Genomic DNA, 57,139 nt, shown 5'->3' with positions numbered 1-57,139 from the left:
TCTTTAGCAATATCAAGTGTGGAGGATATGATGAGTGCGTAATGTTTGCTTTGGCAAAGCAGTAGCCATAAAGTAAGCAATCTGCTTAAAAGCGTCGTCTTTGCTGCCCCACGATAGGCTTTGAATAAAAGCATTTTATGAGGGATTAACAATTCTTTTATATTGTCATATACGAAGTTTCTAAATATCGAAGTATCATTAGGGGTGAGGTAGTGGCTAAAGTAGGTTTGAGTAAAAAATCTAAAATCTTCTTTGGCTTGCCTAATACGCACTTCCCTATCCTTATCTCCCAATAATGGAAGGGATTTTAGGAAAGCTCGGAGTTCTTTGTTATCTCTCATTTTATCTGTCCTTTAATGACTCTTGAATCCAAAAATAGCTTTTAAAAGGGTTTTAAATGGCTTTAAAAGCTTATAAAATTCAAAGGGTGCTATCTGTATATTGGTCTTGAGATTTAAGAAGATTTTAGGGGTATTTGTGAATTTTTTTATTTTTGGGCAAAAATGATTGCAACAACATAAATAGAACTTCATAAACCCTCGCTCTTCTTTTTAAAGACAAGTTCAATGATTTGGTCAGCTTTTTGTGATAAAAAATTAGCGACGGCTTGATTGTTTTCTTTTAATGCTAGCTTAGCAATTGCTTCAATAGTATCTTGGGCACTTTTTTGGGTTAGGGTTTTTGCATCAAAGCTTTTGGGTGAGAGGATTTTATAATAAGCTTCTGCGAAGCTTTGGAGTGTTTTTGGCTCTAAGGAATCATCATTGGAGTCTTTTAATACCTTTTCAAAAGCCCCGATAAGCTTCTTTAAAAATAAGTCTTTCTTTTTTCCTAAATCTGATAAATCCCTTTGATTTTCAACCTTAAGGCTGTGCCAATCAATGCCATTTTCTAAATCCTTCTTCCTGTGATAATGGATATTTGATGGACTCATATCAAAAGCTAAGCAAATATCTCCAATAGTGTTTCCTTGTATATAAGCTGCCCTAATCTCTTCTCTGATATTTGAAGACTTTGGTTTTTTTTCTTTATTTATCACTGCTTCCCTTGATTGAATATTTTTTGCCATTGTGGCAAGTTTTGGGTGGATTTTTTGACAAAAGTTTTGACAAAAATACCATTTTAGTGGGATTAGAATGTGATTTTTAAAATTGAGAAAGGAATTGAATGGATAATCTGTTTTTAGAGCTGAATTTTAAAGAAGACTTTAAAGAACCTATTTTTCAAAAAGAAGTAAAAATCTTGCCTGTGGGAGAAGAGGTTGTAGGGGCTGATGGGCGATGTTTTGAAATCAAGGGGGAAGAGGTCTATGGAGGGCTCAAAACATCTCCAGCTGATTTGATGTTGGATCTAAACCATCAATATGAGGGTGAGGCAATGGGATGGTTTAAAAATCCAATCTTAAAAGAAGATGGTATTTATGCAGACTTAGAGCTTACGCCTAAGGGGAGTGAACTTGTTAAAAATAAAGCTTATCGTTATCTATCCCCTGCTTTTAGGGCTATCAAAGATGAGGGTAAGCTAGTGGTCAAAAGCCTGCATTCAATCGGGCTAGTCAATCTCCCTAATCTTAGCGGCTTGGCATTGAACAATCAATTTGAAACTCTTCAATCAAATAATGAAAGGATACAAATGGAAAATGAACTTAAAGGTGCACTTGAAAAACTAGAAGCTTTGAGCAAAGATATAAGTGAGCTTAAAACTCAAAATCAAACCCTTAGAAATGAAAATGAAAAACTACTTCAAGAGAGGGCAATGCTAGAGAAAAATCATCAAATCCAAAGGATAGAACAAGCGATTGCTAATAAAGAATTATTGCCATCAAGAAAAGAAGAGCTTTTAGAGCTAAATGCTGAAACGTTAGATAAGTTTTTAGAGATATATAAGATCGAAGCTAAAAATGCTATTTCTGATTCTAGTCTTCAAACTAGCAATATGGAAGAAAATAAAAATTTCCAATCAGAGTTAAGCTTAGAAATCAAGCGACAGCTTGGAATCAATCAATAAGAATTAAGGAAGGTAAAAATGAAATTAGACGCACAAACGATTGCAGAAGTAAGCATACAGCTTTCAGCACTTTTTAATAACGCATTGGAAGCTAAAACTGGGGATTATCAAAAAATCGCTATGGAGGTAAAAGCTAATACTATTAGCGTGGATTATCGCTGGCTTGCAGCACTTCCATCAATGAGAGAATGGGTAGGTGATAGGGTTCTTAAACAGATTGAGGGGTATAAATATCTGATCTCTAAGAAGAATTTCGAAAGCACTATTACTGTAGATAGGGATGTCATCGCTTATGATTCGCTTGGCATCGTAGCTGTTCAGATTAAAAATATGGCTGAGCTTGCACTTGGGCATTATGATGATTTGGTGTTCTCACTGCTTGAGGCTAATGGGGTTTGCTATGATGGGCAAAACTTCTTTTCGGATAGCCATATGATAGGAACAAAAAAATTTACCAATATTTCAAATAAGGCTTTAAGTCAAGCTTCTTTTATGCAAGCACGTTCTGAAATGAGAGGAGTTGTCAATGAAGAGGGCAAACCTTTAAGGATTACGCCATCTTTATTGGTCGTGCCACCTGAGCTTGAATATGTAGGGATTGAGATACTTAATAAGCAAACGCTTAAAAATGGCGAAACTAATATGACTTATGGAATGGGAGAGCTTTATGTCTGTCCTTTCCTTAATGATCCTAAAGCTTGGTATCTCTTTGATACGACTAAAACTATCAAGCCTTTTGTCTTGCAAAAAAATAAAGAAGTAGAATTTAGTGCGTTGGATAAACCAGATTCTGAAGCAAACTTTATGAGGAGAGAGCTGCGTTATGGTATCGATACTGAAGATAATGCAGGCTATGGATTGTGGCAGCAAGCTTTTAAATCAGATGGCAGTAGTATCTAAGGAGGAGAAATATGAATAATAGAGAACAAGCTAGAAGCTTAAGACAAGATTTGAATAAAGATAAAGAAGCTTTAGAGTTGCAAAAGGTTAAAAACACTTCTAAAATCTTAGAAACATTACAAAACCTTACAATCAATATTGATGAGATAAAGGCTAGATTAGGCAAGATAGAAGAAAAACAAGCATTCAATGAGGAAGCTAAAGAGATTAAAAAGTCTCCTCAAGGCAGATAATGCAAGAGGAGTCTATTAAAGAACCAAACTTTACTCATCCATTATTAAATGAATTATTAGAGCGGGCTAAGGGGGCTTTGGATAATGAGGGAGAGGTCAATGAAGCTTTAGCTTTCAAAGCACTTAAAGATATGGATGAAGCAGTAGGGGATAAAAAGGTAGCAGATTATATCAAGCTAGATTTTGCTTATGCAAGGCTTAAGCTTTATCTAAAGATTGGGTTGAATGGGGAAGATGAAATGCTTTTAAACAAAGCTTTAAAAGTGATTGAAAAAGCTCCTTATATAGATGATGAAGGATTGAAAAGCTCTAAAAAACTTTTGGTTTTACAAAGGAAGGATTTTTTATGAAGATAGCTTATTTAATCCATTGCCTTAGAGAACTCTTTTTTGATTTTATCCCTTTGAGTTCAGAAACTATCAAAGGGAGGGGTAAGTACTTTGTATTTGAAGGATTGTCTAAAGGAGAAAATAGAAGCTTAGAGGGGAGCTTTAAGCTATTGATTGCTTTTAATACATTGGATAAGGATATGAATGCAGGATTAGAAGCTAGTGATGAGTGTGTATTGAAAATATTTGAAAACCAAGCACTCAATAAGCAAACACGGATGATTTTTGAGGGGTTGAGACTAAATGCTATTAATGAGGGCTTATTTGTTTATGAAATATCTATCAAACTTAAGGTGGCTTTATGAAGAGTGAGGCTATCTCTAAGGCTATGAGTTTGATTAAGATTCATGAGGGCTTTAAGCCTAAACCTTACTTGGATACAAAAGGTATTTTAACGATTGGTTATGGGAGGAATTTGAAAGTATTTCCATTATCAGATGAAGAGAAAAGAAGTTTGGATTTAAATCATCAAGAATATAGTGAAGATTTGGCTAGTGATTGGCTAGCTAGTAGAGTAGAAGAGCTTTATGGCAATCTATCTAAATTTGGCTGGTTTAATCATCTTGATTCTCAAAGACAGGCTGTGCTTTTAGATATGGCTTACAATTTAGGTATCAAGAAACTTATAGGGTTTAAAAAAATGATCCAAGCCCTTAAAGTTCATGACTATAAATTAGCAGCCAAAGAGATGAGGGATTCTGATTGGTTTATTCAAGTTAAACACAGAGCCTTAAGGCTTAGTGGGCTTATGGAAAAAGAAGATAGAGATGCTTGATTTATTGAGATTTAAAACCTTATTGATAAGTGTATTAGCCCTTATAGGACTCATTGGCGGGATAAGATTTTATATCCATCATAAAATAGATGATGGGATTAAGCAGGGATTAGAAATAGCTAAGCTTGAAGAAAAATTAGAGTATCAAAATCAATTTATTGCTTCAAAAGCTCTAAATATAGAAGCTTATAAAAAAGCTTTGCCTGAGATTGAAAAATCAATCATTAAGAAATACAAAAAGATTGAGATTGAAGATAAGGATTGCCAATCTCAACTAAAAGGGATAAAGGATGCATTGGATTTATTCTATAACCCTCCTGATTCTACTTGAGGGCTGTAGCTACCCTATATATCAGAAGGTATTAGTCCCTACTAAGTGTGGGATTGAGCTTAGAGAAAAACCAGCTAGGAGCGGGGATGTGACTAAAGATATACAAAGGTTGTTGGGCTATATGGAGCTATTAGAGGAGGACTTAAGGTTTTGTATCAAAGGTAGGGATAAGGATTAGGGCGTGGAAAAGGATTTGGTGATTTTGGGGATATCTATAAGGGAGTATCTTCCTTATTTTTTCATCTTGATTTTAGGGATATTTGTAGGCATTCTTTTTGTCTTAAGGACGATTAAAGAAGTTAGCATTGATACTAAGGCTAAGATGATTCAATATGTGATTTATGGAGTGGGGAGCTCTATGCTTACTACTTGGATTGCTTATGAAGTGCTTAATTATTATACAAATTTTCCATTATCCCTCTCTTCAGCTCTAGCAGGTGGCGTTGGCTTTATAGGGGCAGAAACTGCCTCAAGGCTTGTGATTTCATTTTTTGAAAAAAAATTTGGGACAAAAAAGGATTGATATGGACAAGCAAAAAGAAAACTTATTTTTTAGTGGTGGTAGAGTAGATATTGAAATCTATAAAGAAGATGGGAGTTTGCAAAAACCTTTTAATTTAGGGTGTATTGAGCTTACTTTGAGTAGAGAAATCACAAAAGCTCAAGCTTTTAGCAGGGAAAATGGAGCCAAACAAAAAATAGCTGAAATCATCACTGATGAATCAATGACGCTTAAAATGAAGTGCAATGATTTTTCTGCACAAAATCTAGCTTTAGCCTTTGGAGCGAAGGTAGAAAGCTTAGTGATTAAAACAGGCGAGGACTTTCCATTTGGAGGGAAAGCTTTAAAAGATACGGCTTTATCTGTGCTTAAGGCAGGTAGTGTGGGGATCATCAAAGCTAAGATTACATTTTTGGGCAAACCTATTGCTGGCAAAAAAGTCGCAGCAGTGGTGTATGAGGCTAATATTTCTATGAGTGGAGATTTGAGCTTAATCAATGATGGGGATTTTGGAGTACTTGAGCTTGAGGGGAGTGCGAATGCTACGAGTGAGGGGTATTATACCCATTATATCGTAGAAGATGAATCGATAACTTTGGAAGCTATAGATAGAGCAAGTAAAGAAGCTAAAACTCCATCCGTTGCTAAAGATAGTGTAGGAGGTAAATGATGAGTAGCTTTGTTTATAAAATAAAAAGAAATTATGTAGAGTTTAGCTCTGAAGACAACCATACTTTTAGATACTACCAACCCAATCAAAAGCAAGTCTTAGAAATCTCTAGGGCATCTGGGCTAGAAGAAATACTTCAAGCTAATGAAAAACTCCTTAGAGAAAATCTAGAAATTTTAAAACTCGATAGCTTAGATTCTAATAAATTGCTTTCTGAAGAAGAAGCTAGAGTGATTAAAAATACCTTTATCAATGAGCTTTTAGAAAACTCTACTTTGGAAGATTTTTTTAATGCTATGAATGAAGAGTTTATCAAACAAAAAGAGATAAAAAGAAAAAACTAATCATCTGGGCAAAGCAACAAGGGTATTTATCTAAAGATAAAAACTCTGTTGTTTTAGCTCAGGAATTACAAGATATAGAAGAACTCATTATTGCGGGCTGTCTTTGCCTTTCTCAAAGGCTGCAAGGTGGAGGTATGGGGGTATGGAATGAGATAGATTATATAGTAGTGAAGGATTATTGTAAAAAATATGATTTGGATTGCATAGAGGTTTATGGGATATTAAAAGAGATGAATAGTGAAATAGAAAGGATTAGGAGTGAATAAGACTCTTAGATTTAGTCAGATTCAAAATATCAAGCTTTTAAATCAAAGCTTTAAAACTATTTTAAAGGGTTATAAAAGATTGTTTTTGAATGCTTTAAATGCTTTTTTTGATCTCTTGGTGTATTTTTTTATTTTTAGGATTGCTTGGGTCTTTGTCTGGATTCAAAGTAAGGTTAAATTCATATTCATCATTCCCCAAATCAGTTATCTTAGAGATTTCATAGCCTTTTTTAAGGTAAAGCTTAGTTTGTGGGAGGTTAAGGAATTGGGCTTTGGCAATTTTAAAGCCCAATTTTTCTTGTTTTTTTGTATATCTCCAATAAAAAATACTAAACAAAACTATCAAAAAGCCACTAATGGCATCGACTGGATAAAACATACTCATATCCTCCATCTCTTAGAGATATATAATTTAGGTAGATTATAATGGAAAAAAATGTCGCAGTCAAGATAAAAATCAATACAGAAACTAAAAATCTTGCTTCGCTCAATCAAACCTTAGTGCAAACACAAGAACATACAGAGATTGCGAATAAAGGGTTTCAAAAAATAAAACAACAATTAGATAGTTATGCCCATCCATTACAATCTATCAGTTTATGGTGGAAGGGTATTGATAAAACAATAGGTTTCCTTACAGAACCTATCAAAGAATCTATCCGTCTTAACTCTGTATTAGAACAACAAAAGCTTTCTTTGGCTTCTCTTGTAACGCTTAATCATCAAAATGTCGATTCATTAGGGCATTCTATAGATGCTACTACTAAATGGTCTCTTTCAATGCAAGAGGCAAATGAAGTCATCAAAGATATGACTAGAATCCATCAAAGTTCTATTTATGCAGTAGCAGATTTAACTGAAATGTTTAAATCATTTTATTCTACTGCGTCTGCTTCTATGGGCTTAAATGAAGCTAAGAAGGTTTTTGAGGGGATTGTGTATGCTGCTCAAGTTAGTGGGGCTAGTGTGGATTCTTTGAAAACCACACTAGATTCTTTGGGTAGTGGGGTAGCACAGACAGTGACTACATTTGGAAGATTTGTAGCTGCACAGGGATTGAGTACTGAGGCGATGAGTAAGGCTAAAAAAGAAGGTAATCTTTATAACCTAATGTTAGAAAAACTTGGAGTTTTTTCTTCTTTGGCTTCTAAATCTGCACTTACTTATGAGGCAGCACTTTCTTCTTTGCACACAGGTGTGGATGCACTCAAACAAGCTGCTCTTGCACCATATTTTCAATCCATTACTGAGGGTATTAAAAAAATTGGTGATTACTTAAATCATCATACTCAAGAGTTAGCAACTTATATTCAAGCTACCATAGAAGTAAGTAAACATATTGCTTTGTTTGCTTCAACATTTTTATTGGCTAAGCCTGCTATTGCTAGTGTGAATGCAATGCTTGCTTTAAGCAAGGCCTCGATTGCTTTGTTTAGCAATGGAATAGATGTGGCTAATATAAGCATAAAAGCCTTTACTCTTTCTTTAAGAGGGCTTAAAATAATGCTTTCTAGCTTTGGTGTGCCTGCTGTTTTATTTGCTATCTCTGAAGTCTTTTTAAACTGGAAAAATTCAACACAAGATACCCTCAATAATATTCAAAAAATTGATGATAAAACACTAGATTCTAAAATCCAAGTTGCTAAAAAGAATTATTTAGAACAAAAAAGGAAATATGAACAAAGGGATTATAGCTTTTCTGAGCGATTTTTTACTGCAGGGGAATCTCCGTTTGTAAGTGCCCAAAAAGAATACCAAAGGCTTTTGAATGAAAAAAGAAGGCGAGAAAATGAACTTAAAGTGCCAACTCTAAATAAGCTTATAAGCAATCCTAAAGCTATTGCCCAAGATATCAATGCCCTCAATAGCCTTAAGAGTGCTTATCTTGAACTTTCACAAATAGGCTTAAATGAATACCAAAAAGAAAGCTTAGCAATCGCACTTAAAACACAAGGCTGGATTGATAGTGGTATGAAACTAAATGATGCCCTCAAAGCCCAAAGTATCTTGGTAGATGAACTCGATTCAAAATATCAATCTTTAAGCCTTAAGAATTATTTTGAAAATAAATATGCTATTGAAAGTAAAAATATCGAAGCAATGGATGAGGGATTGAATAAAAATATTGCTTTAGAGAACTTGAGGTTTGAACAAACTATCAATAATCTTAATCTTGAAATAAACAAAAAGCTTAAAAATCAAGAGATTAGTATAGCTGGGGCAAAAGAACTCTATAGCGTAGAAACCAAATTGCATGATAAAAAAATCAAAGACCTCAAAGAAGTAGCCATTAAGACAAATGCTTTTTATAGTGATTGGACATCAAATTTGAATTCTGCTTTAAATGAGCAGTTTTTCAATGCCCTTAGTGGTAGATTTAGAGATATGAGTTCTTGGATAAATGATTTGGGTACTTCATTATCTACTGCCCTCACTCAAGCTTTTAGTAGAAGCTTGGTTGGGGCAATGATTGATTCGAGTATAGGTGAGGCATTTTCTAAGATGATTGCAGGGAGCTTTGATAAGGTATTTGGGGATGGAGAGCTTTTTGAAAAATATGGGCAGGATTTTGGAAAAAGTGCAGGCGATAAATTGGGTATGGCTCTAGCAGGTGCGATTATAGGCATTGCTGCTAGTGGGATATTTAGCAGCTTATTTGCTGATAAATCCAACCCTCAAGCTAAAAAGGATATGCAAATAGGCGGAATAATAGGGGCTGGTCTTGGAGCTGGGATTGGGACTTTTGTCCCTGTTTTGGGTCCTGTGCTTGGGGGTATTATTGGTGGGATTGGGGGGAGTTTATTATCAGGATTTAAGACATATACAGAAAAAACATCTAAGCAAAGTATAGAGTTATTTGGCACTGCTACTAAGGATGTTATCAAAGCTAGCGAACGCACTGATTGGCATGAGGTCAAAAAAAATGGCTTTGGGATGGAGTTAGGCACAAAAGATTGGGTGGAATACCAGCAGGCTAATACTCAAGCATTGAGGGCTGTGAGGGATAATCTAAGGACTTTTGGATATTTACTCCAAGATATCACTGGTAGTACAAAAGAGCTTAGTATCCAAGCAGGTATTTATGCTGATTATGCGAGCTTGAATAATGAAGGTATCAAAGAATTTATCTCTACTTTTGTTGATGATAAGAGCAAACGACATTATACAGGAGAGTGGGGACTTTATATTTTTGATGGCTATTCTCATAGTTTAGATGATTTTTTAAAAGACCTTGCAAACCAATACAAGTTAGATGAAGATGCCCTACAAAAAGTAAAAACATCTGCCAAAGTCACTTATAGTGCTAAAACAGAAGGGTTTTATAAAATCTGGTCTGATTATGCGGCTTCTAACTCTAAGGATACTGCCTTAGCTATCAAAGAAACTTTAGGCAAATATATTAGCTCTGGGGAGAAATTTCAAAGTTGGTTGTTTGGCTTTAAGGGTGATGATATTGCTACGCTTGCTTATCAAAAACAATTATCTGATAAGAACATCCAAAGGATTGAAGAAAGCTTAGGAATAGGGGGCATTAACATTGATAATTACTTGCAGTATAGAGAAAAAGCTATTAAGAAAAGTTTTGATCCTAACACTATCAATACAATCAATGACTTAGGGGAGGCTTTAAAAAACGGTGCAGAAGCTTCTAAAAAATATGAAGAAGCCCTAAAAAATGAGAGTAAAACCAAACTCAAAATGATTGATCCGTATTTAAAGAAAACTAGAATGCTAAATGAGCTTAGTGAAGAAAATACCAATACTTCTGAAAAATTGGGATTAGAGACTTTAAAGACGCTTAAAAACTTATTATCTTCTTTTCAAGAAATGGCAAATACTTTGAGTTTACAGCAACCTGTTTTCAAGACCCAAGGGGTGGTGTGATGAAGATTTTAAGACGTTCAGATATTATCATCATCTCAAGTAACCTTAGTGATGATACTCCATTGTATGAACAAGGAAAAACCTATGTTAAAGGAGAAATCATCCAAAATAATCATACTCGCTATAAAAGTATGCTAGATAATAACACTGAGCCATTAGATAAAGAGGCTTACTGGCAAAATTTGGGGGCTAGTAATGACTATGCTGCGTTTGATTTTTTTGTCAATACGCAGGCTAGAAGAGAGCAAAATATTGAACTTGTCATCACTGCAGAGGAAACTAAGGCTTTATATCTGGCTAATTTGTGGGGGGAGAGGCTAAAGATAGAGGTTATCAATACTAAGAACACTAAAGAAATAGAAATCTTAGAGAGTGTGGAATATCAACTTTATGGAGGAGATATTTTTGATTGGAGGGAATATTTTTTTGGTAATTGGAGTAATCGAAGGCAAAAAGATATTTATTTTGAACGCAGTACTGCTCATAGGGCAGTTAGTTTTAAAATCACATTAAATGCTGCTAATGATATTGCCAAAATTGGGCATATTGTTTGTGGGAATGTTGAAGAATTGGGTATTAGTCTTTATAAAAATACAATTTCTGCGATTGATTTTTCAAAAATACAAACAGATGAAGAGGGCAATACAAGCCTTATGAAGGGTAATTATAAAAAGACTAATTCTTTTGATGTGGCTATCCCTATATCATCAATGGATTTGTGTATCAATGCTTTTATTGAGCTTAGAGGTGAGCCTTGTGTCTTTGTGATCACACAAAATTACAAAAGCCTCATTAACTTTGGCATTTTGAAAAAATGGGAGGTATTGTTGGAAAAAAGGAATATGGCGATTGCTAGCTTAGAGCTAGAGGGGTTAGTGTGATTGGTGATAAAAATTTTTTAAGGAGTCATTATGGTTGAGATAAAAATAACGCCACTGCCTATACCACCTACGACAAAAGATGTGGCAAGTTTTGCTAGGAGGGCTGATGAATTTGTAGAAAGCTTGCCTAAGTTTCAAAAAGAACTTAATGCTTTGGGTGAGAGTTTAGAGCAAAAGACTTTAAAATTTAAAAGTGAACTATATGTAAAGAATGAAGAGTTAAAAGAAGAGCTTAAAGCTTCTACTTTAGAGGCTATAGATAGTGTTGAGCAAAAAATAAAAGAAGTTCGTATTGATGAGCTAATAAAAGCATATGATGAAGCTAAAAATGGAGGGATAGAAGCGATTGTTTTTGAAACTAAAACTTCAAAAGAAGAGCTTTTAGAATCTAAAAAAGAAATCATTGAAGAAATACAAGCACAACAAGAAAATCCCAAAGATAAGGAATGGAAGATATTAAGTGAGCTAAATGATTATGTAATGGAAGAAATCACTTTTTATCAAAACACCCAAACCCAAAAACAACAAATTGGGAGGAAAGATTATTTTTATCGTAATTGCTTGCCTAAAACACACGTTAGTTTAGGAAAAATGCTTGATATTTCTGATTATTTATTGCTTTGGTTTTATGCAGAAGGAATTAGAGTAGATTTGCTAAATAATAAGTTTGTCTTGCCCTCAAGTGGGTTTTATTCTAAAGGGACTTCAAATATGGAGGAAGTAGGTAAATTTACAGAAAGTGGTTTGCCTGATATTGAAGGGAGGGAATTTAATGATAGCAATGCTTTAGGTAGTCTTAGTGGTGCATTTTATAATATGGGTGCTGTAGGTAGAGGCTATGCTAATAGTTCTTCAGCACCAGGATATAACATAGGCTTTAAGGCATCAGTGAGTAATCCTATCTATGGAAGGGCTAATGATGTAGAAGTCAATCATATTAGCTATCTTGAGGGGATTTATGCTGGGCAACCATTAGAGGAAAATAAAATCAATCAAATCAAAGATGAGGTAAGGAGGTTGAGAGAAGAAAACTTAGTGGAGTTGGGTTTGTGATTTTAAAAGCTATTAAGGTTTTTCTTTCAAAGGGGATAAGGGGGCTTGAATTGTAAAGTGCACCCTTATCCCCTTAAACCCCCAAACCCCCTAAAATGCTTGAAGAGGAAGAGAATATCTTAAACTCGGGTTGATGATAAAGCGAAGCTTTAGAATAACCCTGACTTTAGGAATGTAGCAAGATTTTATATCTTGCGTAATGGTCTTAGATTTAGGCTTTGTCTAAATCCAGATAAATCAATATATAAAGGAGAAAAGATGAATGAATCTGAAATATTAAATAAACTCGAAGAACTCAAAGCAATCAAACAAAGAGAAATCAAAGAAGATGCTAAAGTTTTAGAGGTTTATGCAAATACCTTAAAAGGGGATTTGAATGCTTTGGCACAATCTTTGAAATTAGGCATAGCAAAGAAACAAATCCGATTGCTAAAAAATGTCAATGCTTATAGGGGCATTATGTATCAAGAAGTCTATATAGGCATAAATGATGAAATTATCTTGTATGGAGATGTGTATATTTCAGGTGGGGTTGACATCAATACCACAGGCTCAGGTCGCACACCTATAGCTTGGGGTTTTAGCCGTTTGGCTATCCCAAAGGGTATAGAAATCAAAGATGTAGTAGGAGGGCATGCTAATTTCTATGCTATAGAAAAAGACTCTAATGCTATGTGGGTGTGGGGGAATAATTCTCAAGGATGTTTAGGACTAGGTCATAACTCTGTAGTACCCATACCTCAGAAGGTAAGCTTTAGGGCTAAAATCAAACAAGTTTGTTCAAAAAGCTATACCTCTAGCTTGCAGTTTTGCACTATTTTATTAGAAGATGGAACGGTATGGAGCTGTGGGAGGAATACAGAAGGGGAGCTTGGCATTGGCAATACAATAGATTCTAATCGTTTTGTACGGATAAATTCTTTGGCAAATATCACAGAGATATTTGGTGGAAATAATGTAGTGAGTGGTATTTTTGCACTTGATGATAAAGGTAATCTTTGGGCTTGGGGGTGGAATGGGAATGGATGTTTGGGAATGGGTAAAACTACAAATGTTTTGAGTCCTGAACTCCACCCACTCAAAAATGTCTCTAAAGTCTATCATTATACAAGGGATACAAGTGGCTGGAAAGGTTCGAGCTTTTTTGTTTCAAATAATAAATTTTATGGCTGTGGGTATAACGCACAATCTCAACTATCGCAAAATGATTTGTTGGATAAAACTTCTTGTGTAGAGATATTTAATGGATTGAATGAAAAAGATATGTTTATAGGTGGGGCTGGTTTGTCAACTTGTCTTTACTTAAACAAAGAAGGTAATGTATGGTCTTGGGGATATGGGGATTATGGCTTTGGTGATAGACGCATTGGCAATAACTTAAAAAAGAATCTCAATTTAAGTGTGAAGTTTAAATCCATAGCCTCACAAGCTTATGGTTACCCTGCTTTTTATGCTCAAGATTTTAATGATGGGCTTTGGAGTTTTGGTTATAACAATAATGCTTTAGGATTAGGGCATAACAATAATGTGAGGGATTGGAGTAAGCTTATCACACCTAATAATATCATTGATTATTTCCCTGTTTCTTGGTATGAGGCTGAGAGGGTATTGATAGCTACAGATGGAGAGCGGTTGTATGCGTGTGGGACTAGCTACAATGGTAACCTCAATTATTCAACCAATATCTTACAACCTCAAATATTGCCATTAGGAGAAAATTGAGCAAAACATCTGAAATTGGCTTGATATGTGCGTAGCACGGAATAACCCTAAACTTTAGGAATGAATACGGATTTATTCCGTTCCATATAAATCAAATAATAAAGGAAACAACAATGAAAACTTACAAATTAAGTATAGATAAGATTGATGAGGTCAAAGGGGAATTCAAAACTCTTTATAACAATGGAATTTTTATCTATGTACAACCCTTAGAAGATATAGAACTAAATGAGCCTTTTATCCAAGAAGACTTACCAAAAGAATATGAAGAAAAAAGACAAGAATTGCTTGGTTATGAAAGGATTAGAAAGACTACACAATTCAATAGTATTTGTGATAAATATTTAGAAAACTTTCAATCCTCTGCCTTAGGGAGTGCTTATATCTATGATATGGCACAAGAAGACCAAATCAATTTGATGGGATTAGTGATAGCTGGGATTGATAGCTTTTTTAGGTGTGAATCTAAAGACAATCCAAAAGGCAAACAAAACATCCCTCATACCAAAGAACAATTAAAACAAGTCTATTTTGATGGACTCAAAGCTAAGAGTGAAATCATCTATATTTGTGGTGTACTCAAAGAATATCTTAAGACGCTTGATGATGTAGATTCTATCAGGAGGCTTAAATGGGAGGATTATGAGTGGATAAAAGAGAAGGTGGGATGATGGCAGATATAAAATCTTTAAACTCATCACTAAAAGCTGAAATATTTTGGGAGCATAAAGATGGTATGCGAGTAAGACTTTTAGAATCTATTGTTTATCAAAGCAAATCAGGAAGTCTTATTATCGTGCCAAAAGATTATGTTAGTGATGGAGGTAGTATTCCTAAGATATTTTGGTTTGTTTTATCACCCTTTGAGAATTATGCTAAGTCTTGCATATTACATGATTATCTTTGTGATGCATTTCATAAGGGGTCTATAAAGAGAAAAACTTGTGATGAGATTTTTTTAGAATCAATGGAATTTTTAAATATTAAAAAAAGCACACGTTTGACATTGTATTACGCTGTGAGGCTTTATGCGTTTATAAAAAAGTTTAAATAAAAAGGAGTAAAAATGCCTTATGAACAAAAACCTTTATTTTTACCAACAACTCTTAAAGCACCTTTTTGTTGGGTAGGTGGTAAGAGTAAATTAGCTAAAACTATTGTAGAGATGATACCAGAGCATGCTTGTTATGTAGAAGTCTTTGGCGGGAGCTTGAGTGTTCTTTATGCTAAGCCAAAAAATCAAGGGTCATTATAAAAAATATGTGGAAGTGGTTAATGATATTAATGGGGATTTGATAAATCTACATAGAATCATACAAACACGCCCTGAGAGCTTTAGGAATGTATTGAATCATATGTTGTGTTCTAGAGAACTTTTTGAAGGGGTAAAAAATGGGATTTTAAAACCTAGAAATGATATTGAAAGGGCAGCATATTATTATTTCACTATTGCGATGAGTTTTGGTGGCAAAGGAGATCACTTTGCAATGTGCAAGAAAAGAAAACCTAAAAATATTTTTAGGAGCTATGATATTTATAGCCAACGTCTTAGGGGTGTATGTATTGAAAATATGGATTTTAGAAGACTCATTAAAGAATATGATAACAAAGATACATTTTTTTATGCTGACCATCCTTATGTAGGGACAGAATCATATTATAAAAACACAGAGGGCTTTGGGGTTAAAGAACATCAAGAATTATATACATTACTTTCTAACATTAAGGGAAAATTTATATTGAGTTATAATGATTGTGAATTTATCAGAGGACTTTATAAGGATTTTAAAATAGAAAGTGTTGAAGTTAGGTATACGCTAAATCAAATGCACTCAAGAAAAAATAATGAGCTATTGATTTTTAATTTTTAAAAGCTATTGAATTTGCCAGATAAAATCTAAGTAGATATATTCACTTTGATTTTAAGCTGCAAATCACTTAGATTTTATCTGGCGTTTTACAGGAGTGTTAACAAAACCTTATCTTATATCCCAATCAAAGCAGGTTTGGATGTCAAATACCTTTGGGATTTTTTAGAAAAAGGCAGGCATACACTTGGACTCAATGTAGGAGTTGGTTATCAGGCAGATTGGTATTTAAATGGAAAATTAGGTTCTTCAAATCTTGAGACTATTTTTGCCGATGGAATTTATCCTGTCATAGGACTGCATTATTATTATAAACATCATCAGTTTGAATTGATGTATCGATTTGGGGGAATATTTGCTAATTCTGGGTACAAAAGGACAAACTCTTTTCAATATGTAGATATAGATAATAGTTCGCGCACTATTGATCAAAATACTCTTTATCATCAATCTTATCTAACTTTCAACTATGCTTATCGATTTTGATCTTTGAATCATGCTTCAATTCATACCTTTTTGATTTCTGGTTTTCCGGAAACTTTGCTTATCTTACCCTAAAAATTAAAATGCCAAATTTATGGATTTATTTTTTTAAAAATATGCTAGCATTTTTTAGGATTAAGACAAAGTAATAAAAACGAAAATATTTGTTTAAGAAGCAAAAGACATAAATATGAAATATTTATCCTATTTTTAAGTCAAAATCAATACAGAAAAATTTATTTGATATTTTAAAGGAATCTCTATGATAAAATCATTTATAAAACCTTTTTTTATTGTAAGTTGCTTGCTCCTTTTTTCGCCTTACAGTAATGCAATTACACCTGTTCAGGAAGTTCATGACAGCAGTGCAAATGCCACTGCCGCCCTCACTGCTTCAAGAATGGCTGACAGTATTAACAAAGCTACAACTATGATAAAGCAATACACACAAATGATAGAAAAAGCCAAAGAGCAATTAAACGAACTTAATAAAATCAATGACATGATGAACAGTGTGAATACCTTTTTAAATACTTCCACGCTTAATATTGCCGATCCAAGAGATCTTATCAAACAGGCAAAGGCAATCCAACAAAGAATGGAAAACAATTCTAAAAGACTCTTAAATACTATTAATAATTATAAAATCAGAGATCATCTTGCTAAAAGAAAACTCAATAAAGCTTGTCCTTGGCTTAGTTACAGTGCTATAGCACCTAAACAAAAAGAAATTCCATATTCAAAAACTGGTAAAGAATCCGAAGAAATCAAAGCTATAAAGGATTTAGGTAATGCTTTAAGCGATAATATTGTTACCAATTCGCAATCTGTAGCCGGAACTTTAAGCGGAAGAGCCATGGGACTAGAATTTTGTGCACAAGCAAGCTTAATAGAGCATGAAATCAAACAACACGAATATGCAATGAAACTCAAGCAATACCTGTTGCAAAAAGATTTTGACTCTTATGCACAGACAAAAAAAGAATGGGAGCAAATTGAAGAAGAATATAAAAAGGATATGAGATTTTTGCAAGCTGAACAGGTCGATCCGCTATTGAATCGTGCCAAACAGATGATGGAAACACTCGGAGTGAGCGATAAAACCTACAATAAAGGTGATAAGGTTTATTGCGAAGAAGGCAAAAACGATAAAGAAGAGTTTTGTTATCCTGAATTTTATAATACACAACGCCTTAATGATGAGTTTAACGAACTGCAAGATGAACTGGTAAGAAAACTGCAAATTGCAGGAACCAATAAGCAGGCTCAAGCAAATGCTTATGCAGACATCAAACAAAAACAAGACATGCTCTTACTCTCTTATATCAAAGACATAGCCGATAATCTAAGCTTTATGAACGAAACCGTTTCATTGATGAGTAACCTAGTGGCAAGAGATTATAAATACCGATACGGAGAAGATGACTATAATATCTTTAAAGATAAAATCGATAAAAAAACAGAAGAAATCAATCAAGACTTTATAAATGAGACTGCCAAAGATTTTAAATCACTCAAAGATTACAATGCAAAACTCGATAAATTCGGCTTTCCTATCCTTACTTTTGTATCAAATCAAAAGGATTGATTTTAATCCTGACTTATAACTAAATCTGCAAAAAAATAAATTTTATCTCCTCAAAATTGAGGAGAACTTCTTGATGCCTTGCAATAGAATATTTTATACAAGAAAAAGATCTTAAAAATACATTCTTTATTAAATTCTTAAAAGCTTGAATCCTGATTTATATAAGGGAGAAAAAGTCTAACAAAGTGCATTATTTAAGATGTTTTATGTTGTTATGAGAGGTATAATTTTCCTAATTAAAGATCAAAGATTAGGAGTTAATTATGAATATACAAGAATTGGATTTAGGTTTTAGTCTTAATGATGTTGTCTGTGGTTTTATGAATGATTTTTTCAAAAAAATGCTTTTAGGAATATGAGGAGTTTATATGACAAGCAAAGAAAAAAGAGTTTATAAAATAGAACTCAAACGTTTTATGGACATGCAAACCGTGTCCTATTTGGATCAATATCTGGAGTTAAAGCAAGCCATATTTGATTATTGGTATTACGGCAGTGGTATTGACACAATCAAAGACTTGTTTTATGCCGATGAAAAATGCAACCGTATCAGTGAATTTTTTATGAACAAATTTGTAGTCTATGAAAACATTACAGAAGCAGAATATGTATGGGAAGAAGAAATAGCAACTATCAAGAAAAATCTGAACTGCATAAATGTATTTGATAAGGAAGTTTTTAATGAATATAAAAATATTATTCAATGAGTGTTTATATTGACAAAGGGATACTCTTTTGAGTAGGATTTCGATATTAATAATAGCAATTTTAATATCTATTATTAAAATAAAATCAAGGAAAATGAATGAAAAAAAATCTCTTACTTGTGTCTTTAATAATGATTTTTTCAGCTTTACTAAATGCACATGGTATTTGGACTGCTATGCGTTCTGATGAAATACAAATTGTTTATGGAGAGGGTCCTTGGGATAATCAATTTGATGCTCAAACTCTTCAATATGTCAAAGGTTATGACAAGAATCAAAAAGAGAAAAAGGTTAAAATCCAACCTCATGATAGTAATGTGGCATTGATTCCTGATGATTCGGTAGAAATATTGGCTGCGTATGCTATGTCCTATTGGTCTGAAGATGGGGATGGTAAATGGGTAAAAAAACCTAAAAATGAAGTCCCAAATGCAAAAAAATCAATGTTAGCCAAGCAGTATAATATTGGTTATATCAATCAAAAAAAGATGTTGAAAAAAGCCAATGAAATGATTCTCATTAAAAAGCCAAAAGCCAACAAAGATATTCAACTTGAAATATTACCAACAGTTGATCCTAGAGGACTGAAACAAGGTGATGAATTAAAAGTGCAGGTAATAAAAGATGGAAAACCTTTTCCTGATGCTATTGTTGTGCCTGATGTTGTTGGTGATGCATCAGTTCAGATTAAAACTGATAAAAATGGTTTTGCGACTTTTAAAATCAGGAATGCAGGTTTAAATGTTGTAGCAACTTGGAGTATTGATCCTGCTAAAAATACTACAAAGTCTGATAAAGATACTATTTTTAGCACATTATCATTTACATTATTCAAAAAAGATAAATGAGTTATGACTGTATGATGACCATACAGTTGTTTTGCACTGTAGAATAATTGAATATTGTTAAGGTTTTTGATGAAAAAATTTTTATTAAAAATTCATATTTATATGAGTTTGTTTTTCGTGCCTTTGGCTATCATCTATGCACTTACTGGGATTTTTTATTTATTCGCCTATTATGGAAAGGATGGTAGAAAATCTTATGATATTCCTTCTGAAAAAAGACTATCAAGTCAAGAGTTAGCTGATTTTACTTTGAAATTTTTAAAGCAAAATAATATTGTTTTTAGGAATATGGATGTGAGTTTTTCAAGAGGTGGTGTTCAAATAGGTATTATGGCTGATTTTGCTAGAGCTATTCAAAATGCAAATATGGTAAAAATTGATGTATATCGTGGGGATATTGTTAGATATTTGATGCTTTTGCACTTTGCTAGAGGGAAATGGTATTTTGATGCTTTGGGAGTTGCTTTTGGTGTGGCTTTGTTTGTATTTTATTTGAGCGGGATTTTTATGTCTAAGCATTCATCTTCTAAAAAAAGAGGACTTTGGGTATCTTTTTCAATAGGTCTGATCTTTACTGTAATGGTTGCTTATTTTAATGGAATGTGAGATCAGAGCCAATCAAGTATTTTGCTAACTTCGGTGGCTTCAAAACATTTAATAACACTTTTTGTTTTGGATTTTTTAGGCAGGATGACATTTTCAAAGCCATAATTTTCCATTTCTTTAAGTCTTGTATCAATATTATTAGCTTCTCTGATATCTCCAGTTAAGCTTACTTCTCCAATGAAGGCTGTTTTATTGCTCAATGGTCTATTTTTAAAACTTGAGAGTATGCTTGCAATGACTGCAAGGTCAGCACTTGTTTCGGTGATTTTGATACCTCCAGTTACATTGATAAAAACATCATAGCGATTCAGAGGGATTTCAATCTTTTTCTCTAGTAGGGCTAGAAGCATATTGAGACGATTAGTGTCAAATCCAGTCGCAGATCGTTTTGGTGTAGCAAAACCCGTTTCACTCACTAATGCTTGAATTTCAATGACTAATGCTCTAGAACCTTCTATAATAACAGTTATAGCACTTCCAGCCATAGCATGTTTTTGTGAAAAAAATATTTTAGAAGCATTTTTGGCACTGACCAATCCATTAGGATGCATTTCAAATATACCCACTTCGCTCGTAGTGCCAAATCTGTTTTTGAATCCTCGAAGCATTCTGAGTTCGCGGCTCGGATCACCTTCAAAATACAGTACCACATCTACCATATGTTCTAATACTCTTGGACCAGCAATTGAACCTTCTTTGGTGATATGACCAATGATAAAAATAGCAATATTGTATTCTTTGGCTAAGCGCATTAATTCAAAGGTGATTTCCCTGACTTGAGAAATAGACCCAGGCGTGGAAGTGATTTGTGGTGAATAGATAGTTTGTATTGAATCTATGATGCAGATTGTGTATTTCTTTGTCAAGAGGTTAGACTTGATTGAATTGAGATCAATTTCATTCAGCAAAAAAAGATTTTCTTCTATGCAGTCAAGCCTTTGTGCACGTAATTTTATTTGCCCTGCACTTTCTTCGCCACTAACATAAAGGACTTTTTTGCCTGTTTTGGCAATCCCACCAGCCACTTTTAGTAATAAAGTTGATTTCCCCACCCCCGGACTTCCACCTATGAGATAAAGACCACCGGGTACTATGCCTCCACCAAGCACAATATCAAATTCTTCTTGTGAAGATGGAAATTTGGTGATATTTTCGTATTCTATAGATGTTATAGGTATAGCACTTGTATTAGAATGCAATACTTGTGTTTCTTTTAATGACTCAATTTGCGAACTTGAAAGCTCTACAAGACTTTCCCAAGAACCACAATTGGTACATTTTCCCATCCATTTTGTGCTTTGAAATCCACAATGCTGACATTCAAAAAGACTAAAAGATTTTTTTGCCATATATGCTTTACTCAAATATAGAATCTAAAATATTTTGTATATAGGCTTTTTGTTCAAAGGGGATAAGATCGTTTTCTTTTTCTCCCACACCAAGAAAAATTATGGGCAATTTTAACTCATGAATAATGCTTAAAATTGCTCCACCTTTGCTTGTGCCATCAAGTTTAGTGATGATAATCCCATCAATTTGTAGCATTTGATGGAAAATTTTTGCTTGAGTAATAGCTGAACTCCCTTGTGTTCCATCAAGGATTAGTATTTTGCGGAAATCCTGATTGTTTAATGCTTTAGAACATACCCGTGAAATTTTTGCTAGCTCATTTTTTAGATTGGTTTGGTTATGTAGTCTACCTGCAGTATCTATGATAATATTGTCTGCATTCCTGGCAATGCCAGCTTGGATAGTGTCATATGCTAAAGCACTTGGATCGCCTCCATTTTGGGTAGTGATAATTTCTACATCAATCTTTTTACTCCATAATTTGAGCTGTTCGCTTGCAGCAGCACGGAAAGTATCCCCAGCTCCTAAGAGTATTTTTTTGCCCTCTGATTTATATTTTTTTGCCAGTTTGGCAATGGTAGTAGTTTTGCCTGCTCCATTTACTCCAATGATAAGTTCTACAAGTGGTTTGGTTTGGATTTCTTTAAGCATGACTTTGTCATAATAGCTTTCTCCTCTAAAAAACCTATCTAGTGCAATTTCAAGTTGATTCCTTTTGATGCTTTGAGGTAAGTGTTCTAAGATAGATTCAACGATATGATATTCAATATCTGCTTCTATTAATACAGACTCTAAGTCTTCTTTTTGAATTGCACTGTTTTTTGTGTTGAGCAAAGAAGAAATATTTTGAGCAGTTTTTTTGAATATATTTAGCATAAAAAATTCTTTAATGCAACTTGAGTAATGTGCTAATATCGTGAGTAAAAATTTCTTCTACTATGGTGCCGCTATAAGTCTGGTATTTTTTGCCATTTTTGTTATAAAGTATGAAATAGGGTATTTCTAAACTAGATTTTTTTTCTATATTGTTTGAAGTAGTTGACTCATTTGAATTGATTTTGTTTGTAAAATCAGTAAAAATATTTTTTTTATCATTAGGATTCAATATGGGGAAATCAATATTATTTATTTTGATGTATTCATCAATTTCTTGTTGTGGGAAATGTTGGGTTAAAATACCTATGATAGACACTTTTGGGAATGTTTCTTTAAGGTGATTGATGCTATAGATATATTTTTTTACATCTTCAGAATTGAGGTTTAAAAACATTATTAAGGTAACTTTATTGATATTTTTTGATTTTTCTGTATCTATCTCAAGAGTGTCAAAATTACTCCAAAACTGAATATTTTGCTGGTTTTGATCAATAAAGGCGTATTTGGTTTGGTTTTTGTGAGTGTTATCCAGCGAGCAGGCATTTAGCATCAGGAGTAAAAATAAAAAAGTGAAAAAAGATTTCATTTCATTAACCTTTTAAAATTTTAGTAATATTCAAAATTGATTGATAGAATTATACACTACAAATATAAGGGAGCTTCAATAAAAACAAAATTTCGTCATTTTTGTAAACAAGAGCTGCTTGTTTTGTCAAAAAAGGCTAATTATCAAGATAAACAAACAATAGAAATTCTTAAAAAAGAATTATTAAATATTAAAAGTAAGCGTATTTTGCTTTATTGTCCTATAGGCTTAGAAGTAAATATTTATCCTCTGATTTATCAACTTAGAAAACAAAAAGGCATAAAAATTTTTATTCCTTATGTTGATAGAGTTAGTTTTAAAGTGGTACCATTTCGTTTGCCTTTGATAAAAAATCAATTCAATATTTTTGAACCTAAACAATCTTTATTTTATTTGACAAAAATAGATACTGCGATTATTCCTGTATTAGGTATTGATAAAAATTTTAAACGGATAGGATTTGGAAAAGGGATGTATGATAGATTTTTTGAAATGCTAAAATATCGTCCCAATATAATCTTTGTGGCTAGAAAAATGATGGTCTCAAAGGATATTATTACAGATAGTTATGATATTTTAGGTGATAAATTCATCAGTAATTTTTGTGCGACAAAAAGAGGGATAGATGATAGAATACTTAGTGATCGCTTTTATAATATTCAGTATTATAATAGGAAGTAGTGTTTTTTTTATCTGCAGGAAAGTTTTTAGTTCTAATGCTACTATTATTCTTGAACAGGCTAAGGCAAAAGCTCAAGCCATTGAATATGAAGCTAATGCCTTATTGAAAAGTGGTCAAATCAAGGCAAAAGAGCTTGAACTTGAATTGAAAAAAAAATATGAGACCCAAACTTCAAGTGTTTTGAAAGAATATCAAGATAAACTCGCTTTACTTTCTCAAAAAGAAGATAAAAATCATCAAAAGTTTGAGCGAGAAATGCAATTTCTTGAGGAAGAAAAACAAAAAGTTTCTGACTTGAAAAATAGGCTTTTGATAGAATATGAAACTCAAAGTAAGCTTATAAAAGAATATATGCAGGCTAAACAGAATGCTTTAGATATCCTTGTTGAATATAGTGGGTATACAAAAGAGGAAGCTAAAATAAAGATTTTGAATCTTTTAGAAGATGAATTATCACACCAAAAATCTGTTCTGATTCGTCGTTATGAACATGAAGCCAGAGAAGAGGCAATGAAGAGGGCTAATTATATCATCGCTCAAGCTACCACAAGATTTGCTGCAGATTTTGCTACTGAACGTTTGATTAATGTTATTCATTTACCTAATGATGAGCTTAAGGGAAGGATTATAGGCAAGGAAGGAAGGAATATCAAAACACTTGAAATGATTAGTGGTGTTGATATAATCATTGATGACACTCCTGGAACTATTATTTTGAGTAATTTTAATTTATACAGACGTGCAATTGCGACAAGGACAATAGAGGTTTTAGTAGAAGATGGTAGGATACAGCCTGCAAAAATTGAAGAGGTTTATGCTAGAGTGAGTCAAGAAATGGAAAATGAAATCCTTCAAGATGGAGAAAATATCATTTTGGATATGGGGTTAGGCTATATGCATCAAGAACTCAAAAAACTTATTGGAAAAATGCGTTATCGAGCAAGTTTTGGTCAAAATGCTTTAGGACATTCTATTGAAGTTGCAAATCTTGCAGGTGTTATTGCAGCAGAACTTGGTGGGGATGAGAAGCTTGCTAGAAGAGCAGGACTTTTACATGATATTGGTAAGGCACTCACTCAAGAATCAGGAGGGAGTCATGTGAGTTTAGGTGTTGATATCTGTAAACGTTATAAAGAACATCCAGTAGTTATTAATGCTATTATGGCTCATCATGGTGATGAGGAAGCACAAAGTATTGAAGCTGCAGCAGTTTGCACAGCTGATACATTATCAGCAGCTAGACCGGGTGCTAGAAGGGAAGTATTAGAAAGTTTTTTAAACAGAATGCAAGATTTAGAAAAGATTGCAATGGATAAAATAGGTGTGAAGCAAGCTTATGCTATTAATTCAGGCAGAGAAGTTAGAGTGATTGTTCGTGCTGATTTAGTTGATGATGCTCAAAGTGCAGTCCTTGCTAGAGATATTGCTAAAGAAGTTGAAATGTCTTTGCAATACCCTGGAGAGATCAAAGTTAGTGTCATAAGAGAAAGTAGGGCTATTGAATTTGCTCGATAGATTTTAATGTATTTTCTAAGTCTTTTGGAGTATCAATCCCAATACTTTGGCTTTCCACTATTTGGACAAAAATTGATTTTTTGTAATAAATAGCTCGGAGTTGTTCTAGTTTTTCGATATCTTCTAAGGGGCTTTTAGGTAATTTACAAAATTCTTTTAAACTTCCAACATGAAAGCCATATATGCCTAGATGACCATAATATGGGTTTTTTTCTAATAAAGGATTGTCTAAACCATCTCTACTATAAGGTATAGGCAATCGAGAAAAATAAATTGCTTGTTGGATATGATTGCAGACTACTTTGACCAAATTAGGGTCATTGAGGTTATCTTTATCAATAATCTTTGCACAAGTTCCCATAAAATCAGCATTTTTCATTTTATTTTTAAGTAAAGCTATGATTTGTGTTTCTAAAAAAGGTTCATCGGCTTGAACATTAATAATGATTTCATCTTCTTTTAGCCCCAACATTTCTACTGCTTGGGCACATCTATCTGTTCCACTTGTATGAGTAGGGCTTGTTAGGATAGCTTTGATTTTATGACTTTTACAGATTTGAAGCACTTGATTATCATCGCAGGCAACGACAACTTCATCAACTTTTAGAGCATTTTTTGCAGTTGCTATAATCATTGGAGTACCTTTTATATCTGCTAAAATCTTTTTAGGGAAACGTGTTGAATTCAATCTGGCTGGGATAATAATCATTTGTTGTCCTTGTTTTTTGACTCAAGCTTAGCACAAAGTAATATAAAAAAATACTATGAAATTATACAGTTTAAGAAAATATAGATATCCTTAAAAATTATTGAATAAAATTTAAAATCAAATATATTGTAAGGAAAGACACTTGAAAAAACCTATTCAAAATATTTTATAACTCTTTTTTTGTATTCTTGATTGACAAATTTGATATAAAATCTCATTTGAATATCATTATAATTTAAGAAAAGGAAGATTATTATGGATAAAAAATTTGAGCAGATTTTTCCAATTGGTGAAAAAAACGAAGCTTATTCTGATTATTTTGTTGGGCAAAGTTACCTAAAAAAATTATCCACTGAAGGGATTAATATTATTAATGTGACTTTTGAACCAGGTTGTCGTAATAATTGGCATATTCATCATAATAGCAGGCAGATCCTTTTAGTCACTGCTGGTAAAGGGTATTATCAAGAATGGGGTAAAAATCCTAAAGAACTCAATCCAGGTGATGTTATAAATATTCCACCAGAGGTAAAACATTGGCATGGTGCAGCTCCAAGTAGTTGGTTTTCTCATATTGCAATAGAGGTTCCAGATAATAATGATGTTTCCAAAAATGAGTTTTTGGAGGTTGTCAATCAAGCAGATTATGAAAAATTAAAATAAGTAAAAAAGGAGAAGGTATGAAAAAATTTTTGGCTATAAGTGCAGTGCTTTTATTTGTATTTAGTTTTTTGCAGGCAAATGTTGAGCAAAATATTATTGATATTGTCCAAAAACAAACGGGTAAAAAAGTTTCTGTCCTCAAGGTAGAGACATTAAAATCTAATTCGGATTTAAAAATTGCTATTATTGAAGATTTGGATACTAAATATCAAATCCCTGTTTTTACAGATAAGGACGGAAAGATACTCATTGGTTTGAGTAATGTATTTTTTAGCAATGAAAAAAAAGATGCTCAATTGGTAAATGAAGTTTATAAAGATACTCAAGCCTATAATACGCAGCAACAAAATAGTATAACACTTAATAATTTGTTTGAATCTATCCCAGATGATTATGTAATTTCTTTACCCTCAACTACAAAAGATAATCAAAAAATAGTTTATATTGTCTCTGATCCAATGTGTCCACATTGTCAAAACGAACTTCGAGAGATTGATTCAAGGCTTAAAAATGCAAATGTCAGGATGGTGCTTGTTGGTTTTTTGGGTAAAAAGTCTGTTGTAAAATCAGCTTTGATTTTACAAAAAATCAAATCAGCTAAAAACCCACAAGATAAAATCCAAATCCTCAAACAAATCTATGCTACAACTTATGATCCTAAAGAAGAGCCTGAAAATGAGATGAAAAAAGTACAAAATATTACTAAAAAAATATCTGATTCTGGTATTGTTAAATATGTCCCTTATATTTATGAATACAGGAAGTAATATCTAAAATTAAGGTAAATTGAATGAAGCATTTTAGGAAAATATCTGATTATGCAATGATAGGAGGATTCAGTGCCCTAGTTGTAGTCACTTTGTCTGCTTGTGGGAATGAAGATCAAAATAATAATAAAGATACTTCTGCTAATATTGCAAATACTCTGCAAAAAGGAGCATTTGTTATTTTGGAAGAGCAACCAAATGATAGCTATAAGATTGCAGAAGAATATCCAAGTGCAAAAACTCATATAGTCGTTAGAGATATGCAGGGAAATGAACGTGTTCTTTCCCAAGAAGAGATTGATAAGCTTATCAAGCAAGAAGAAAATAAGATTGATAAAGGCACAAGCGAATTAACAAATTCAAGCTCAAATACCGGATTAAGTCTTGGGGGTGCTTTGCTTGCAAGTGCTGCTGGAGCAATTTTGGGTAGCTATATTGGGAATAAATTATTCAATAATCCAACTTATAAACAAAACCAACAAAGGAATTATAAATCTCCTCAAGCGTATGAAAGGAGCCAAAATAGCTTCAAAAATACATCGGCTACAAAAGCTAGTTCCACCCCACGTAGTGCAAAAAGTGGATTTTTTAGGAATTCAAATACTTCAACGACCCGAAGTCCTAGCTCTTTTGGTGCATAAAGGAATCAAATGAAAATTATATCTTTAAACCCATTGGATATAAAGACACTTGAAGAAATTGGTTTAGATTGGCATACTGATGTCGATAATACTCCTTATATTGAAAATGAAATGATAAGCATTACTCAACAAGAAGCTGATGATTATTATAATGCCTGCAATGAGCTTTATGGTATGTATGTGGAGGCAGGTGAATATGTCATAGAACATGATTTGTTTTTTGAGCTTGATATCCCTAATGTATTGGTGCCTATGATTAAACAGAGTTGGGAAGAAAAAATACATTGGCATTTATATGGACGTTTTGATTTAGCTGGAGGCTTGGATGGCAAACCTATCAAGCTTTTAGAATTCAATGCAGATACTCCTACGATGTTATATGAAACTTCTGTAGTCCAATGGGCTATGCTCAAGCATAATGGATATGATTCAAATTTACAGTTTAATAATCTTTATGAGGCTATTGGAGAAAATTTTAAGCGAATGATCACACTTGGTGAGGATACTAGTAATTTTGAAGAAATGTATGAAGGCTGGAAGATTTTATTTTCAAGCATAAAGGGGAATGTTGAAGAAGAAAGAACTACAAGGTTTTTGCAAGATATTGCTAAAAGTGTTGGTTTTGAAAATGGATTTTGTTTCATAGATGAGGTTGAATTCAGTCAGAATGATGGTGTTTTTGCCAACAGCCAACATTATGAGTTTTTATTCAAACTCCTTCCTTGGGAAAATATTGCTATTGATGAGCCTGAACTTGCTTTAATAATGCAATCAATGATGCAAAATAAAAATACTATTTTTTTAAATCCTGCTTATAGCGTGATGTTTCAAAGTAAACGTTTTTTGAAGATTTTGTGGGATATTTTTCCTCAACATCCTTTACTTTTGGAGACAAGTTATGAACCGCTTAAAAATAAACAACAGGTAAGGAAAACAGCTTTTGGGCGAGAAGGGTCTAATGTAGAGATTTTAAATGCTGATTTGCAACCTATCTGTAAGAATGATGGGATTTATCAAAATCATAAGCCTATTTATCAAGAATTTTTTGAGTTAAATGGATCAAATGGATTTTATTACCAACCTAATATTTTTTATGCCTATGAAGCTTGTGGGCTTGGTTTTAGAAAGGGTGGGTTGATTTTAGATAATTATTCAAAATTTGTCAGCCATATTATTAGTTAGGTTATGGTAAGACAAATACAAAAGGAAGTTTGTAATGACTCTTAAAAAATTCTCTAGACAATTCCATATTTATGTGAGTATTTTTTTATTACCCATGGCCTTGCTTTATTCAATTACTGGAATTGTATATATTTTTGGTATCAATCAAGATGTATGGGCTAATAAAAACAAATGGGTGATTGAAAAAAATATTCCTAAAAAAAAGCAATTAGATTTTTTGATAGATTTTTTATCAGAGCATCAAATAACTTTTCCTGATGAGCTTAATCCAAAGGAATCAAGAGGGATTTTAATGATAGGGAGTGCAAAATATTCCATTAGTTTGGAAGTCAAAAATAACCAAACAATTATACAGACTATAAAGAGGAGTTTCCTTGGTAATATGATCATGCTACACAAAGCAAAAGGTAAATGGTATTTTGATATTTTAAGCATTGCCTTTGGTATTTCTTTGGTATTGTTTTATTTGAGTGGGATTATAATGACAGCTTTCTGTAAAGCTAACCTCAAAGAGGTTTTATTGAGTTTTTTTATCGGTTTGATTGTTGCAATAACATTAGGTTATTTGAGCCTTTAAAGCTCTTTGATAGTCCTTAAAATCTTAAAAATATCTTCATCATATGATTTTATAATAATAATTATTATAATTAAGGATTGATGATGAGAAAAGATATTTTAAAGGGTTTATTTTTAATTTTGCCAACATGTATTTTTGCAGAAGAAGATGCTAAAACATATATTTTAGATAGGACAGTTGTTAGTGCTTCAGGTTATTCACAGGATATAAAAGAGGCTCCAGCTTCAATATCAATCCTGACCAAAGAAGATTTAGAGGATAAGCCTTATCGAGATCTAGGTGAGGCAGTTGCGAATATACCGGGCGTAAGTATTGAAACAGGAGTAGGTAAGACAGGGGGGTATAATATTTCTATTAGAGGAATGCCTGCAGATTATACTTTAATACTCACTGATGGTAAAAGGCAAAATGTTAGCACATCAGTTTTTCCAAATGGATTTACAGAGGTTTTTACTTCATTTATTCCTCCACTAGCAGCTATTGAACGTATTGAAGTGATAAGAGGACCAATGAGTACTCTTTATGGGAGTGATGCAATTGGTGGGATAGTTAATGTGATTACAAAAAAGAATTTTGAACGTTGGAGTTCTAGTTTTGCATTAGACATGACTTTTCAAGAAGAAAAACTTTTTGGCAATACTTATACAGGAAGTTTTTATACTTCTGGACCTCTGGATATCCAAAAGAAATGGGGTTTTGCAATTAGAGGGAGGGAACATTACCGGAGTTTTGTCCCTACAGGAGATTTGAAGGTTGTGCCAGGTGAAAAAAGTTTAAGTAGAAATTCTGTAGTCGGACTTTCTGAGGCTAATATTTATGATATTGGCACTAGAGTATCTTACTCACCCAGTAAAGAAAATTATTTTTATCTTGATTATCAAAATGCTCTACAATGGTATGATAATTCACAAAGTCTACTTGGGACTGTCGGGAATAGGGGAGGGTATGACAAAGATCTTTATTTTATGAGGAATAATGCGATAATTGCACATTTAGGTGACTATTCCTTCGGAAAAACTGATACTTCTGTTCAATACCTTTCTACAACCAATCAAGGCAGACTCATTACACAGGATGCTGTTCCTGCAGGTAGTCCTTTGGTGGGTAAAAGTCGTGATTTACAAGGTAATGATGTCATTTTAGATACAAAGCTTCTTGTAGGAGGTGACAATAGGGGCAATCTTACACTTGGAGGTCGCTATTGGTTTAGTAGTATGACAGATAAGGCTGTAGTTGGGCATAGTTTTATGTATCAGCATAATGCTGCAATGTTTGCAGAAAGCGAATTGGCTGTTTTTCAAAATTTATTTTTGACATTAGGTGTGCGTGAAAATTTTAATTCAGCTTTCGGTTTTAATACTTCTCCAAGGGCCTATTTAGTTTATAATGCTTTTGAATGGTTGACTTTAAAAGGAGGTGTATCTACAGGTTATAAAACCCCTACTGTTTCCCAACTAGTCCGTGGTGTGAATGGATTAACTGCACAAGGCACTGTCCCAACTTATGGAAATCCAGATCTTAAACCTGAAACCTCTATTAGTTTTGAATTTGGGCTTCTCTCTGAAACTAATTGGATAGATGTGGGTGTAACAGGATTTTATAATACTTTTAGGGATAAAATACAGAGTGTCTCAGTGGCAAAAGATGTTCAAATACCAGTTCCAGGAGGTGGTATTTGCACTGCTACTGGTAGGGGATGTAGTTATAGCATTAATGCAGATTCTGCAATTACTTATGGAACAGAAGTATTTTTTGGTATCAAGCCTATTGATATTGTGTATGGAAATATTGGATTAAATTTGAATTATACTTTCACAAAAACAGAACAAACCTCTGGTGGAGCAAAAGGTATACCTCTTGCAAATATCCCTGAACATAGTTTGAATGGTTCTCTTAACTATTCTATTGATAATTTGGGTATATATCTTCGTGGGGAATATAGAGCCAAACAACTACGGACTTATATTGGAGGTCGTGTAGGTTCAAGTGCAGGTTCTCTCTCTGCATTAGATAAATTTAAAGCAGATAATCCAAATTTAAGTCCATACTATAATAATTATTTATTGTTGCATTTGGGCGGTCATTACAACATAACTAAAAACCTTCGTTTGCATTTAGGGGTTTATAATTTGCTTAATCAAAATTTTATTGACTATGTGAGTGCGACTATCAATAAAAAATCTGAATATGTGAATAATTATAATTATGTTCGTGAAGGTAGGAGATATTTTGTTGGTTTGAATATGGATTTTTAATTTTTGTTTGAATCAACTTGGTTTAAGCAAACCTGCTTCGTATAAAAAAATAGAAGCTTCATAGTCAAAATTTTTAATAGCATCTTTTTTGGCATAAGAAAGGTATAGATTTTCTTTTGCTCTTGTGATGGCTACATAAAACAATCTCCTTTCTTCTTCAATGCTCCCGCCTTTAGAGATTAGTTTCCGATTAGGAAATCTCCCATCCATTAGGTCAATAATATACACATCTCGAAATTCTAAACCTTTACTTGAGTGGATGCTCAAAAGATTTACCCCGCTCCCCTCACTAGCTTCACTTGATCCAAGTATCATTGCATTTAAGAAACGTCCAATATTATTGTAGTTTTTTGATAGATCTTTAAGTAGGGTTATTTTGCGATTGATTTTATCAAGGGCTTGAATACGAGTGTTTTCATTCAGGGTGCCATCTTTATTTTTCGCTCTTTCTTTGCTGAGATTTTCTATGATAACTTTCAAAAAAGAAGATTGTTGGATCTTTTTAATGAGTTCAGTAGGAGATTGAATGTGGTGGGATTGCTCATACATATCAAAAAAATTACCCAAAAAGATTGCTCCTTCTTTATTAAGTTTTGGGTGAGAAAGTATTGGATGAGAGCGGAATTTGTGGGGAAGGTAGTCATCAAATCTTGCTGATGATTGGAGTGTAAAAAAGTCATCAAATAATCCTAATTGAATATTTTTACTTTTAGAAGGATATGGTTTTATGTTTTTATTCGGAGATAATAAACCATTTTTAATATTATGTTCGCCTAATATATCTAAGGATTCATAAATTTCTTTGGCAATAGAATTCCCAATACCATTTCCATAGCTAAGAGTATGAATATAAGCCATCATATCTTTGGAATTATAGAATAGTGAGCAGATATCAAGCATTAAAGATATTTCTTTGGTGTCAAAAAAACTAATACCTCCTTTTCGTCTAGAAGGGATACCTAGTTCTCTTAACGAGGCTTCACAACCATCAGCACTTGCATTATTTCTAAAAATCACAGCTATATCATCAAGGTTGTAATTGCTTGTGGCAATTTTTTGTGCTATTCCTTGATATTGGAGGAATAATTCATCATAAACAAGTAGTTTTGGAGGTGTGTAATCCCCCTTTTTTACGACTTCAAGGTTTTTTTCATAAATACGTTCATTTTTTTGGATGATTTTATTTGCTAAGTCTAATATTGCATAAGAAGAGCGGTAGTTTTTCTTGAGTGTGAAAACATTTGCATTTGGGTATTTTTGAGTGAAATTACTGATAATACTAATATCAGCTCCATTAAAAGCATAAATACTTTGATCGTAATCTCCTACACAAAATAAACTTGGAGGATTGATTGCATTGATGACAGAATCTTGGAGAGGATTTGTGTCTTGATATTCATCACATAAGACTTCTTGGTAAGGATTGGTTTGTTTTGACATCTCTTCTTTATAGAGTATCAAAAGATCATTGTAGTCTGCATAACCATATGTTTTTTTTAAAACAGAGAATTCATAGAATATATCTTCATATATTGGTATATAAATAGCTTGTTCGGGTGATTTTTTTATGAGCCATTGTTCAAAATTTTGTTTTTTTTGTGAGTTAAGATATAGAGAATGAATATCATAGAGGTATTGCGCAGAATAAGGTTGTGTATTATTCCTTTGAAGATAGATTCTTTTTTCTGCAATGCTTTTGAAGAGGATTTTTAGTTCTCTTGGTTGCTTGAGTGAGATTTTGAAATGTTCTTTAAGATAACGATAAGCAACAGCGTGGAATGTGCCAGATTCAATCTCTTTAGCATCTTTTTTACTGAATATCTTGGCTACACGTTCAATCATTTCCACACTTGCTTTGTTAGTAAAAGTTAATAATAAGATTTCTTTAGGACTGATACCTGATTCAAGTAAATAGGCTATCCTGCCGACAATAGTTGATGTTTTACCTGTTCCTGCTGAAGCAATAATTAGATTATGTCCCATAGGGGCTGTCGCAGCTGATTTTTGTTCAGTATTTAGCTGGAGATTTTTCATTGTATGGGCTTTTATAAGAATAAAGATTAATTTTATAGAGCAAGGCATGCCTTTAATATAGGATTTAAGGAGTAATTATAGGCTAAAGTGTTTAAAATATTCTTTTTAAAATTTAAAAAGAATATTTTAAAAATTGAGCTTTAAACTATATCTGAAAAAATCGTCATAAATTTAGACCGAAGATATTTATTTTTTGGATTTGTTTTGTAGACAAATGTTAAATTAAATTGATTAGAATAATTCATTTCTAAAAAATAAGGAGTTTTATATGAGGAAGTTTGTAAGTGTTGCATTAGTATTGGGGAGTTTTGCATTTGCTCATCCTATACAAGAAGTTGATAAGATGAAAGATTTGCAAGTTGCTCCTGCGAGTATTGCTAAATACAATCCAAAGTATTTGAGCTTAAAATTAAGTAAATATGATTTTACTACGACTATGCAACGTGCAAAAAATCTTATTGAACAAAAGAAAATAAAGCTTTTTTCAATTTTGGATCATTCTGCTGCTGCAAAAGAATTTAACAAAATCTTACCTCCTACAAGTGTTATTGTTTTTGGTAATCCTGCTGTAGGCACACAAACAATGACAAAATTTCCTAATGTAGCTATGGTATTACCAATGAAGGTTTTGGTCTATGAGCGAGATGGAAAGGTATTTGTTGGATACATCAAACCTTCTACTTATGCCAAAGATTTAGGTTTTTCAAAAGAAGAGGAAAATATGTTTATAAAAGATATGGATAAATCTTATGAGGATTTTACTAATTATCTTGTGCAATAAATTCTCATACTAAAGTAGGCTAAGCCTACTTTAAATCAATCTTTTAAAGCTTCTGAAGCATATTTTTCACCTAGTTCAAATGCTTTTTTGTTTACATCTACAACTTTGGCTGGGACTTTACTAATCATTGTATTGTAAACCAATTCTCTATCAACACATTTTGTAAAAGTAACTGTAACTGCTAGAGCAACTACAGATTGGGTAACGACATTACCGACTTCTTCCTTGGCTATAGTGATGATAGGGATTTTATAGATTTTGAATTTTTTGAAATCTTCTTCTGTGGGGAAAACTAAGTTTGGTTCGACGACGATAATACCACCAGTTTTTACACCATTTTTAAATTGATTAAAGCTAATTTGTGCTGTCGAGAGCATAAAATCAATTTCGCCTTCATTGGCATAAGGATAGAGGATTTCTTTTTTATCTAAAAGGATATCAACTTTTGTTGGACCTCCGCGAACCTGACTTGTATAGGTGGAAGCTTGAATGCCATAGCCTCCAGCACGGATTCTAGATTCTGCTAGGATTTCACCAGCGAGCAGAACACCTTGTCCGCCAACTCCTGTAAATCGTAATTGAGCTTCCATTTTATCAATGCCCTCCTTTTGCTTGGGCTTTTTTGATAATTTCTTTGTAAGCTTGAGTATATTCTATTTTACTTGTATCGTGTTTTAGAACACCAGTGGGGAATTTGCCTGATTTTTCTTCTTCACTAAATTCATCATATTTTCTCTTAGAAACTGTACGGGATTCTATCCATTTGAGTGTTTGGATTGCTTCACCCATTTTGTTTTTTCGTCCCAGATTGATATGGCAATTGCTATGAATGTCAAAAAAACTAAATCCTTCATGTTTGAAGCCTTCAGTCATTAGTTTTTCAATTTTTTTAGGGTCAAGAACACTTTCTCTGCCTACAAAGGTTGCTCCAGCAGCTGCAGCAAGTTGGCAAGGATCAAAATTATTATCTATGTTTCCATATTGGGCTGTGACTGTCCACATTCCTTGTGGGGTTGTTGGGGAAGTTTGTGAATTGGTTAATCCATAGATAAAGTTGTTCACCAAAACAAAATTAATATCAATATTTCTCCTGCAAGCATGCATTGTATGATTGCCCCCAATGGCTAAGGCATCACCATCTCCTGATACTACAATAACATGTTTATTTGGATTTGCCATTTTGATGCCAGTAGCATAAGCTACGGCTCTACCGTGTGTAGTATGGACAGTGTTGCAGTTTACATAGGAACTCATCCTGCCACTACACCCAATCCCGCTGACTAAACAAACATCATTCATATCCCATCCAAGTGCATTAATTGATCTTACTATTGATTTTAAAATCACACCATCGCCACATCCCCAACACCAGAGTGTGGGCATTTTTTCTACTCTTAAGTATTCATCGTAATTGAATGCCATCTTAAAGCTCCTTTATTTTAGAAATAATTTGAGCAGGCGAAATACTCCGACCATTTGCTTGCCCCATAAAATGGACTTTTCTTTGTAGGATTCTTTCAATTTCTTCAAGGTATTGACCTTTATTGAGTTCAATGACTAGAATCTTTTCAAATTTTTCACCTAAAGCTTTGATTTGTTTTTGAGGGCTAGGCCAGATAGTTATTGGACGAAAAAGACCAACTTTTTTGCCATTTTGTTTTTTTATTTCCACCATTGCTTCTTTGACTGCTAGGGAGACTGATCCGTATGCAATAATGGCAATTTCTGCATCTTCTAAGTCTAATTCTTCGTTTTTAGTGATGGCATCAATCCTAGATTCTATTTTGCCAAATAGCCTATTGATTAGATCTTGACCCATTTTTGCATCTTCTGTGGGGAAGCCAATAGGACCATGATGAAGTCCAGTGATATGATAGCGATATCCCTTAAAAAATGGATTTAAAATAGCAGGTTGATTTTCAGATACTCCGTAAGGCTGATAATCTTTAGGATTGCCATCAAATGTTTTTCTATTGACAATAGTTTTTTGTATTTCTTCCAGATCAGGGATATAAGTTTTCCCATACATATGTCCAATCGTTTCATCCATCAATATAAACACAGGCGTCATAAGTTCTTCAGCTAGATTGAATGCACGAAAAGATTCTGTGTAAGATTCTGCTAAATTTCCAGGAGCTAGTGCTACGGCTTTAAAATCACCGTGAGTAGGATGGTTGATAAATGAAATATCACCTTGTGCTACACGAGTAGGCATCCCAGTAGAAGGTCCTGAACGCATAACATCTGCTATTACAAGAGGGATTTCAGCCATAAAGCCTAATCCTATTTGTTCTGCTTTGAGTGAAATACCAGGTCCTGAGCTTCCAGTCATTGATTTTACACCACTCATGCTTGCACCTAATGAAACTGAAATCCCACTGATTTCATCTTCCATTTGGATAAAATGTCCACCATATTGAGGTAGCAAAACACTCATTTGGTGCATAATATCAGAGGAGGGTGTGATTGGATAACCTCCATAAAATCTACAGCCTACATCAATTGCAGCCATTGCCACTAATTCATTCCCGCCAGATATAATTTCTCGCATTATCTTCCCTTATTGTTTTCAGTTCAGTAACATAAAATTGTTTGCCCTAATTTTTAGGGCTCTTTCTTGAGCTTCTTGTGAGACTTTTGCAAATTTGAATTCTTTTCTATCTGCTACATATATAGCAAAATCTGGACAATGTAATTCGCAATCAGTACATCCTATGCAACTCTCTGGATGAGCTACTTCGACAATCTTACCCAATACTTTGTTGACATCTAGCTTCATCCCCAAAACGCCAGCAGGACATAAAGATACACAGATATCGCAACCTTTGCAACGATCTTCATTTACCCATACAGGAATATCCTTTGGAGCGATCATATTAGACATTTTATCTCCTTTTATTTGAGAGGTAATTATTAAAATCGGTTAGAATTTTTTGTAATCCGCTTTTATTTTGGTTTTGGTATTTAAAAATCAAAAAAATACTAACATAAAAATTTCAATAAAACTCTGACGCATTTTTGTAAATCTTTCTATAAAAAATTTTAGAATCCAAAGAAACTCAAGATCAAACTTTAAAAACTTAGGTTTTCTAAAAAATATTCTAAAATCAAGAAATTTTGTGCGAAAATCCAAGAGAAATACGATTTTGTCAAGCTCAAAATTTCAAATGCTAGTTTCGTATAAAAAAACTTAAAAAACACTTTAATTAAGTAAAAATTATATTTACTTAATATTTTTTAGGTGTTGTTTGTAGGTGGTGCTGAATATATGGGTTCCTTTCTTTGTTTTGACGAAATAGAGGTATTTGACATTTGCAGGATTGATGACAGATAAGATTGCTTCCATGCTCACACTCCCAACAGGATATGGTGGTATACCCCTATATTTGTACGTATTGTAAGGAGTTGTGTCTTTTTTGATACGTTCAGGAGTGACCTTTAAATGAGAGTATTGCCCATAATTGAGTGCCCCATCCATTTGTAAGGGCATACCTATTTTGATACGATTGTAAATTACAGCTCCAATAATGGGCATCTCTTCTTTATTGGCTGCTTCTTTTTGGACAATGGATGCTAATGTTACATATCGAAACCATTGTTTTTCATCAAAACGTCCTAAAACTTTTATGGCTAATTGTTTATGTTTCATCATTGATTGATTAATGAGGTATTGCATGAAATAATTAGCACTGATTCCTAGTGGCATTTTGTAAGTATTAGGCAAAATAACACCATCTGGGAAGGAAGTATAGCGATTATAAGCATTCCAAAGATCTTTTTCTTTAAGATTGAAGATTTTACTTGCTTCTTGAATAAAAAAATACATCGTTTCGCCTGGAATTAAGGTAATGTCTTTTAGAGCTGCTTTAGATTTAGTGAGACGGTATAAAAAATCTCCTTTTGTCAATTGAGTATGACCAATATCTATCCAACCGCTTTGAGGTTTACCCATTATCCGTAAAATATACTTATCAAAGCCATTGATGTCAAAATTATTTTTTGATAAATATGATATAATGCTTTTAATTGATCCTTGTGGCATATAAATAACACTGCTTGAATACATAGGAATACTTAAATAAAAAAAGATTGACATTATTATGAGTAGAATCGTATCAAAAAAAATATTGAGTCTTGTTGTATTTTTTGTCATCGTCCTTATACTTCTTTCTACAGGTTATAAAATTTTATCCGATGGGTTTCATATTCAAAATCTAAAAATTGGAAAAGTAGATGTAAGTGGATTATACCTAAAACTAGACAATAAACTTATATTAGATGTTGATAGACTTGATGTTTCTTCTTATTTTACCAATCCAAGTCATGGGGCTTTTGACATAGAGCAATTTACTGAAAATATCAAATATGGGATTTGGGCTATTTCTTATTTTCAGAAATTTTTTATCAAAAATATTATACTTGACAACAATAATCAAGCTTCTGTTATGTATGATGGCAAGCAATATAAGATTGAATTTCCTAATATTCAAGCAAATTTTGCTATTAAGGATAATAATAAAGACATTCATCTCAAAATACTTAATCTTATTTTTAAAGATATTGGTATACGTACAGATGGGAATATTATTTATTCAACACAAAGCAAGAAGCTAGGTTTTGATTTGATACTCTCATCTGTTGAAATGAAAAAAGATACTCTTTATTTACAAGGTATTACTAATCTAAAATCTCTTAGCCTTAAAGCTAAAACTTCTACAATCAAAAATATTGATTATTTGAAACCTTATTTGGAAAAAATTCCTAACAAAGAATTTAAATCTTGGATTTTTGACAAAATACAATTTTCAAGCTTTCGTCTTATCTCGGCTAGTTTTTTGATTGATTTGAATAAAAATCATTTTTTTTCAAGTATCGTAAAAACAGCCAATGTTAAGCTTGAGGTTGAAGATCCACAAGTCTATCTTGAGGATGGACTCAAGCCAATTATTGCAAAGCAAGTTGTTGTAAACGCAGAAAAAGGAAGGATTTTTATAAATATGCAAGATCCTTTTTATGATGGTATTGATTTGAATGGTTCTAATCTCGTACTTTCTAATTTGCTTGATTCTCCCAAGCTTGATATTGATATTGTTTCTCAAAAAGCCCTTTATTTGAAATCTATTAGAGATTTATTGGCTGCTTATGAAATTGATTTACCTATAGATAGTATTAGCTCTCCTATTGATACAAATATTAAGCTTTCTTTACAATTTTTACAAAATTCTGATCCTATTGTGAATGTGAAGGGGGTTTTACATACACAAGAAAGTGATTTTTCTCTTTATGGTATACCTTTGTATTCTGAAAATACAGATGTTTCTTTGGATATTACTCCTCAATATAAGTATGTTTATATTGATAGTATTCATACCAAATATGAAAATATGAGTGATATGGATGTAAAAGTTGCTTTGAATTTGATGGATAAAAATCTTCATATAGACACTAATATTCATAGAATTAAAGTCAGTACTAATAATGATTTGAATACTAAGAGCCTTAAAAATGATTCACAAACACAAATTGTATCAAAAGAGAGGAAAGAGGATGAGTCTAAAACTCCTCATACACAAAGCGATTATCAGATAACACCACTTTCATCGCAGCCATCAAGTGTTCAAACTTTAAAAAGAAAAATTATTGATTCTATTAAAACACAGGCAAAAGCGAATTTTACTAAAGATATTTTTTATGCTACTGGTGATACGCTCTCAAATTTTTCTATCAATATAGATTTTTCAGATCCTCAAAAAATCGCTTTTGATATCCCAGATTTTGAAGTTGATGGCTTGATTGAAGGAGATTTGTATTCAATTAATTTGAGAGATTTGGGCAAATTTTATCCTTATTCTCCAATTATGAATTATTTATCCTTAAAAGAAGGAAATGTCAGTCTTGATACCAATGATTTTGAGAAGATTGATTTTAAAGGGAATTTATTTAATTTAGATACTCCATTTTTGTATAAAAAAGATGGACAGGCAATAAGAAATATATCATTTTCAGGCAAGATTAATAAACAAGGAATGGAATTATCTGCATTGAATGGAGATATTTTTTTAGATGTCAAAGGAGAACAAAAAAATCTTACTTTGAAAGGCTTAGATTTTAATCTTGATGAGTTTATCAAGAGTGAAATCCCTGCAATCAAAGAAGTTTTTGATAGTGATGGTGAAAAACAATCATACACGCAGCAACAAATCATCGATGAAACTCATTTTATCAGAGAAAAACAAAAATATGAACGTTTGCATAATATTGAGCCTGTCATTACGACAATTCAAACAGATGCTATAGATATTACTTATAAAAAACACCATATCTTACTTGATAATACTAATTTAAAATTACAAGATGGAAGGGTTGCGATAGATGGTACTTATAAAAATGGAGTGGTTAATGTTGATATTATTCATGACAATATTTATATAAGGGCAAATAATTTTAGTGGGGATTTTGTCAATCAAGTTCTGAATAAAAACATAGTCAAAGGGGGTCTTTATACACTTTTAGGAGTTTATAAAGATAATGTGTTCAACGCTCAATTGAAGCTTCAAAATACTATTTTTAAAGATTTTGCTCTTTTGCAAAATCTTGTCAATCTTATTGATACTATACCTTCACTCATCGTATTTAAAGATCCAAATCTTGGAGTCGATGGCTATAAGATTGAAAAAGGAAATATTGTTTTTGCTATCAATTCTAAATATATAGGGTTTGAACATATAGATATTACAGGCAGTTCAATGGATGTTAATGGAAATGGAATTATTGAGCTTGGAACAGATGATATCAATATGACTCTCACCATATCTACAATAAAAAATTTCAGTAATATTATCAATAAAATACCTATTGTTGGCTACCTCATACTAGGAAATGAAGGAAAAATATCAACGAATGTGATTGTGAATGGCACATTAGAAAAACCTAATACAAAAATCACTCTAGCTGAAGATATTATTAAGGCTCCAATCAATATTTTTAAGCGACTATTTACGCCCATTGATATTATTGTTGATGAAATAAGAAATGAAATGAAGAAAGAATAAATTTAATATTTGATATTATAATAATTTTAAAACTTATTTGCATTAATAGGAGTCGATAATGACACTTGATGAAGGTGAACAAGGCAAAACTTATAGGATAAATAAAATTGAATTTTGTGATGATGCTTTGAAAAATCGTTTCATTTCTTTTGGTATTACAAAAGATGCTATTGTTACACTTTTGCATTGTACTACCAAGAAGTCAACGCTTGCTATTTCTATCAATGAATCTCAAGTTGCTTTGAGGGATAGAGAAGCAAAATATATTCAAGTAGAGAGCTTTGTTCGTGACGAAAAAACAGAAAATAGATAAAATCAAAAAATCTTTCTTGCAACATTACCAAGATGCAAAAACCGAGCTTAAATATCGAAATATTTATGAGCTTTTGATCGCAGTAATGCTTTCAGCACAATGTACAGATAAAAGAGTCAATATTGTAACACCAGCTTTATTTGCGAAGTATCCATCTGTAGATATTTTGGCAAAAGCTGATATTGATGAGGTTAAAGAATTGATAAAATCTGTTTCTTTCTTTAATAATAAAGCACAAAATCTCATTAAAATGGCAAATCAAGTGATGAATAATTTTGCAGGCAATATACCTACCACTCAAGAAGAGCTTAAAACCCTCTCAGGTGTAGGACAAAAAACAGCCAATGTAGTCTTGATAGAGTATTTTGAAGCTAATTATATGGCAGTAGATACGCATGTTTTCCGTACTTCTCACAGACTTGGATTGAGTGATGCAAAAACAGCTATCCGAACAGAAGAAGAGCTTACCAAGCTTTTTAAAACCGATTTGAGTACTTTGCATCAAGCATTTGTTTTATTTGGTAGATATATTTGTAAGGCTCTTAAGCCTGATTGCAACATTTGTTTTGTAAAGGATTTTTGTATTTCAAAGAATAATTTCAAACCAGTATAAATAAAATATTTCGGTATAATCAGTAAATTTGCCAGATAACAAGGAATTAAATTTTATGGTTTAAAAGGTTTATGATGAGCGAAAAAGAAAACTCTATTTTAGATAAACAAAAAATCCATTCTCAAAAAGATATTGAGTTGGCTACCTATCTTGAAGATTTGATGAATAATTATGAAGGTCTTTTAGATATGGAGGTTATTTTTATGGCTGAATTGGGTGCAACAAAAGTCCCATTGGGCGAGATACTCAAGTTTGAAAAAGGTTCGATTATTGATTTGCAAAAACCTGCAGGTGAGAGTGTTGATACTTTTGTAAATGGTAGGATAATTGGTAAGGGAGAAGTGATGGTATATGAAAAAAATCTTGCCATCAGGCTCAATGAAATTTTAGATTCTAATGCTATTGTTTATTATTTGACAAAGGATTTTTAATTTTATTATGAGAAAAATATTGCTCCTATTAATCAGTTCAATATTCATTGCTCAGAGTGCTGTATTGAAAAATATTGAAGTTTTTAAGCAAGATAAAAATCTTGATGTATTGTTATTGCTTGATGAAACTTTTGATTCTAGGGTTCAGTTTTTTTTGCTGGATAATCAAAAGATTATTGTATTTAAAAATATTTCTTTTGGTGAAAAATGGGAAAAAACATTCAAATCTTCTGTATTGAATTCAATAAATATTTTTTCAAAGAATGATAATCTTTATCTTGTCCCAAAAGGAAATGACGGTTTTGAGATTCAAGCAGCGAAATCAAAAAATGGAAAAATACTGAGGGTTCGTTTTTTACCACAAGATTCTATAGATCATATCAATGTGTTGATGCATAGAGTTCCTGAAGTTAAATTGACTCAAGCAGCCAAAGATTCAAAAAAATATTTTATTAAAGATAATTATCAATATTGGTTAGTTTTAGGAGTTATGGCTTTTTTGATTATCATGCTATTGATTGTTAGGAAGAAATTTAATCTTAAATATTTTGACAATCATAAATCTAATGTAAATGATTTTCAAATCATATCTTCTAAAAATATTGATTCAAATAATAAAATAGTTTTGCTACAAAAACAAAACTATCAATATATCTTATTGTTGGGAAATAGACAAAATATTATGATTGATAAAATCAGTCTTGACAATGTTGAGAGTGACAAAAATTTTTATGTTGACCTTTTGGAATCTTTTGAAGAAAAACAAGGCTTTAAACCAAAAAATGCACGATAAGAGTTCTGAAAAACGTTTTATTGTCGCACTTTTTGTTTCTATATTGCTTCATTTATTAATTGTAATGCTTGTTTATGGTTTGAGTAAATTTACTTTAAGTAAAAAACCACATTTTGAAAAAATTGATGCAAGTAATTTGCTTATTTTAAAAAGAGGTCAATCCCAAAATCCTGACAAACAAAAACCTGGAGCACCTCCTCCAAGTCTTGCAGCGAAGAGTTCAAATGCATCTCAACCTTCACAAGCCCAAATCCCAAAATCCAATACGCAGCCAGATATGCAAAAAAAACAAAGTCAAACTGAACAAAAGAATAAAACAGAAAAAATAGATAAAACCACACAGAAAAAAAAACAAAGAGATTCTCTCCATAAAGCATTGGATAAATATCAAAAAAATTATATTGATCCAAAAAATCTTTCTTTGCTTTCTAGGCAACAGGCTTTAGCTTTTGAGTCTCCAGCACAAATGGCTAATATGAGCAATGAAGACAATAAAGGAATTGATCCTCAAACACAAAAAGATATTGATGATCTTTATGGGGAAGAATTTGGAGATTTGGGTAGTGCAGAAAAAGATTTTATAAAAAACAATTTGCGTGAAATTGGAAGGATCACTCAAAAATATCTTGAATACCCTAGAACAGCAGCTTATTTGGGTCAAGATGGGCAAAATGCTATAGAATTTTATCTCCACCCTAATGGGGATATTACAGGTTTAAAAATTCTTGATGAGTCTGGCTCTATTATTTTAGATAGGAATAGTCTTAAGACTATTGAAATAGCTTATAAGGATTATCCTCGTCCAAGTGTGACCACCTTGATAAGGATACGAGTTAGGTACTTTATGTTTAGGTAATAGAACTTAATATATAGCTCTGTTGTAAGGTTATAAGAAAGAAGTTGCTTCTGTAATGCTTGAAAAAAATAGGATTTTATTGTCTTTGCAAAAATCTTTAGCCTTTTGGACAATCTCACCACCAATAAGTATTGGGACAACTTTATGTTTATAGGATTTTTGTTTGAGTATCTTCACAGAGCCTAAAGGATCTGTCATATCTTGAGGTGTAATGAGCATATAAATATAATCAAGTCCATCAAATGTATCTACAATATCCAAAGTTGATTCATATCTCTGAGCAAGTGCATCACCGATAATATCTATAGGGTTGTTATGAGACCAATTTGAAGGTAAAACTTTATTCAAAGCTTCAATATCTTCTTTTTTTAAGGAATAAAGATTTTTTTCTCTAGCTATGATTGAATCTGTTAATACAGTGCCAGGACCACCTGCATTGGTGATGATAGCAATTTGTTTATTGTTATGAAAGATTGGTTTTAGGATAAGTGCTTCAATATTGTCAACTACACGAACATTTAGGCTTTTCATCAATCCTGCAAACATATTGTAATTACCACTCAAATTGCCAGTATGCGAAAATGCTGCTTTCGCAGCTTCTTCGCTTTTGCCTGATTTGAATAAGAATATTGGTTTGGAACAATTACGGATGCTTTCTAAAAATTCTTTACCTTTGTTTATGCCTTCCAGATAAATTGAAATGCTTTTGCAATTTGCATCTTTTTGTAGCATTGGGATGAGATCGGAGCTTTCTAAATCTACAGCATTCCCTGTACTTAAAATATGAGAGAAACCAATATTGAGTGTATTTGCACTATCCATTAATGCAGCTAATACTGCACCAGATTGCGATATAAATGCCAAGCTACCATTTTTGAGATTGCCTGTTCCAAAGGTGAGATTGAGGTCAGTAGTGCTATTAAAATATCCCAAACAATTTGGACCCAATACATTGAAGTTATTTTGATTGGCGAGTTGTCCTATTTGAATTTCTTCTTGTTCGTGACCGCTTTCTTTGAATCCTGCTGTGATGACAATGAGATTTTTTAGATTTTTTTTAACAAGTGTTTGGATAGTTGGTATTATAAATGGGGCAGGTATCGCTAATACAGCGGTATCAATATCACCTTTTATCTCATCAATATTTTTTAATAAAGGTTTTCCAAGTAATTCACCACCTTTTTGATTGACAAAAAACAATTCCCCTGTAAAATTGATAGCATTTTTTGCTACAGCATAGCCAACTTTTGTTTTATCTGTGCTTGCACCAACGATGACTATTCTTTCATTATGCAGGAAATTATATCGATTAGTGGGTTTTGATTTTTTGATTTGAGGAGTTTCTTTTAATATTCGAGCATCTACAGCTATAAGTCCTTTTGCTGTTAGTTTGAGTGGATTGATATCTAGTTCTTTGATATCTGGATTTTCTTCAATGAGTTTTTGAATATTTTTGATGAGTTTAATGACTTCATCTATTTGATGTGTGCTTCCTCGATAACCTTCAAATAATTTTGAGATTTTAGTTGTTTTAAAGGCTCGTAAAATTTCATCTTCTTGAGCTTTTGAATCAATGTAGCATATATCTTTGTAAAGCTCTAAATAAATACCTCCTTTGCCAAAAAGGATAACATCTTCAAAGGTTTGATCTTTTACGGTTCCTGCATATAATTCTTCCCCATTAATCATTTGTGTAATTATGAAACAGTCTTTTTCATCAAGTGGAATATTATGCACTTTTTGTATTTTTTCCTTCATTTTTTCTCTGGCATTTTTGAGTTCTTCGTTAGAGTTTAAATTGAGAATAACACCACCTACATCGCTTTTATGAACTATTTTTGGAGATTGGATTTTTAAAACAGCTGGGAAGAAATCAATATTTATTTCTTCTTCCATTCCTAGAACTTTACATTTAGGTGTTTTAATCCCATATTTTCCGAGCCATTGGTATAATTCGCTCTCTGTCATATAATTTCCTTCGTATATTTTGCTTATATTTGTATTATAGATTAATTTTTAAGTTTGTGGGATAAGTTTTTATTTTTTTATCAAAAATTATTTTTAATTGGTGTATGATTGACATCAAAAAATTTCAAGGAAAGATGATGAAAGAATATTTAGGATTTGGCGTAGCTGGAAATTTTGCTAATCATTTAGAGCAAGCAGGTGAATCTAATGATTTTTCCGATATAGTTGCTGATGAAGATGGTGCACCAAAGGGCATTTTTCCTTTTTATATTCCACAGAGTGCTACGCCATTGGGTAGATATTGTATTAATAATCAGGCTATTATTTTACCTGAAGACCCTAGTTTTAATGTTCAAGCAGAGCCAGAAGTTGCACTTGAATGTGAACTTTTATACCAAGATCAAAAGGTTATTGAAGTTATCCCAAAATTTTTTATGGCTTTTAATGATGCTTCTGTGAGGAACGATAAGAATGCGAAAAAACTCTCCCAAAAGAAAAATTTTTCACCAGGCTCTAAAGCTATGGGTAAAAAAATCCCTATTGATTGCTTTGCACATGGAGGTATTTGTGATGATTACTCATTAGCCTCTTTTTTGATGTTTGATGATAAAATAGAGTTATATGGAGAATGTAGCGAACTTGTTAGCTATAGTTATTTTTATCAAAAGCTCATAGATTGGATAAAAAATAAGCTCAATACACAAAAAGAATTTTCAGTTCTAGAAGATTTGAGTGAAATACTCAAACAATCAAATTATCCTTCAAAAATCATTATTGCGATCGGAGCTACGCGTTATACACATCTTGCTGAAACAAGATTTTTAAAAAGAGGGGATAAGATTGCTATAGTTGTTTTCAATCATAAAGAATATACTATTGAAGAGATAAAGAGTCTTGTTCATAAAAAGTGTATTCCTACAGAATTAAAAGATATTTCTATTATTTGTCAAGAAGTCAAATGATTTCAAGAAGTGCTTAATAAAATTACTGAAATGATGACAAGAAGCATTCCAATCCAGCCAATAATCCCAAGCCTTTCATTAAAAAACAAATGCCCCCCAATGATCGTTCCAATGATGCCTAAAGCTCCCCATATAGAGTAAGCTATACTCAAAGGGATAACCTGAATGGTAAAAGAAAGTGTGCTGAAAGCACCTAAAACAAGGATAATGGCAGTTATACCTAAAGATTTGTTTTTGAAACCTTCAGATTTCTTCAATAACAGATTGGCAAGCACATCTAAAAAAGCTCCGATGATGAGGAAAACAAAATAAATACTCATTTTTTTTCACTTATATTGATGAGGATAATACCAATAATACCAATAGCAATCCCTATTTTTTGATTCAATGTGAGTATTTCTCCAAATACGGTTGTTCCTATGATTACAACCAAGCATAATCCTATGACTTCCCAAATTGCATAGGCAGTCCCTACTGGTATACTACGGATAGAAAGTCCCATAAAGCAATACGATAGAATGATGCAAAAACTCATTGTTGCATATCCCCACAGCATCCCTTCAGATATTTTTAGAGAAATAGTTGCTAGGACTTCTGTGATAATGGCTATCAATAAAAATATCCATGCTTTCATTTTAAATTTTCAGATTTTTTGATATATAGCAATAATATAAAAGATAAGATTATCATTGCTATGCTTAGGATTTGACCCATACTCAAGTGGAACAGATAATAGCCCATTTGAGGATCGGGTTCACGCCAAAATTCAGCGATAAAACGCATAAGACCATAAGAGATACCATATATGACAATTAGTATGCCTTGTGTTTTGAATATTTTTTTTCCAAACCATACTATTATAAAAACTATTACTCCTTCTAAAAATGCTTCAATCAGTTGACTAGGATATCTTAAAACATGATTGACCAAAATCCCAATTTTTTGACCTAAAATATCATTTTCAGGCACAGGACGTCCATATAGCTCTTGATTAAGAAAATTTCCTATTCTCCCAAAGATATAGCCAACTGGGACGCTTAATGCCACCAAATCCATATAAACTAATAATTTTTCTTTTTTCTTGTAAGAAAAAAGTATGGAGGCGATTAAAAATCCTATCAATGCTCCATGATAGCTCATTCCACGAATCCCTATAAAATTCCCTTGCGTATCAAATGGATTGAAAATTTGCCAAGGATAGATCAGATAATATAAAGTATCAGGTTCATAAATGATTATGTATCCAATCCTTGCACCTAATATCACTCCAATTTCCACCCAAATGAAATAGCTTTCAAGGTTTTTGTTTGATATAGGGAATCTTTTGGGATCATTTTTAATAAATTTTTTTGCTGCATACAAAGCAACAAGCAATGAGAGTACATAAGCAATACCATACCAATGCACTTGAATTCCAAATATTTCAAAAGCCACTGGGTTAAATTTTGTGTAAATTTCATTCCAAACACTATACATTATTGTCCTTTTTGAGTTGTTTATTCTATTTGTTTGATATTTATTTCAAATTTTTTGTCTAATCCGAGCATTTTGAATAAATTAATGAGCTTGTAATCATTGGTGCTGATTTTAATATTTATTTCATCATTTTCTTTGAGTTTAAGCAGGTAGCCTATTGCATAAGAATTCATTGGATAAGTATTGATAAAAAATATTTCTAGTGTCTTGTTAGGTTCTTGTTGAAAAGATTCTATGATTGGATCAATTTCTTCTTTGAATTCTAAAAAATCATGATAGGTTTTGATTTTTCCTTTATATTTTATGAAAAATTCATTTTTTTGTAATTGAATTATTGAAATATCCATTATTCTCCTATAGTAAAAAAGATTTTTTCAATAATCTTTTTTCCTGTGATTTGATGAGAGTATTTTTTGCAGAAGTATTGTATTATTTTTTTGCCATTTTGATTGGAATATTGAATTGGTTTTTTTGATATTGGTTTTGAGTAAGGGGAGATTTTGTAGCAAATTATTATTTCAAGTTCATTGTTTTGGATGTTGAAATTGAGATTAATGGGCTGTTTTTTTGATTTCAAATTCCCTTGATAAATGTTATCTTTAGTATAGTTACAAATAGAATGCTCAAGAATATTAGCAAGTACTTCAAAAAGTACTAGACTGATGTTATGTGTGTCTTCTAACCCGAGTATTGTGGGTAGTTTTTCAATCAATACATCAACTTCTTTAAAATTTGAGTAGAGTTTATAATTGATGAAATTCATTAGGGGCTTCGGAAGTAAAGTTGTATCCTAGAAGAGATATTTTATGGGCGTGGAGCATTAAACGTTTTGCATTTGAGTTCCCATAAAGCATATCTCCAATGATAGGGTGTTGTATGCTTTTGAGGTGGACTCTTATTTGGTGAGTGCGACCTGTTTTGATGATAATTTGAATTAGGGTTTTTTTGCCAATCAGACGAATAGGTTTGATATATGTTTGTGCATTCAAGCCATCTTTTGAAATCTTACTTTTAGCATGGGTTGTTTTGATAGTGAGTATGGGTTTATTTATTTCACATTCTTCGCTGATAATACCTTCTACTATTGCAAGGTATTCTTTATAGACTTTTTGCTCTTTGAAAGCTGTTTTTGCCTCTGAATAAAAGGGAGTATCTTTTTTGGTGAGTAGGATAACGCCACTTGTTTCTTTATCAAGTCTATGTAGGAGTGTCCAGTTTTTGAACATTCCGGCAAGTTGATAGCTTTCAATAAAAGGTGGTTTATTGATGGCTAAGATATTTTGATCTTCAAAGATTATTTTTGGTTTTTCAAGCGTGGTGATTTTAAACACTGAATTATCAGGAAGTTCTGAACGTGCAATAGTGATTTTTTTACCATTGCAGGTTATGAGTCCTTCATCAATAAGGGATTTAGCTTTTTTATTAGATATCTTTTCTTGAATGCTTAAAAGTTTGTAGGCTTTTTCCATTCATTTTCCTTTGTGATGATTGTAATCAGAGTATTTAGTTTATTTTTTTGATCTTTGATCCTAGTTTTTGGTAGAGATTGATAGGATTCTAGAGTTTTATATAATTGATTTTGTTCTATGATTTTATAGCCATCAATGGAATCAAATAAAGCAGTTTGATTGAAAATATGAGGACCACTAATAAGCTTGGTATTAAAAAATGCACATTCTAGTGGATTATGACCACCTATTTTAGCAAAAGAACCCCCTAAAATTACGATATCTGCTATTGGATAAAGGTTATTGAGTTCACCTAAAGTATCAATCAGTAAAATATCACAATTTGAATCAAAACCATTTTGTGAAAAGATTTTGAATGTGAATGATGTTGGCTGTATTTTTTTTATCAATCTTGCTACTTCATTAAAACGTTGAGGGTGTCTAGGAGCCACAATGAGCCAAATGTTTGGGATGGTTTTTTTTAATTCTAAAAAAGTTTTTAAAATTAGCTCTTCTTCTCCATAATGAGTGCTTGCAGCTATTATTGTTGGGTTGGAACTTTTGGGGTAATGAGTGTTGACTTTTGGAGTTGAGAGGATTTTGAGATTACCAAATATTTTTATATTTTTTGCTCCTAATGTTTGGAGCCTGGAGACATCTTTTTGTTCTTGTGCAAGGGTAATGTCAACTAGTTTAAAGATATTTTTATAAAACCAAGCAAATTTTTTATATTTAGGATAGGAATGGGTTGAAATCCTAGCATTAATAAGCATTGTGGTTGCACTGATTTTTTTAGCTATGAAGAAGAAAGAATACCATAATTCAGCTTCAGTTACTACAAGAGTTTTTAGTGACTTTAATCTATTTTTCCAAAAAGGTATGAAGATTTCAAAAGGAAGGTATTTTATCTGTATGTATGAATGATTCGCATAGGTTTTACTGGCTAGTTCAAAACCTGTTTGAGTAATGGTTGTGATTAGAATAGGTTGTTTTGGCATCCCCATAATGATAGGTTCTAAGGATTTTATTTCTCCATAAGAACAAGCGTGAAACCAATAATGAGGATCTATACATAGCGAAAAATCTTTTAAAAAAAATCTTACAGGTATAGATTGTCTGTATTTGGATTTTAGTGAATTTACAAGTAGCAAAGGGATTGAGATAATATAAACGCAAAAGAAAATAAAATAATATATCACCACAAACATTAAATTACTTTAGTTGCTTTCCTCATATAGGATTCTACCACAATGTGGACAAGTAATAATATCTGTGCTTTTGATAATTTCTGTATATACCCTATCATTTATCCTGATAAAACAGCCCCCACAAGCTTGTTTTCTGACTGGGACAACGCTAGAATTTTTAGCCCATTTCCTGACTTTTTCATAAAAACTAATGAGTTTTTGATCCATCATGACGATAAGTTTTTGTTTTTTATCAAATATTTCTTGTTGCTGTGCTTTGATTTCTTCAATATCTTTGCTTACTTTTTTTTCAAGATCATTTATGACTTCATCAAGTTTTAAAATCTCATCTTGAATTATTTTTTGAGTTTGAGATTTGTGATCCAGTGTGTTTTGAAGTCTTTGAATTTCTTGATTGGCTTGAGAGGATTGTTCTTTTGCAATTTCTTCTTCTATGTTGAGTGCTTTGAGTTCTCTTTCAGAACGAACTTCAGATATTTTTTTATAAATACTTTCTAGTTTTACACTCACATCTTGTAACACTTGCTCATTCCTCAAAATTTGAAGTTTGATGTCTTTTTTTTCTTCTTCAAGATTGAGGAATTCTGATTGTTTTATTTCCTTGGAACGGATAGTTTTATCTAATTCACTTCTTTTGAGCTGAATTTTAGGCTCTAAACTATCAATTTCTTTGTCAAGATTTGAGATTTGAATGAGTTGCTCAAGATGTTTGTTCATATATTGTCCTTATAAGTATGCGAATGGATTCTTAGAATCCTTAATTATAACCTGATAACCCTTAGTTTTCAAAATAGTTTCTATAATTTGTGCAAAAAATTTTTCGCTTGAGTAATGTTCAACATCAATAAGACTGATATTGAGCGATTTTGCTATCATTGCATCATGGTATTTGATATCACCTGTAATCAGGCAAGAATTTTTAGGTAATTTTCTCTGATATAAAAAAGATGAACCTGCACCACAAACTACAGATATAAAATCAATTTTATCAGAACTCTTCGTGTATTTTATAGTAGGGATATCTAAAGTTTTTTTGATATTTTTAACCAGACACATAAAGTCTAAGTTTGATACTTTTTTGCTCAGAGCAAAACCATCTTGCTTTAGATTTTTCAAGCCTAAAATATTTTTTGCAAAATAATGATTAAGGTGGGTGCAGTCAAAATTCGTATGCAAGGAGATTAAAGAACAATTTTTTTCTATGAGTATTTTGGCAATATTGATTGGATATGTGTCATAATCAAAGGATTTGAGCGATTTGAAGATCAAAGGATGATGAGTGATAATAAGGCTTTGAGGCAAAACATCATTGGCAATTTGAGTGTTGATTTCTAAGCAGGCGTAAATATTTTTAAATTCTTGTTCTTGACTTCCAAGATTGAGTCCACTATTATCCCAATTTTCTTGAAGTTCAAAAGGAGAAATTATATTGAGTAGATCGAAAATTTCACAAACTTTATTCATTGTGCTCAATCCTTTTTAGCCTTCCTTCACGTTCTTTTTCTTGTTCTTTATATAGGGTTGCACAGCCCTTAGCAATTTCACGAATTTTTAGGATATAGTTTTGTCTTTGGGTGACTGAAATAGCTTTTCTAGCATCTAAAATATTGAAAAAATGTGAACTTAACATTGTGTAATCATATGCCACAAGAGGGATATTTGCTTCAAGGCATCTTTTTGCTTCGTTTTGAGTTTTTTCAAATAATTCAAATAACATTTTTATATCCGCGATTTCAAAATGATATTTGCTGAATTGGTATTCTCCTTCTAAGTGTACATCAGCATAATTTATGATGGTATTATCAGATTTTTTTGTCCATTGGATATCAAAAATAGATTCTACAGATTGAATAGACATTGCCAAACGTTCGACGCCATAAGTTATCTCGACAGGCACAGGATCGCAAGTGATACCCCCTACTTGTTGAAAATAAGTAAATTGTGTGATCTCCATTCCATCTAACCATACTTCCCATCCAAGTCCCCAAGCACCAAGAGTGGGAGATTCCCAGTTATCTTCAACGAATCTTATATCATGTTCTTTAGTATTGAGTCCTAAAACTTCAAGGCTTTTTAAATAAAGTTCTTGAATATCTTTAGGGCTAGGTTTGATGATGACTTGGAATTGATAATAGCTGCCTAGTCGATTTGGATTTTGTCCATATCTCCCATCTGTAGGACGTCTTGATGGGGCTACATATGCCGCACTCCAAGCTTTGCTATCTAAACTATGGAGCAAGGTCGCAGGATGAAAAGTGCCAGCTCCTGCCGGTATATCATAAGGTTGGACGATCAAGCATCCTTGATTTTTCCAAAAATCTTGAAGCTTGAGCAAAATGTCTGAAAAGCTATTTTTATTTGTAGGCATAAATGTCCTTTGTTGGGGAATAATTTCATTTCTTCATTAAAGTATTCATACTTTCTAGGGGGCTTTTGCCTTGAATGATTTCTTGAACTTCTGTGGCAATAGGAGTATATATACCTTTTTTCTGTGCGATTTGATTGATTGCTTTGGAGGTTTTGATACCTTCGGCTACTTCTCCTATTTCACTCAAGATGTTTTCAATAGATTGATTTTGAGCTAAGCCTAAGCCAACCCTATAGTTTCTTGAAAGTAATGAGTTTGCACTCAAGAATAAATCTCCTGCACCTGATAGACCTAAGAATGTTTGCATTTTTGCCCCGAAGTATTCGCCAAATCGAGACATTTCTATCAAGCCACGTGATAAGAGTGAAGCTTTGGCATTTTCACCAAGCCTAAGTCCATCGCAAATTCCTCCAGCTATAGCAATTACATTTTTATAAGCACCTGCTATTTCTCCTCCAATGATATCATCTTTAATATAAGGTTTAATGAATGTGGGCATTAGATTAGCAAACTCTTGTGCTAGAAAAGGGTTATTTGAATGGATTGCCAAAGCACAAGGTAGTCCTAAATTAACTTCTTTTGCAAAACTAGGACCTGCTAAAAAGCAAAGATTTTCTATGGGTAGGAAATTTTGAGCAATTTGACTCACAAAAGACCCGCTACCTTCTTCAATCCCTTTGCTTGCTAATAATATTTTTGAATTTTTATTCAAAGAAGTCTTTTCAAACCATTCTCTTAGAGCTTGAGCAGTGATAGCAATCACAAAATATTCAGAATCTAAACTCTTTGATAGTGAACATTGTGAGATATTAATATTTTTGATATTGTTTGATGGGTTCAATAAAGATGAAATATCTCTTCTAGAGACAATACAAACTTCATTTTTTTGTCCAAAAGCAAAGGCTAGGGCTCTTCCCCAAGCTCCACCACCAAAAATTGTGATTTTCATTTTACCTCTTAAGACTTTTAGTTAAAGGTATTTTATCATATAAATGGATTTTGAGATTTATTAAAGGAATTTAATTGTAAGTATAAACCTACACAGATAGCAATAAAGCCTAAAAATGCTAAATAATATCCTATCCACATTGGGTTATAATTGCTTAAGGAAATCACAAGGATAGGTGCAAGTCCACCAAATAATGCATAAGCAAGATTATATGAAAAAGATAATCCGCTGAATCGAATATTTGGACGAAAGATATTGACCATTATCAAAGGTGTGAAATTCATTATTCCACCGAAAAATCCTGATAACACATACCAAATAAAAATATTTGAAACAACCCCTCCACTATATAGATTATGAAAATAAATCAGATTAGAGATACTAAAAGCCACTCCAAAAGTACAGCAAGTTTTAGCAATGCCAAATTTATCTGCTAAGATTCCTGAAATGATACAACCAAGAGCTACACTAAATATTGTGAGCATTTGAATCAATATGATATTTATGTTTGGGGTTTGAAGGATTTTTTGCATCATATTTGGCATCAATAAAACCAAGACAATAATGCAGCCTGTAAGTACCCAAGTCATTAGAGTAGAGATCAATATGCCAATTTTAGAGGTCTTTAAAACTTCTTTAATAGGTAATTTGACTAAAGTTTTATTTGCTTGCATTTCTTTAAAAATAGGTGTTTCTTGTAAATATTTCCTCAAAAAAATGGAGATAATACCAAATACCCCTCCTAAAATAAAAGGGATTCTCCAAGCAAAATTACTTATTTGTTCGCTTGTGAATAAAATGTTGATGAAAAAAGTTACAATAGAGCCTAGCAAGATTCCACCTACTACACATCCTGTTAGGATTCCTAATGCAAATCCCAAATGTTTTTTATTGACATGTTCAGAAATAAATACCCAAGCACCCGGTAGCTCTCCACCAATGGCAATACCTTGCAATATCCTCACGAGCAATAAGATTGTAGGAGCAAAATATCCAATCACTTCAAAAGTAGGCAATATACCGACTAAAAAAGTAGGGATAACCATAAGCAATATTGAAAGCATAAACATTTTTTTTCTTCCTGTTTTGTCTCCAAAATGTGCCATGATGATACCACCTAAGGGTCTAGCAAAATACCCTGCAGCAAATGCACCATAAGTATTAAGTGAACTCCAAAAAGGGTTTAGATTTGTAGGGAAAAATAAATGAGAGATTACATTTGCAAAAAAGATAAAAATAATAAAATCATAAAATTCTAATGTTCCTCCCAAAGATGAAAGCGAAAGCGTTTTGATGTCTTGTTTATTGAGAGTTCTTTTCTGAGCATTATCCTTGATTTGTATTTTCATTTTATTTGCCCTTTATTAAGAGTTTGATTTTATGAAGATAAAAATAGAGATATTATAATTTAAAAATTTGTATTTTTACTTAAATTTTTTTCATCTAAAATCATTGGCTGCTTAAAGATTTAAATCAAGATAGGCAAATCTGTTGGTTATTGAAACCAAATAAAAAATTTTAAAATATTTTTTAAGACTTATTGTATTAGCAAGTAATATAGATTAAATTTTATAAACACCCCTCCCCATTTTTTTTTAATTAACAACATAGGATCTCAAGCATAGTTATGAATTTTTAGCATTTTTGGGTATAACGGGGTGGTTTGTATTTTAATAAACAAATAAGCTAAATAAAATAAAAAAACCAAACAAATTAAAGAATATGTTTTTGATAAACAAAGATTTATTTTAAAAATAAATCTATCTGTTAAATCTAACTATCAATATGTATTGATTATCTATCCTATCTATCCTATTGAATCTATCAAATCAAACTATCAAATCTATCTAATCTATCTAATCTATCTAATCTAAATCTATTAAAACTATCAAATCTATTAAATCTATTATTTCCAATCTTTCAATGAACTAAAACTACTTATTGAATCCAAAACCTTGAAGGTTTTAGAACTTCCATCTAGCTCCTAGATTTATCATTCCATATTGATTGATATTGCCTAGCTTTG

General features: G+C 32.4%; 66 protein-coding genes (1 of these 66 cut by a window edge). 40 read left to right on the top strand and 26 right to left on the bottom strand.

The window, feature by feature from the left end:
• Positions 1-341, bottom strand: partial view of a hypothetical protein gene (locus tag BKH44_RS06215; RefSeq protein ID WP_180674129.1) — the 5' end (the start) only. It extends 1,189 nt beyond the left edge of the window; only the first 341 of its 1,530 coding nucleotides appear in the window; the start codon lies at positions 339-341; its stop codon lies beyond the left edge, outside the window.
• Positions 342-529: 188 nt separating this feature from the next.
• Positions 530-1,039, bottom strand: a complete 510-nt coding sequence (locus BKH44_RS06205; protein ID WP_180674128.1) for a DUF1804 family protein — start codon at positions 1,037-1,039, stop codon at positions 530-532.
• Positions 1,040-1,167: 128 nt separating this feature from the next.
• Here BKH44_RS06205 and BKH44_RS06200 point away from each other — a divergent pair, with 128 nt between their 5' ends.
• From BKH44_RS06200 to BKH44_RS08975, 11 genes are all read left to right on the top strand, one after another.
• Positions 1,168-2,007 (top strand): phage protease, encoded by an 840-nt coding sequence (locus BKH44_RS06200; protein ID WP_095271311.1) that lies wholly within the window; start codon positions 1,168-1,170, stop codon positions 2,005-2,007.
• Between the two features lie 18 nt (positions 2,008-2,025).
• Complete coding sequence (locus BKH44_RS06195; protein ID WP_095271308.1) at positions 2,026-2,907, top strand: Mu-like prophage major head subunit gpT family protein; 882 nt, start codon at positions 2,026-2,028, stop codon at positions 2,905-2,907.
• Positions 2,908-2,918: 11 nt separating this feature from the next.
• Entirely contained in the window at positions 2,919-3,140 is a 222-nt protein-coding gene (locus tag BKH44_RS06190; RefSeq protein WP_095271306.1) for a hypothetical protein, read from the top strand.
• Positions 3,140-3,490 carry a hypothetical protein gene (locus BKH44_RS06185; protein WP_095271305.1) on the top strand — a complete coding sequence of 117 codons (351 nt, stop codon included), beginning with the start codon at positions 3,140-3,142 and terminating at the stop codon, positions 3,488-3,490. The genes BKH44_RS06190 and BKH44_RS06185 overlap by 1 nt, the downstream gene beginning before the upstream one ends.
• Positions 3,487-3,834, top strand: a complete 348-nt coding sequence (locus BKH44_RS06180; RefSeq protein WP_095271302.1) for a hypothetical protein — start codon at positions 3,487-3,489, stop codon at positions 3,832-3,834. The genes BKH44_RS06185 and BKH44_RS06180 overlap by 4 nt, the downstream gene beginning before the upstream one ends.
• Positions 3,831-4,304, top strand: coding sequence for a hypothetical protein (locus BKH44_RS06175; RefSeq protein ID WP_095271300.1), 474 nt, complete (start codon positions 3,831-3,833; stop codon positions 4,302-4,304). Before BKH44_RS06180 ends, BKH44_RS06175 begins: the two co-directional genes overlap by 4 nt.
• Positions 4,297-4,635 carry a hypothetical protein gene (locus BKH44_RS06170; protein ID WP_095271298.1) on the top strand — a complete coding sequence of 113 codons (339 nt, stop codon included), beginning with the start codon at positions 4,297-4,299 and terminating at the stop codon, positions 4,633-4,635. The genes BKH44_RS06175 and BKH44_RS06170 overlap by 8 nt, the downstream gene beginning before the upstream one ends.
• Positions 4,636-4,816: 181 nt before the next feature.
• Positions 4,817-5,158 carry a phage holin family protein gene (locus tag BKH44_RS06160; protein ID WP_095271294.1) on the top strand — a complete coding sequence of 114 codons (342 nt, stop codon included), beginning with the start codon at positions 4,817-4,819 and terminating at the stop codon, positions 5,156-5,158.
• Between the two features lies 1 nt (position 5,159).
• Positions 5,160-5,807 (top strand): hypothetical protein, encoded by a 648-nt coding sequence (locus tag BKH44_RS06155; RefSeq protein WP_143428314.1) that lies wholly within the window; start codon positions 5,160-5,162, stop codon positions 5,805-5,807.
• The gene (locus BKH44_RS06150) at positions 5,807-6,151 is read left to right on the top strand and encodes a hypothetical protein (protein WP_143428313.1); all 345 of its coding nucleotides are present in this window, start codon (positions 5,807-5,809) and stop codon (positions 6,149-6,151) included. Before BKH44_RS06155 ends, BKH44_RS06150 begins: the two co-directional genes overlap by 1 nt.
• A gap of 134 nt (positions 6,152-6,285) precedes the next feature.
• Positions 6,286-6,417, top strand: a complete 132-nt coding sequence (locus BKH44_RS08975) for a hypothetical protein (RefSeq protein ID WP_257842610.1) — start codon at positions 6,286-6,288, stop codon at positions 6,415-6,417.
• Between the two features lie 94 nt (positions 6,418-6,511).
• On the opposite strand, the gene BKH44_RS06145 is transcribed toward BKH44_RS08975, so the two are convergent.
• Complete coding sequence (locus tag BKH44_RS06145) at positions 6,512-6,796, bottom strand: hypothetical protein (protein ID WP_095271288.1); 285 nt, start codon at positions 6,794-6,796, stop codon at positions 6,512-6,514.
• A 47-nt stretch (positions 6,797-6,843) separates the two neighbouring features.
• Here BKH44_RS06145 and BKH44_RS06140 point away from each other — a divergent pair, with 47 nt between their 5' ends.
• From BKH44_RS06140 to BKH44_RS06085, 13 genes are all read left to right on the top strand, one after another.
• Positions 6,844-10,302, top strand: coding sequence for a hypothetical protein (locus BKH44_RS06140; protein WP_095271285.1), 3,459 nt, complete (start codon positions 6,844-6,846; stop codon positions 10,300-10,302).
• Positions 10,302-11,183, top strand: coding sequence for a hypothetical protein (locus BKH44_RS06135; protein WP_095271282.1), 882 nt, complete (start codon positions 10,302-10,304; stop codon positions 11,181-11,183). Before BKH44_RS06140 ends, BKH44_RS06135 begins: the two co-directional genes overlap by 1 nt.
• Before the next feature lie 30 nt (positions 11,184-11,213).
• Positions 11,214-12,236, top strand: coding sequence for a hypothetical protein (locus BKH44_RS06130; RefSeq protein WP_095271279.1), 1,023 nt, complete (start codon positions 11,214-11,216; stop codon positions 12,234-12,236).
• 258 nt (positions 12,237-12,494) lie between these two features.
• The gene (locus BKH44_RS06125) at positions 12,495-13,958 is read left to right on the top strand and encodes a hypothetical protein (protein WP_095271276.1); all 1,464 of its coding nucleotides are present in this window, start codon (positions 12,495-12,497) and stop codon (positions 13,956-13,958) included.
• A 113-nt stretch (positions 13,959-14,071) separates the two neighbouring features.
• Positions 14,072-14,629: a hypothetical protein gene (locus BKH44_RS06120; protein WP_095271274.1), complete on the top strand. Its 558-nt coding sequence runs from the start codon at positions 14,072-14,074 to the stop codon at positions 14,627-14,629.
• On the top strand, positions 14,605-15,012 hold the full coding sequence (locus tag BKH44_RS06115) for a DUF1353 domain-containing protein (RefSeq protein WP_095271271.1): 408 nt from the start codon (positions 14,605-14,607) through the stop codon (positions 15,010-15,012). Before BKH44_RS06120 ends, BKH44_RS06115 begins: the two co-directional genes overlap by 25 nt.
• A gap of 12 nt (positions 15,013-15,024) precedes the next feature.
• Entirely contained in the window at positions 15,025-15,213 is a 189-nt protein-coding gene (locus tag BKH44_RS09020) for a DNA adenine methylase (protein ID WP_343217636.1), read from the top strand.
• Complete coding sequence (locus tag BKH44_RS06110) at positions 15,182-15,829, top strand: DNA adenine methylase (protein WP_343217638.1); 648 nt, start codon at positions 15,182-15,184, stop codon at positions 15,827-15,829. Before BKH44_RS09020 ends, BKH44_RS06110 begins: the two co-directional genes overlap by 32 nt.
• 135 nt (positions 15,830-15,964) lie before the next feature.
• Positions 15,965-16,312, top strand: a complete 348-nt coding sequence (locus BKH44_RS06105) for a hypothetical protein (RefSeq protein WP_095271268.1) — start codon at positions 15,965-15,967, stop codon at positions 16,310-16,312.
• Between the two features lie 259 nt (positions 16,313-16,571).
• A complete protein-coding gene (locus BKH44_RS06100; protein ID WP_095271265.1) occupies positions 16,572-17,897 on the top strand; it encodes a hypothetical protein in 1,326 nt (441 codons plus the stop codon).
• A gap of 368 nt (positions 17,898-18,265) precedes the next feature.
• Positions 18,266-18,604 (top strand): hypothetical protein, encoded by a 339-nt coding sequence (locus tag BKH44_RS06095; protein ID WP_095271263.1) that lies wholly within the window; start codon positions 18,266-18,268, stop codon positions 18,602-18,604.
• A gap of 98 nt (positions 18,605-18,702) precedes the next feature.
• Positions 18,703-19,452 carry a DUF4198 domain-containing protein gene (locus tag BKH44_RS06090; protein WP_095271260.1) on the top strand — a complete coding sequence of 250 codons (750 nt, stop codon included), beginning with the start codon at positions 18,703-18,705 and terminating at the stop codon, positions 19,450-19,452.
• Positions 19,453-19,521: 69 nt separating this feature from the next.
• Positions 19,522-20,058 (top strand): hypothetical protein, encoded by a 537-nt coding sequence (locus tag BKH44_RS06085; protein WP_095271256.1) that lies wholly within the window; start codon positions 19,522-19,524, stop codon positions 20,056-20,058.
• 2 nt (positions 20,059-20,060) lie between these two features.
• Here BKH44_RS06085 and radA read toward each other — a convergent pair whose 3' ends face one another.
• Genes radA through BKH44_RS06070 form a run of 3 tightly spaced genes read right to left on the bottom strand, consistent with a single transcriptional unit; the run spans position 20,061 to position 22,870 of the window.
• Positions 20,061-21,407, bottom strand: coding sequence for a DNA repair protein RadA (radA, locus tag BKH44_RS06080; protein ID WP_095271253.1), 1,347 nt, complete (start codon positions 21,405-21,407; stop codon positions 20,061-20,063).
• A 7-nt stretch (positions 21,408-21,414) separates the two neighbouring features.
• Complete coding sequence (ftsY, locus tag BKH44_RS06075; RefSeq protein WP_095271251.1) at positions 21,415-22,284, bottom strand: signal recognition particle-docking protein FtsY; 870 nt, start codon at positions 22,282-22,284, stop codon at positions 21,415-21,417.
• A gap of 10 nt (positions 22,285-22,294) precedes the next feature.
• A complete protein-coding gene (locus tag BKH44_RS06070) occupies positions 22,295-22,870 on the bottom strand; it encodes a hypothetical protein (RefSeq protein ID WP_095271250.1) in 576 nt (191 codons plus the stop codon).
• 36 nt (positions 22,871-22,906) lie between these two features.
• Between BKH44_RS06070 and BKH44_RS06065 the strand changes: the two genes are divergently transcribed.
• Both BKH44_RS06065 and rny read left to right on the top strand, forming a co-directional pair.
• Entirely contained in the window at positions 22,907-23,551 is a 645-nt protein-coding gene (locus tag BKH44_RS06065) for a 5-formyltetrahydrofolate cyclo-ligase (RefSeq protein ID WP_095271247.1), read from the top strand.
• Positions 23,496-25,067 (top strand): ribonuclease Y, encoded by a 1,572-nt coding sequence (gene rny, locus BKH44_RS06060; RefSeq protein ID WP_095271244.1) that lies wholly within the window; start codon positions 23,496-23,498, stop codon positions 25,065-25,067. Before BKH44_RS06065 ends, rny begins: the two co-directional genes overlap by 56 nt.
• Here the strand turns inward: rny and kdsB are convergent.
• A complete protein-coding gene (kdsB, locus tag BKH44_RS06055) occupies positions 25,048-25,776 on the bottom strand; it encodes a 3-deoxy-manno-octulosonate cytidylyltransferase (RefSeq protein WP_095271242.1) in 729 nt (242 codons plus the stop codon). The genes rny and kdsB overlap by 20 nt on opposite strands.
• Before the next feature lie 255 nt (positions 25,777-26,031).
• On the opposite strand from kdsB, the gene BKH44_RS06050 reads away from it, so the two are divergent.
• From BKH44_RS06050 to BKH44_RS06025, 6 genes are all read left to right on the top strand, one after another.
• Positions 26,032-26,439: a cupin domain-containing protein gene (locus BKH44_RS06050; RefSeq protein WP_180674127.1), complete on the top strand. Its 408-nt coding sequence runs from the start codon at positions 26,032-26,034 to the stop codon at positions 26,437-26,439.
• A gap of 17 nt (positions 26,440-26,456) precedes the next feature.
• Entirely contained in the window at positions 26,457-27,206 is a 750-nt protein-coding gene (locus BKH44_RS06045) for a disulfide isomerase (protein WP_095271234.1), read from the top strand.
• A 23-nt stretch (positions 27,207-27,229) separates the two neighbouring features.
• Positions 27,230-27,847 (top strand): UPF0323 family lipoprotein, encoded by a 618-nt coding sequence (locus BKH44_RS06040; RefSeq protein WP_095271231.1) that lies wholly within the window; start codon positions 27,230-27,232, stop codon positions 27,845-27,847.
• Between the two features lie 9 nt (positions 27,848-27,856).
• Positions 27,857-29,029, top strand: a complete 1,173-nt coding sequence (locus tag BKH44_RS06035; protein WP_095271230.1) for a glutathionylspermidine synthase family protein — start codon at positions 27,857-27,859, stop codon at positions 29,027-29,029.
• A 34-nt stretch (positions 29,030-29,063) separates the two neighbouring features.
• Positions 29,064-29,606 carry a PepSY domain-containing protein gene (locus BKH44_RS06030; RefSeq protein ID WP_095271227.1) on the top strand — a complete coding sequence of 181 codons (543 nt, stop codon included), beginning with the start codon at positions 29,064-29,066 and terminating at the stop codon, positions 29,604-29,606.
• 83 nt (positions 29,607-29,689) lie between these two features.
• The gene (locus BKH44_RS06025; RefSeq protein WP_180674126.1) at positions 29,690-31,861 is read left to right on the top strand and encodes a TonB-dependent receptor; all 2,172 of its coding nucleotides are present in this window, start codon (positions 29,690-29,692) and stop codon (positions 31,859-31,861) included.
• A 12-nt stretch (positions 31,862-31,873) separates the two neighbouring features.
• Here BKH44_RS06025 and BKH44_RS06020 read toward each other — a convergent pair whose 3' ends face one another.
• Positions 31,874-33,895 carry an ATP-dependent helicase gene (locus BKH44_RS06020; RefSeq protein ID WP_095271222.1) on the bottom strand — a complete coding sequence of 674 codons (2,022 nt, stop codon included), beginning with the start codon at positions 33,893-33,895 and terminating at the stop codon, positions 31,874-31,876.
• Between the two features lie 268 nt (positions 33,896-34,163).
• Here BKH44_RS06020 and BKH44_RS06015 point away from each other — a divergent pair, with 268 nt between their 5' ends.
• Positions 34,164-34,676, top strand: coding sequence for a DUF302 domain-containing protein (locus tag BKH44_RS06015; RefSeq protein WP_095271220.1), 513 nt, complete (start codon positions 34,164-34,166; stop codon positions 34,674-34,676).
• Between the two features lie 35 nt (positions 34,677-34,711).
• Here BKH44_RS06015 and BKH44_RS06010 read toward each other — a convergent pair whose 3' ends face one another.
• The 5 genes from BKH44_RS06010 to mltG form a co-directional block, all read right to left on the bottom strand.
• Positions 34,712-35,266: a 2-oxoacid:acceptor oxidoreductase family protein gene (locus BKH44_RS06010; RefSeq protein WP_095271217.1), complete on the bottom strand. Its 555-nt coding sequence runs from the start codon at positions 35,264-35,266 to the stop codon at positions 34,712-34,714.
• A 4-nt stretch (positions 35,267-35,270) separates the two neighbouring features.
• Positions 35,271-36,098: a 2-oxoglutarate ferredoxin oxidoreductase subunit beta gene (locus tag BKH44_RS06005; protein ID WP_095271214.1), complete on the bottom strand. Its 828-nt coding sequence runs from the start codon at positions 36,096-36,098 to the stop codon at positions 35,271-35,273.
• A 1-nt stretch (position 36,099) separates the two neighbouring features.
• On the bottom strand, positions 36,100-37,227 hold the full coding sequence (locus tag BKH44_RS06000) for a 2-oxoglutarate synthase subunit alpha (RefSeq protein ID WP_095271211.1): 1,128 nt from the start codon (positions 37,225-37,227) through the stop codon (positions 36,100-36,102).
• Positions 37,228-37,245: 18 nt separating this feature from the next.
• Positions 37,246-37,560: a 4Fe-4S dicluster domain-containing protein gene (locus tag BKH44_RS05995; protein WP_095271208.1), complete on the bottom strand. Its 315-nt coding sequence runs from the start codon at positions 37,558-37,560 to the stop codon at positions 37,246-37,248.
• Between the two features lie 339 nt (positions 37,561-37,899).
• Positions 37,900-38,829: an endolytic transglycosylase MltG gene (mltG, locus tag BKH44_RS05990; RefSeq protein WP_095271357.1), complete on the bottom strand. Its 930-nt coding sequence runs from the start codon at positions 38,827-38,829 to the stop codon at positions 37,900-37,902.
• Here mltG and BKH44_RS05985 point away from each other — a divergent pair.
• The 6 genes from BKH44_RS05985 to BKH44_RS05960 all read left to right on the top strand — a co-directional run bounded on the left by BKH44_RS05985 (position 38,777) and on the right by BKH44_RS05960 (position 44,734).
• On the top strand, positions 38,777-41,728 hold the full coding sequence (locus BKH44_RS05985; RefSeq protein WP_095271206.1) for an AsmA-like C-terminal domain-containing protein: 2,952 nt from the start codon (positions 38,777-38,779) through the stop codon (positions 41,726-41,728). The genes mltG and BKH44_RS05985 overlap by 53 nt on opposite strands.
• A gap of 58 nt (positions 41,729-41,786) precedes the next feature.
• The gene (locus tag BKH44_RS05980; RefSeq protein ID WP_095271205.1) at positions 41,787-42,041 is read left to right on the top strand and encodes a FeoA family protein; all 255 of its coding nucleotides are present in this window, start codon (positions 41,787-41,789) and stop codon (positions 42,039-42,041) included.
• On the top strand, positions 42,016-42,654 hold the full coding sequence (gene nth / locus BKH44_RS05975) for an endonuclease III (RefSeq protein WP_095271202.1): 639 nt from the start codon (positions 42,016-42,018) through the stop codon (positions 42,652-42,654). The genes BKH44_RS05980 and nth overlap by 26 nt, the downstream gene beginning before the upstream one ends.
• Positions 42,655-42,728: 74 nt before the next feature.
• The gene (fliN, locus tag BKH44_RS05970; RefSeq protein ID WP_095271199.1) at positions 42,729-43,085 is read left to right on the top strand and encodes a flagellar motor switch protein FliN; all 357 of its coding nucleotides are present in this window, start codon (positions 42,729-42,731) and stop codon (positions 43,083-43,085) included.
• A gap of 7 nt (positions 43,086-43,092) precedes the next feature.
• The gene (locus BKH44_RS05965) at positions 43,093-43,878 is read left to right on the top strand and encodes a hypothetical protein (protein WP_095271196.1); all 786 of its coding nucleotides are present in this window, start codon (positions 43,093-43,095) and stop codon (positions 43,876-43,878) included.
• The gene (locus tag BKH44_RS05960) at positions 43,838-44,734 is read left to right on the top strand and encodes an energy transducer TonB (protein ID WP_257842608.1); all 897 of its coding nucleotides are present in this window, start codon (positions 43,838-43,840) and stop codon (positions 44,732-44,734) included. Before BKH44_RS05965 ends, BKH44_RS05960 begins: the two co-directional genes overlap by 41 nt.
• A 30-nt stretch (positions 44,735-44,764) precedes the next feature.
• Here BKH44_RS05960 and BKH44_RS05955 read toward each other — a convergent pair whose 3' ends face one another.
• On the bottom strand, positions 44,765-46,702 hold the full coding sequence (locus BKH44_RS05955; RefSeq protein WP_095271193.1) for an acetate--CoA ligase family protein: 1,938 nt from the start codon (positions 46,700-46,702) through the stop codon (positions 44,765-44,767).
• A 137-nt stretch (positions 46,703-46,839) separates the two neighbouring features.
• Between BKH44_RS05955 and BKH44_RS05950 the strand changes: the two genes are divergently transcribed.
• Complete coding sequence (locus tag BKH44_RS05950) at positions 46,840-47,664, top strand: DUF5718 family protein (RefSeq protein ID WP_095271190.1); 825 nt, start codon at positions 46,840-46,842, stop codon at positions 47,662-47,664.
• A 2-nt stretch (positions 47,665-47,666) separates the two neighbouring features.
• On the opposite strand, the gene BKH44_RS05945 is transcribed toward BKH44_RS05950, so the two are convergent.
• From BKH44_RS05945 to BKH44_RS05890, 12 genes are read right to left on the bottom strand one after another with little or no spacing between them, the layout of a single operon-like run.
• Positions 47,667-47,978, bottom strand: a complete 312-nt coding sequence (locus BKH44_RS05945) for an SMR family transporter (protein WP_257842611.1) — start codon at positions 47,976-47,978, stop codon at positions 47,667-47,669.
• Between the two features lie 2 nt (positions 47,979-47,980).
• Entirely contained in the window at positions 47,981-48,298 is a 318-nt protein-coding gene (locus tag BKH44_RS05940; RefSeq protein WP_095271185.1) for an SMR family transporter, read from the bottom strand.
• Entirely contained in the window at positions 48,295-49,140 is an 846-nt protein-coding gene (gene lgt / locus BKH44_RS05935) for a prolipoprotein diacylglyceryl transferase (protein ID WP_095271182.1), read from the bottom strand. The genes BKH44_RS05940 and lgt overlap by 4 nt, the downstream gene beginning before the upstream one ends.
• A 20-nt stretch (positions 49,141-49,160) precedes the next feature.
• Complete coding sequence (locus tag BKH44_RS05930; protein ID WP_095271180.1) at positions 49,161-49,487, bottom strand: hypothetical protein; 327 nt, start codon at positions 49,485-49,487, stop codon at positions 49,161-49,163.
• Entirely contained in the window at positions 49,487-49,903 is a 417-nt protein-coding gene (locus BKH44_RS05925) for a hypothetical protein (protein WP_095271177.1), read from the bottom strand. The genes BKH44_RS05930 and BKH44_RS05925 overlap by 1 nt, the downstream gene beginning before the upstream one ends.
• Positions 49,884-50,609, bottom strand: coding sequence for an RluA family pseudouridine synthase (locus BKH44_RS05920; protein WP_095271175.1), 726 nt, complete (start codon positions 50,607-50,609; stop codon positions 49,884-49,886). Before BKH44_RS05920 ends, BKH44_RS05925 begins: the two co-directional genes overlap by 20 nt.
• Entirely contained in the window at positions 50,585-51,796 is a 1,212-nt protein-coding gene (waaA, locus tag BKH44_RS05915; RefSeq protein WP_095271172.1) for a lipid IV(A) 3-deoxy-D-manno-octulosonic acid transferase, read from the bottom strand. The genes BKH44_RS05920 and waaA overlap by 25 nt, the downstream gene beginning before the upstream one ends.
• A 9-nt stretch (positions 51,797-51,805) precedes the next feature.
• Positions 51,806-52,513 carry a zinc ribbon domain-containing protein gene (locus tag BKH44_RS05910; RefSeq protein ID WP_095271169.1) on the bottom strand — a complete coding sequence of 236 codons (708 nt, stop codon included), beginning with the start codon at positions 52,511-52,513 and terminating at the stop codon, positions 51,806-51,808.
• A 9-nt stretch (positions 52,514-52,522) separates the two neighbouring features.
• Complete coding sequence (locus BKH44_RS05905; RefSeq protein WP_095271166.1) at positions 52,523-53,260, bottom strand: Nif3-like dinuclear metal center hexameric protein; 738 nt, start codon at positions 53,258-53,260, stop codon at positions 52,523-52,525.
• On the bottom strand, positions 53,253-54,164 hold the full coding sequence (gene glyQ, locus BKH44_RS05900) for a glycine--tRNA ligase subunit alpha (RefSeq protein ID WP_095271163.1): 912 nt from the start codon (positions 54,162-54,164) through the stop codon (positions 53,253-53,255). The genes BKH44_RS05905 and glyQ overlap by 8 nt, the downstream gene beginning before the upstream one ends.
• Before the next feature lie 25 nt (positions 54,165-54,189).
• A complete protein-coding gene (locus BKH44_RS05895; RefSeq protein WP_095271161.1) occupies positions 54,190-55,113 on the bottom strand; it encodes an NAD(P)H-dependent glycerol-3-phosphate dehydrogenase in 924 nt (307 codons plus the stop codon).
• A gap of 35 nt (positions 55,114-55,148) precedes the next feature.
• Positions 55,149-56,462: an MFS transporter gene (locus BKH44_RS05890; protein ID WP_095271159.1), complete on the bottom strand. Its 1,314-nt coding sequence runs from the start codon at positions 56,460-56,462 to the stop codon at positions 55,149-55,151.
• Positions 56,463-57,139: the final 677 nt, after the last annotated feature.

The organism is Helicobacter sp. 13S00477-4 (genome assembly GCF_002272785.1).
In the GTDB taxonomy this organism is placed as follows: Bacteria; Campylobacterota; Campylobacteria; order Campylobacterales; family Helicobacteraceae; genus Helicobacter_J.
Note: the sequence above shows the minus strand (reverse complement) of the source record. Positions and strands in the feature narration are given on the sequence as shown.

Excerpts from the sequence above, each read along its gene's own strand:
- BKH44_RS06170 (WP_095271298.1), top strand. The coding sequence starts at position 4,297 with ATGCTTGATTTATTGAGATTTAAAACCTTATTGATAAGTGTATTAGCC.
- BKH44_RS06040 (WP_095271231.1), top strand. The coding sequence starts at position 27,230 with ATGAAGCATTTTAGGAAAATATCTGATTATGCAATGATAGGAGGATTC.
- BKH44_RS06030 (WP_095271227.1), top strand. The coding sequence starts at position 29,064 with ATGACTCTTAAAAAATTCTCTAGACAATTCCATATTTATGTGAGTATT.
- BKH44_RS06190 (WP_095271306.1), top strand. The coding sequence starts at position 2,919 with ATGAATAATAGAGAACAAGCTAGAAGCTTAAGACAAGATTTGAATAAA.
- BKH44_RS06140 (WP_095271285.1), top strand. The coding sequence starts at position 6,844 with ATGGAAAAAAATGTCGCAGTCAAGATAAAAATCAATACAGAAACTAAA.
- rny (WP_095271244.1), top strand. The coding sequence starts at position 23,496 with ATGATAGAATACTTAGTGATCGCTTTTATAATATTCAGTATTATAATA.
- kdsB (WP_095271242.1), bottom strand. The coding sequence starts at position 25,776 with ATGATTATTATCCCAGCCAGATTGAATTCAACACGTTTCCCTAAAAAG.
- BKH44_RS05955 (WP_095271193.1), bottom strand. The coding sequence starts at position 46,702 with ATGACAGAGAGCGAATTATACCAATGGCTCGGAAAATATGGGATTAAA.
- BKH44_RS05995 (WP_095271208.1), bottom strand. The coding sequence starts at position 37,560 with ATGTCTAATATGATCGCTCCAAAGGATATTCCTGTATGGGTAAATGAA.
- BKH44_RS08975 (WP_257842610.1), top strand. The coding sequence starts at position 6,286 with ATGGGGGTATGGAATGAGATAGATTATATAGTAGTGAAGGATTATTGT.
- BKH44_RS06020 (WP_095271222.1), bottom strand. The coding sequence starts at position 33,895 with ATGAAAAATCTCCAGCTAAATACTGAACAAAAATCAGCTGCGACAGCC.
- BKH44_RS06180 (WP_095271302.1), top strand. The coding sequence starts at position 3,487 with ATGAAGATAGCTTATTTAATCCATTGCCTTAGAGAACTCTTTTTTGAT.
- BKH44_RS06175 (WP_095271300.1), top strand. The coding sequence starts at position 3,831 with ATGAAGAGTGAGGCTATCTCTAAGGCTATGAGTTTGATTAAGATTCAT.
- BKH44_RS05980 (WP_095271205.1), top strand. The coding sequence starts at position 41,787 with ATGACACTTGATGAAGGTGAACAAGGCAAAACTTATAGGATAAATAAA.
- BKH44_RS05890 (WP_095271159.1), bottom strand. The coding sequence starts at position 56,462 with ATGAAAATACAAATCAAGGATAATGCTCAGAAAAGAACTCTCAATAAA.
- BKH44_RS06015 (WP_095271220.1), top strand. The coding sequence starts at position 34,164 with ATGAGGAAGTTTGTAAGTGTTGCATTAGTATTGGGGAGTTTTGCATTT.
- BKH44_RS06130 (WP_095271279.1), top strand. The coding sequence starts at position 11,214 with ATGGTTGAGATAAAAATAACGCCACTGCCTATACCACCTACGACAAAA.
- BKH44_RS06185 (WP_095271305.1), top strand. The coding sequence starts at position 3,140 with ATGCAAGAGGAGTCTATTAAAGAACCAAACTTTACTCATCCATTATTA.
- BKH44_RS05950 (WP_095271190.1), top strand. The coding sequence starts at position 46,840 with ATGAAAGAATATTTAGGATTTGGCGTAGCTGGAAATTTTGCTAATCAT.
- BKH44_RS05895 (WP_095271161.1), bottom strand. The coding sequence starts at position 55,113 with ATGAAAATCACAATTTTTGGTGGTGGAGCTTGGGGAAGAGCCCTAGCC.
- BKH44_RS06195 (WP_095271308.1), top strand. The coding sequence starts at position 2,026 with ATGAAATTAGACGCACAAACGATTGCAGAAGTAAGCATACAGCTTTCA.
- BKH44_RS06100 (WP_095271265.1), top strand. The coding sequence starts at position 16,572 with ATGATAAAATCATTTATAAAACCTTTTTTTATTGTAAGTTGCTTGCTC.
- BKH44_RS06135 (WP_095271282.1), top strand. The coding sequence starts at position 10,302 with ATGAAGATTTTAAGACGTTCAGATATTATCATCATCTCAAGTAACCTT.
- BKH44_RS06070 (WP_095271250.1), bottom strand. The coding sequence starts at position 22,870 with ATGAAATCTTTTTTCACTTTTTTATTTTTACTCCTGATGCTAAATGCC.
- waaA (WP_095271172.1), bottom strand. The coding sequence starts at position 51,796 with ATGTTTGTGGTGATATATTATTTTATTTTCTTTTGCGTTTATATTATC.
- BKH44_RS06095 (WP_095271263.1), top strand. The coding sequence starts at position 18,266 with ATGACAAGCAAAGAAAAAAGAGTTTATAAAATAGAACTCAAACGTTTT.
- BKH44_RS06125 (WP_095271276.1), top strand. The coding sequence starts at position 12,495 with ATGAATGAATCTGAAATATTAAATAAACTCGAAGAACTCAAAGCAATC.
- BKH44_RS05905 (WP_095271166.1), bottom strand. The coding sequence starts at position 53,260 with ATGAATAAAGTTTGTGAAATTTTCGATCTACTCAATATAATTTCTCCT.
- BKH44_RS06000 (WP_095271211.1), bottom strand. The coding sequence starts at position 37,227 with ATGCGAGAAATTATATCTGGCGGGAATGAATTAGTGGCAATGGCTGCA.
- BKH44_RS06025 (WP_180674126.1), top strand. The coding sequence starts at position 29,690 with ATGAGAAAAGATATTTTAAAGGGTTTATTTTTAATTTTGCCAACATGT.
- BKH44_RS05930 (WP_095271180.1), bottom strand. The coding sequence starts at position 49,487 with ATGGATATTTCAATAATTCAATTACAAAAAAATGAATTTTTCATAAAA.
- BKH44_RS06155 (WP_143428314.1), top strand. The coding sequence starts at position 5,160 with ATGGACAAGCAAAAAGAAAACTTATTTTTTAGTGGTGGTAGAGTAGAT.
- BKH44_RS06085 (WP_095271256.1), top strand. The coding sequence starts at position 19,522 with ATGAAAAAATTTTTATTAAAAATTCATATTTATATGAGTTTGTTTTTC.
- BKH44_RS09020 (WP_343217636.1), top strand. The coding sequence starts at position 15,025 with ATGCCTTATGAACAAAAACCTTTATTTTTACCAACAACTCTTAAAGCA.
- lgt (WP_095271182.1), bottom strand. The coding sequence starts at position 49,140 with ATGTATAGTGTTTGGAATGAAATTTACACAAAATTTAACCCAGTGGCT.
- glyQ (WP_095271163.1), bottom strand. The coding sequence starts at position 54,164 with ATGCCTACAAATAAAAATAGCTTTTCAGACATTTTGCTCAAGCTTCAA.
- BKH44_RS05965 (WP_095271196.1), top strand. The coding sequence starts at position 43,093 with ATGAGAAAAATATTGCTCCTATTAATCAGTTCAATATTCATTGCTCAG.
- BKH44_RS06110 (WP_343217638.1), top strand. The coding sequence starts at position 15,182 with ATGCTAAGCCAAAAAATCAAGGGTCATTATAAAAAATATGTGGAAGTG.
- BKH44_RS05925 (WP_095271177.1), bottom strand. The coding sequence starts at position 49,903 with ATGAATTTCATCAATTATAAACTCTACTCAAATTTTAAAGAAGTTGAT.
- BKH44_RS05910 (WP_095271169.1), bottom strand. The coding sequence starts at position 52,513 with ATGAACAAACATCTTGAGCAACTCATTCAAATCTCAAATCTTGACAAA.
- BKH44_RS05920 (WP_095271175.1), bottom strand. The coding sequence starts at position 50,609 with ATGGAAAAAGCCTACAAACTTTTAAGCATTCAAGAAAAGATATCTAAT.
- mltG (WP_095271357.1), bottom strand. The coding sequence starts at position 38,829 with ATGACAAAAAATACAACAAGACTCAATATTTTTTTTGATACGATTCTA.
- BKH44_RS06150 (WP_143428313.1), top strand. The coding sequence starts at position 5,807 with ATGAGTAGCTTTGTTTATAAAATAAAAAGAAATTATGTAGAGTTTAGC.
- BKH44_RS05940 (WP_095271185.1), bottom strand. The coding sequence starts at position 48,298 with ATGAAAGCATGGATATTTTTATTGATAGCCATTATCACAGAAGTCCTA.
- BKH44_RS06005 (WP_095271214.1), bottom strand. The coding sequence starts at position 36,098 with ATGGCATTCAATTACGATGAATACTTAAGAGTAGAAAAAATGCCCACA.
- radA (WP_095271253.1), bottom strand. The coding sequence starts at position 21,407 with ATGGCAAAAAAATCTTTTAGTCTTTTTGAATGTCAGCATTGTGGATTT.
- BKH44_RS06090 (WP_095271260.1), top strand. The coding sequence starts at position 18,703 with ATGAAAAAAAATCTCTTACTTGTGTCTTTAATAATGATTTTTTCAGCT.
- fliN (WP_095271199.1), top strand. The coding sequence starts at position 42,729 with ATGAGCGAAAAAGAAAACTCTATTTTAGATAAACAAAAAATCCATTCT.
- ftsY (WP_095271251.1), bottom strand. The coding sequence starts at position 22,284 with ATGCTAAATATATTCAAAAAAACTGCTCAAAATATTTCTTCTTTGCTC.
- BKH44_RS06045 (WP_095271234.1), top strand. The coding sequence starts at position 26,457 with ATGAAAAAATTTTTGGCTATAAGTGCAGTGCTTTTATTTGTATTTAGT.
- BKH44_RS06200 (WP_095271311.1), top strand. The coding sequence starts at position 1,168 with ATGGATAATCTGTTTTTAGAGCTGAATTTTAAAGAAGACTTTAAAGAA.
- BKH44_RS06035 (WP_095271230.1), top strand. The coding sequence starts at position 27,857 with ATGAAAATTATATCTTTAAACCCATTGGATATAAAGACACTTGAAGAA.
- BKH44_RS06010 (WP_095271217.1), bottom strand. The coding sequence starts at position 35,266 with ATGGAAGCTCAATTACGATTTACAGGAGTTGGCGGACAAGGTGTTCTG.
- BKH44_RS06120 (WP_095271274.1), top strand. The coding sequence starts at position 14,072 with ATGAAAACTTACAAATTAAGTATAGATAAGATTGATGAGGTCAAAGGG.
- BKH44_RS06050 (WP_180674127.1), top strand. The coding sequence starts at position 26,032 with ATGGATAAAAAATTTGAGCAGATTTTTCCAATTGGTGAAAAAAACGAA.
- BKH44_RS05985 (WP_095271206.1), top strand. The coding sequence starts at position 38,777 with ATGAGTAGAATCGTATCAAAAAAAATATTGAGTCTTGTTGTATTTTTT.
- BKH44_RS06145 (WP_095271288.1), bottom strand. The coding sequence starts at position 6,796 with ATGTTTTATCCAGTCGATGCCATTAGTGGCTTTTTGATAGTTTTGTTT.